Genomic DNA, 57,377 nt, shown 5'->3' on the forward strand with positions numbered 1-57,377 from the left:
ATACGTGGACGTCGACGGTGCGTTCCTCGATCACGACATGGTCGCCCCATACCCGGTCAAGCAACTGGCTGCGCGAAAACACCCGGTCGGGATGCGCCATGAAGAATTTCAGAAGCTTGTATTCGGCGTGACCGATCTCGATCTTGTCGCCGTTGAGCGCCACCGAACAACTGGCCGGGTCCAGCGTCACCGGGCCGACCGCCATCTCTTCCTGCGCGAATTCGGGACTCTTGCGGCGCAGCAGCGCCTTGATGCGCGCCGTCAGTTCACGCGGCGAGAACGGTTTGGTGATGTAATCGTCGGCACCGTTGTCGAGGCCGGCGATCTTGTCCTCTTCCATGCTCTTGGCGGTCAACATGATCACCGACAACTGCTGCAACTGGCGGTCGCCGCGAATGCGCGACAGCAGGTGCAGGCCGCTGCGATCCGGCAGCATCCAGTCCAGCAGCACCAGTTGCGGTGCGCGGCGCTGCACGAACTCCCATGCCGCCGCCGTGTTCGACACCACGAAACTGGACCAGCCCGCCTCCTTGAGCGTGAAAGCAATCAGCTCGGCAATCGAAGGTTCGTCTTCAACGATCAGGATGGTAGTCATGGAGTAGCGCAGTGGGACATAGGTTGTTCAAAAAAACGCCGACGTCACTCTTCGTCGGAGTCGAGCATCTTGGCCGCGCCGAAATCGGTGTGGCGGATATCCTTGCCGCCGACGACATAGATCACGTACTCGCCAATGTTCTTGGCGTGGTCGCCGATGCGCTCGATGGCCTTGGCCACCCACAGCGTGTCGATCGACACCGAGATCGTGCGCGGATCTTCCATCATGAAGGTCGCCAGGCTGCGTGTGATCGCGCGGAAACCATGATCGATGCTGGCATCCTGCGCGATCAGCGCGGTGGCCTGCTCGGTGTCCAGACGCGCGAAGGAATCCAGCGCGCTGCGCAGCATTTCCGACGCTTCGTCGGCGATGACGCGCACGGTTTCATAGTGATTGATCGGACCGATGCTGCCGCGCTTGTACAGGTGGATCGCATTGCGCGCGATCTTGGTCGCCTCGTCGCCGACGCGTTCCAGGTCGGTGATAATCTTGATGGTCGCCATCACGGTGCGCAGATCGTTGGCCGTCGGCTGGCGACGCACGATCAGTTGGCTGCAGGCGTCGTCGAGTTCGACCTCAAGGCGATTGACCGCCTCGTCGTCTTTCATCACGCGCGCGGCCAGTTCGAGATTGCCGTTGCGGAAAGACGATATTGCATCCTGGAATTGCCGCTCCACCATGCCGCCCATGGCCAGCACCTTGGAACGGATGGTCTCCAGATCGGCATCGTATTGCTTGGAAGAGTGATCGCCTGTCATGTCACGTCCTTAAAAATAAAAGTTATAAACAACAACTGACCTCAAAGGGTACGGCAGAAGCGTAGCGAGCAGCGCCGAGGTCTGAGTGAGAAGCGCAGCCGTACAGGAGTACGGCGAGCATCGCCACTCGGAGATCGGTGCGCGCAGCAGCTTATGCCGTGCCCCATCAGCCGAAGCGGCCAGTGATGTAGTCTTGGGTTTCCTTGCGCGCCGGATTCATGAAAATCTGGTCGGTCTCGCCGAACTCGACCAGCTCGCCCAAATACATATAGGCGGTGTAATCCGAGCAGCGCGCCGCTTGCTGCATGTTGTGCGTCACGATGGCGATGGTGTAGTCGTTCTTGAGCTCGCCGATCAGTTCTTCCACCTTGGCGGTCGAAATCGGATCCAGCGCCGAGGTCGGCTCGTCCAGCAGCAGCACTTCCGGCTTGACGGCGACGCCGCGCGCGATGCAGAGGCGCTGCTGTTGACCGCCGGACAGCGACAGGCCGCTCTTGTTCAGCTTGTCCTTGACTTCGCCCCACAGCGCGGCCTTGTTGAGCGCCCATTCGACGCGCTCGTCCATTTCGCCCTTGGGCAGGTTTTCATACAGGCGGATACCGAAGGCGATGTTGTCGTAGACCGACATCGGAAACGGCGTCGGCTTCTGGAACACCATGCCGACCTTGGCGCGCAGCATGTTCAGGTCCTGCCCCGGTTCGAGGATGTTCTTGCCGGCATACATGATCTTGCCTTCGGCGCGTTGGCCGGGATACAGGTCGTACATGCGGTTGAAGGTACGCAGCAGCGTCGATTTGCCGCAGCCCGACGGACCGATGAAAGCGGTGACCTTGCCTTCATAGATGTTCAGGTTGATGTTCTTCAAGCCATGAAAGCCGCCGTAGTAGAAATTCAGTTGCGAAATTTCGATGGTCGATTTCTTGTCTGCGGCTGCGGAGGTCTGAGTAGTCATAGTGTTCACTTATCTGGATTCGCTTATCTATTAACCGGGGACTTTTTGGCTAAACATGGTTCGGGACAGGATGTTCAATGCAAGGACGCTGAACGTGATCAGCAAGGCGCCGCCCCATGCAAGCGCGACCCAGTTGTCGTAAGGACTCATGGCGAACTGGTTGATCACCACCGGCAGGTTGGCGATCGGCTGGTTCATGTTGGTGCTGAAGAACTGGTTGTTCAATGCGGTGAACAGCAGCGGCGCCGTTTCACCGGAGATACGCGCCACCGCCAGCAGCACACCGGTCACGACGCCAGCCTTGACGGCGCGCAGGCGCACCATCATCGCGACTTTCCAGCGCGGCGCGCCGAGCGAGAACGCCGCTTCGCGCAGGCTGCTCGGCACCAGCTTCAGCATATTGTCGGTGGTGCGCACCACCACCGGGATCGCGATCAGCGAAATGGCGAAAGTGCCCGCCCAACCGGAGAAATGGCCGACGTTGGCGACATAGATCGCATACACGAACAGACCGATGACGATCGACGGCGCCGACAGCATGATGTCGGTAACGAACCGGGTAGTCTGCGCCAGCTTGCTTTCTTCGCCGTACTCGGCCAGGTAGATGCCGGCCAGGATGCCGATCGGCGTACTGATCAGCGTGCCGAGGCCGACCATCATCAAGCTGCCGATGATCGGGTTGAGCAGACCGCCGCCCTCGCCGCCGGGCGATGGGGTGTTCTGCGTCAGCATGCCGATGTTGAGCGCGCCGAAACCCTTGATCACCAGCGTCAGCAGAATCCACGCCAGCACCACGAGACCGGCGGTCATTGCCAGGAAAGAGAACAGCATGCCGACGCGATGTTGCATCAGGCGGCGGCGATACACCGGGTTCATCGGCGAATTGATTTCCGGCTTGGCGTGCGGCGCTTGGGCTGCCGGCTGATTGACTTGTTGATTCATTATTTTGCACCTTCCTTGCGGGACATGCCCATCAACATGATCTTCGCCGCGGACAGCACGATGAAGGTGATCACGAACAGGATCAGGCCGAGTGCGAACAGCGACGAAACGTGCAGTTTCGACGAGGCTTCGGCGATTTCATTGGCGAGCGTGGAAGCGATGCTGTTGCCGGCGGCGAACAGCGACCACGACAGGCGGTGCGAATTACCGATCACGAAAGTGACCGCCATCGTCTCGCCGAGCGCGCGGCCGAGGCCAAGCATGACGCCGCCGACCACGCCGGTCTTGGTGTAAGGCAGCACCACCTTGCGCACCACTTCCCAACGCGTGCAGCCGAGACCGTAAGCGGATTCCTTCAATACGGCCGGCACGACTTCAAACACGTCGCGCATCACGGAAGCGATGAAGGGGATGATCATGACCGAGAGGATCAGACCGGCGGTCATGATGCCGATGCCCATGGTCGGCCCCTGGAACAGGGCGCCGATGACCGGCAACTGGCCAAGGGTAGCCTTCAGGGCGGGCTGGCCGTATTCGGCGAACAGCGGCGCGAACACGAACAAACCCCACATGCCGTAAATGATGCTGGGCACGCCGGCCAGCAGTTCGACTGCCGTGCCGAGCGGGCGACGCAGACGGCTTGGGCAGATTTCAGTGAGGAACAATGCAATGCCGAAGCTGACCGGGAAAGCGATCAGCAGGGCAATCAGCGAAGTGGACAGCGTACCGACAATGGCGATCGCTGCACCGTATTGGTCGTTGACCGGATCCCATTCCACGCGCGTGATGAAGCCGGGGCCAAATTCGTGGAAGGCCGGCCAGGCGCCGATGAAAAGGGAAACAATAATCCCGCCGAGCATCAGCAATACCGACAATGCGAAGATCAGCGTGACTTTATGGAAGAGGAAATCTTGAATGCGTTGCTTGCGCATCGTTGCCAACAGCTCCTGATGAGCTTGCTGAGCCTGCTGACTGGCGCTATCTGCGGGAAGCTTGCCTAAATCGCTATTCGACATGGTCGTGGCAGAGATGTTTGAGCTCATTATTTTCACCATTCAATGCGGATTGCGGCGATGGTGAACGCCGCCGCAATCCGCTATACATCATTCAATGCGCTACTGTACAAATTTCTGATTACCAGATCGCCTTGCCGCTGCTGTCCTTCAGATTGGCTTTCCAGGAATCTTCAACCAGCTTGGTGACCGATGCCGGCAGAGGCACATAGTCCAGGTCGGAAGCAGCCGGGCCGCCGTTCTTGTAAGCCCAGTCGAAGAACTTCAGGACTTCCTTGCCCTTGGCGCCATCGCCAGCCTGTGCTTTGTGCAACAGGATGAAAGTGGCGCTGCTGATCGGCCAGCTATTCTTGCCGGCGGCATCGGTGAAGTCGACAGCGAAACCAGGAGTCTTGGCCCATTCGGCAGCAGCAGTCGCTGCCTTGAATGCGGTGTCGTCAGGCGACACGAATGTGCCTTCGCGGTTCTTCAGTTGGGTGTAGTTCAGCTTGTTCTTCTTCACGTAAGCGTATTCGACGTAGCCGATTGCGCCCTTGACCTTTTGCACGTTGGCGGCGACGCCTTCGTTACCCTTGCCGCCCACGCCGACCGGCCACTTGACTGCCGTGCCTGCACCGATCTTGGCCTTGAAGTCTGCATTGGCCTTCGACAGATAGCTGGTGAACACATACGATGTGCCCGAACCGTCGGAACGGTAGACCACGGTGATGTCTTCAGCAGGCAGCTTGACGCCGGCGTTCAGCGCGACGATTTCAGGAGCATTCCACTTGGTGATCTTGCCGGCGTAGATATCGCCCAGCACCTGACCGGACAGTTTCACCTGGCCGGGTGTTGTCCCTTCCAGATTGATGACTGGCACCACGCCGCCGACCACTGCCGGGAACTGGGTCAGTCCGTCAGCATCCAGCTCTGCCGGTGTCAGGGGAGCATCGGAAGCACCGAAGTCGACCGTCTTGGCCTTGATTTGCTTGATGCCGCCGCCGGAACCGATGGACTGGTAGTTCAGGCTGTTGCCGGTGGCTGCCTTGTACGATTCCGCCCACTTGGCATAAATCGGATACGGGAACGATGCGCCTGCGCCGGTGATTTCTGCCGCGTGTACTGCTGCAGAAAACGCGACCGTGCCGCACACTGCGACCGCAACAGATTTAAGAATGTGATTAAACCCCATGTCTTGCTCCTTTGTTTGACGAGATAGTTTGTCGTAGAACCCATTTCATAAATTGCCGTCTGACCCGCATGGCCGGACAGACCCATTTATGGAATGAGTTCCTGGGACGGGGTGAACTTTAACCAGCAAATGTGACGAGTTTATGACCCATCCTCGTCATACAGGAAAAACAAGAAAATTGACATTAAAACAATTCTCTCCATGTAATGTTCCATCGCGTAAAATCGAAGGGAACACGATAGTTTCCACGGGGAAAATCGCGATGAATGCAGGTTCCGGCTTCTATGACAAGAGTGCTCCAGACTTGTCATTAACTTGTCATACAGCCCCCCTACACTGCAAAAAATTAGCTATGAATACCAATGGGATTGGCGCATGACCAGAAAAGAAAAAACTGACGACAACGCTCACACAGAAATCAATCCGACAGCCATTTATCTCAATCGCGAACTGTCTCAACTGGCTTTTAATCGCCGCGTCCTGGCGCAAGCCGAGAACAAACTGGTTCCTCTGCTCGAGCGGTTGCGCTATTTGTGCATCTGCAGCAGCAATCTCGACGAATTCTTTGAAGTCCGCATCGCCAGCCTGCTGGCCAACCGCATCGAAGGCGAACACATCGATCCGCCGGAGCTGAGCGCGGCACTGGAGCGCACCAGCATCGAATGCCACCAGATCGTGGCGCGCCAGTATGAGTTGCTGAACAAGGAAATCCTGCCGCAACTGGCCGGCAAGGGCATCCACCTGCTGCGCCACGAAGACCGCAACGACGCCCAGCGCGCCTGGGTCAAGCAGTATTTCGAACAGAACGTGCGGCCGCTGCTGACGCCGATCGGCCTCGATCCGGCCCACCCTTTCCCGCAGGTGCTCAACAAAAGCCTGAATTTCATCATCGAACTGTCCGGCAAGGACGCTTTCGGCCGCGGCACCGCGATCGCCATCGTCAAGGCGCCGCGCGTGCTGCCGCGCGTGATCCGCCTGCCTGACGGCCTGTCAGACAAGAAAGGCGTGTCGTTTTGCCTGCTGTCCTCGGTGATCCATGCGCATATTGCCGAATTATTTACGGGCCGCGAGATCACGGCCTATTCGCAGTTCCGCGTCACGCGCAACAGTGACCTGTGGGTCGACGAAGAGGAAGTCAAGAACCTGCGCCAGGCCCTGCAGACGGAATTGCAAAGCCGCCAGTTCGGCGTCGGCGTGCGGCTGGAGGTCGCCAGCAATTGCCCGGAACACCTTGCCCAGTTCCTGTTGGAGCAATTCTCGATCGAGCGCAACCGCCTGTATGCCGTCAAGGGACCGGTGAACCTGGTGCGCCTGTCGGAACTGGTCGATCTGGTATCCGAGCCGGCCCTGCGCTTCCCGCCGTTCTCGCCGACGCTGCCGCCGCACCTGCAAAACGAGAACATCTTCGCCGTGCTGAAGAAGCGCGACGTGCTGCTGCACCATCCTTTCCAGTCGTTCCAGCCGGTGGTGGATTTCATCCGCACCGCCGCGCATGACCCCAATGTGGTGGCGATCAAGCAAACGATTTACCGCACCGGCATGAATTCCGACCTGATGGAAGCGCTGATCCACGCAGCCCAGCGCGGCAAGGAAGTGACCGTCATCGTGGAACTGATGGCGCGCTTCGACGAAGAAGCCAACATCAACTGGGCCGTCAAGCTGGAACAAGCCGGCGCCCAGGTCGTCTACGGCGTGGTCGGCCTCAAGACCCATGCCAAGATCGCGCTGGTGATCCGCCGCGAGGATAACGCCCTGCATTTCTACGCCCACCTCGGCACCGGCAACTACCATCCGACCACGACCAAGTTCTATACCGACTTCGGTCTGCTGACCTCGCACCGCGAACTGACCGCCGAAGTCAACGAGGTATTCATCCATCTGACCACGCTGACCAAGCCGCGCAACCTGCAACACTTGTGGCTGGCGCCGTTCACGCTGCAGAAGGAAATCATCCGCGCCATCCGCAATGAAGCGCTGATCGCCCGCGAAGGCCGGCCGGCGCGCATCATCGCCAAGATGAACGCGCTGCTCGACGAATCAGTGATCCGCGCGCTGTATGCAGCCTCGGCCGACGGCGTCAAGATCGACCTGATCGTGCGCGGCGCCTGCGCGCTGCGTCCGGGCGTGGCCGGACTATCGGAGAACATCCGCGTGCGCTCGGTCATCGGCCGCTACCTGGAACATTCGCGCATCTACTATTTCCGCAACGACCTGGCGCATGACGTCTACCTGTCGAGCGCCGACTGGATGAACCGCAATCTGTTCCGCCGCATCGAAGTGGCCTTCCCTATTTTGGACAAGACACTAAAAAAGCGCGTCATCAGCGAAGGCCTCGAACCTTATCTGAAAGACAACACCAACGCCTGGCATCTGAACTGCGACGGGGTTTACGTACTCAAAAAACCACGTACGCGCCAAGCCGCGTTCAGCGCGCAAGCGCATCTGATGAACACGCTCGGCATCACCACCCCGCTCGTCGATGAATGAAATGATGCGACGGCCCGGCCCCCCCATCAACCAGAGGCGAGCACCCCCATGGAACTGATCTTATGGCGTCACGCAGAAGCGGAACTCGGCGAACCTGACGAAGGACGCGCCCTCACGGGCAAAGGCCACAAGCATGCCTGGAAGATCGCCGATTGGCTCGATCGCAACCTGCCGGAGAGCTGCCGCATCCTGGTCAGCCCGGCGACGCGCACCTTGCAGACGGCCGAAGCCCTTGGCCGCAAGTTCAAGATCCATCCCGACCTGGCTCCCGACAAGAGCCCGGAAGCGTTGCTGGCGGCGGCAAACTGGCCCGACAGCCGCGAGCCGGTGCTGGTCGTCGGCCACCAGCCGACGCTGGGCCTGGTCGCCGCGCAACTGATCGGCGGCCAGCAGCAGGAATGGTCGATCCGCAAAGCCAACGTCTGGTGGATCGCCCAGCGCGAGCGCGGCGACATCACGACCAATTACCTGCGCGCGGTGATGGCGCCGGACCTGATCGCGAAATAATTCGCCTCCGGACGGCGACGAGCCGAAAGCCGAAGCAAATAAAAAAGGCTGCTCATTTTACGAGCAGCCTTTTTGTCGATGAGCAATAGCGTCGCAACGGCGACCGGCATCAGAACTCTTCCCAACTGCCTTCGTCCTGTACCGCCGGACGTTTCGGCGTCGGCGGCAATTCCTTCTTGCGCGGCGCAGCCGGTTTGGCCGACGCCATTGCAGCTTCGGCGGGCAACTCCAGCGGCGGATTCACGATCTTCAGTCTGGCCGCCGCCTCAACAGTCCGAGTCTGAACCTGAGGGAGCGCCGCAGCGCCGTCTATCTTGAAGACGCCAACTGCGCGCGCCAGCAAATCGGCCTGTTCCTGCAGGCTTTCGGCCGCTGCTGCCGCCTGTTCGACCAACGCGGCGTTCTGCTGCGTGATTTCGTCGATCTGCGAAATCGCGTTGTTGACTTCGGCGATGCCGGCGCTTTGCTCCCTGCTGGCGGCGGTGATCTCGCCCATGATGTCGGCCACGTGCTTGACCGAGGTCACGATTTCACCCATGGTCGCGCCGGCTTCATCGACCAGCTTGCCACCGGCATCGACCTTGCTGACCGAATCGCCGATCAGGGTCTTGATTTCCTTGGCCGCCGAGGCGCTGCGCTGCGCCAGGCTGCGCACTTCGGATGCCACCACCGCGAAGCCGCGGCCCTGTTCGCCGGCGCGTGCCGCTTCGACCGCCGCGTTCAATGCGAGGATATTTGTCTGGAAGGCAATGCCGTCGATGACGCCGATGATGTCGACGATCTTGCGCGAGCTTTCCTTGATCGAGCCCATGGTCTGCACCACGTCGCCCACCACCTTGCCGCCCTTGACCGCATAGTCGGAAGCCGACATCACCAACTGGTTGGCCTGATGCGCGTTCTCGGCGTTCTGCTTGACCGTCGAGGTCAATTGCTCCATCGAGCTGGCGGTTTCTTCCAGGCTGGACGCCTGCGATTCCGTGCGGTTCGACAAGTCGGCGTTGCCGGTGGCGATTTCCTGCGAGGCGACCGCGATGACGGCGGCGCTTTGCTTGATTTCATTGACGGTTGCCGCCAGCTTGGTCTGCATGGCATTGAGCGAATGCACCAACTGTCCGGCTTCATCGTGGCTCTTCTCTTCCACGGTTTGCGTCAGGTCGCCGCTCGCGATGGTTTCGGTGATCTGGCCGGCCCGACGCAACGGCGAAGTAATGGCGCGGGTGATCGACCAGGTGAAGAAAGCGCCCAGCGCCAGCGTCAACAAACCGATCGCGATCATGCTGATCTGGCCGCTGTGATAACTGCTCTGAAAGGCGGCGTATGCCGTCGACATGTCTTCCTGCTGATAGGCGGTGAGCGCGGCGACGCCTGCCATCCATTTATCGTAGGCCGGCAGGAAATCGCTTTTGAGCAATTGCGCGGCATCGAAGTAATTGCCGGCGCCGACCATCTCACGGATTTTTTCGACAATGGGGAACAGGACTTTGCGTTCGGCGGCGGACGAGGTCAGCAAGGACTTGCCCTTGTCGGTCGACGTCAGTTTGGTCAGTTGCGTTTCGAAGCCGGCATAGGCCTGGAGGATTTTCGCCAGACGCTGGTTTTCCTGCAAGCCTTCGGCTGCGTCGGTAGGCGTCACGACCTTGCGCAAAGCCAGCGCCAGCGCGCTGCCGGACTCGCGCATGCTCATCGCCGATGTCATGCTGGCAACCTTCTGGTTGATCATGTATTCACTGCTGCTTCCCATCTCGCTCATGCGCCACAAGCCGTTGAGCAGAATTGCCGCTGCGCAGAGCAGAACCAGACAGAATCCCAGTGCAAGACGTGCACCAATTTTGATATTCGAGATCATAAAGACTGAATTTCCCCTGAAAAAAACCGCCGTCCCTGAAGGTGACCTATATACGGGCAGAACGGCTTCGGCGTCGCCGATGTGCGGTCTACCTTGTTTCGTCAGCAGGATTCGTGCCCGCCGGCATGATTTCGATTGTACGTATTCTGCACTTATTTTTATTGTTGTACAGCAACAATAGATAGCAAAGAAAGAAGCGATCAGGTTTCTCGGAATCCCGGTGCCGGGATGGAGATGTCTGCGCGACCATCAATTTTTTACCTGTTGTTGCCTGTGCCCGCATATTAGATAAGCGCCAAAAACAAGGCTAATGCTTTGTGCGCATGCAACTATACGGTTTTCGCATAATCTTGCGTAAGCGGCCATGGGAAAGACGCGCAGGAAACAGAAACGAAAAACAGAGACGAAAAAAAGCCTGCCGGGCGCAGGCAGACTTTTGTCATACAAGGCGAGTCCTAGAACTCTTCCCAGTCGTTGGAGGCGCCTGCCTCCACAGACTTCGGACCTGCATTGGGAAGCGATTTTCCCGCCGATGCGATCGATGCTGCAGGAACGGCCTTTCGGACTGCTTTCGGCGCTGGCGCCTTGATGCGCGTCAAGGCGCCGGCAGCGGCCGGTTCCCGCAGGGACAAACCGGGCCTGCCCCGCTCGTCCCCTGCAGCTATCTTGAACACGCTGACCGCCTGCGCCAATACGTCCGCCTGCTCCTGCAGGCTTTCGGCAGCGGCGGCGGCCTGTTCGACCAGCGCGGCATTTTGCTGCGTGATCTCATCCATCTGCGTAATCGCCCGGTTCACTTCCTCGATGCCTGTGCTTTGCTCCTGGCTGGCGGCAGTGATCTCGCCCATGATGTCGGCCACGTGCTTGACCGAGGTCACGATCTGGCCCATGGTGGCGCCGGCTTCGTCCACCAGCTCGCCGCCGGCGTCGACCTTGCTCACCGAATCGCTGATCAGTTCCTTGATTTCCTTGGCCGCCGAGGCGCTGCGCTGCGCCAGGCTGCGCACTTCGCTTGCCACCACCGCGAAACCGCGGCCCTGTTCGCCGGCGCGCGCCGCTTCCACCGCTGCGTTCAATGCCAGGATGTTGGTCTGGAAGGCGATGCCGTCGATGACGCCGATGATGTCGACGATCTTGCGCGAACTTTCCTTGATCGAGCCCATGGTGAGCACCACATCGCCGACCACCTTGCCGCCCTTGACCGCCAGCTCGGACGCCGAGGTCACCAGCGAATTGGCTTGGCGCGCGTTGTCGGCGTTCTGTCGCACCGTCGATGTCAGCTCTTCCATCGAACTCGCGGTTTCTTCCAGGCTGGAGGCCTGCGATTCGGTGCGGTTCGACAGGTCGGCGTTGCCCATCGCGATCTCTTTGGACGCTACATGGATCACATCGATGCTGGTGCGTACGTCGTCGACAATGTGCACGAGGCTGCCGGTCATGTCGTTAAGCGCATGCAGCAACTGCGCCGACTCATCGCTGCCGACCACCTCGGCACGCGAGGTCAGATCGCACGAAGCCACGCGTCGCGCCATGGCGACCGACTCCAGCATCGGCACCGTGATCGAACGCGAGAGCATCGTACCCACCCAGGCGGCGAACAACGCCAGTACAGCAATGCCGCCCAGCAGCCACATCTCCATCCTGCGCAAGTGAGCAGTCTGGCTACCGAGCGTATCGGCCAGATTGCCGATCACCGCATCCACTACTTTGAACTGCGCATCGATCGCTTCGGTAAATTTTGAAAAATAGTCCTGCGAAGGGAAATCGAGGTTCTCCGGCTTGAGCACTTTTTCATCGGCCAGGGCGATCGCTCCCGCCGCCTGTTTCTTCGCATCCTCCACGGTGCCACCCAAGCTGTCCTTGAGTGTTGCGTTGAGCAGGAAGGCTTGCTGGAACAATCTGTCAGCCTGTTTCAACCGCTCCTGCGCACGCTGGCCGGGACGAATGAGGGCAAGCTTGTCTTCCGGCGTGGCGACCTTCCTGCCGAGCATCGCCGCACCCCGCGCGCGCATCTTCCCCAGCTCTTCCGTCAACAGCGGAAACGCGATGAAACCGCCCATGATCAGCTTGGCGCTGTCGAGATCGGGATCCAGGCTGAGCTTGAAATCGTCGAGTATCAAATCGTTGATCTCGAACAGCCTGTCGATCTCGTCGCTATGCTTCGCAAAACTTTGCGGCCCGGCCATTTGCCCCGACGCAATCCCGTCGCGCAAACCGTTCCATGCCGACACTCCCTCGGCCACTCCCCGCTCGATGAGCGGATTGCGCGTCCCGGCGCGCTTCAGTTTTTCTTGCAGATCAAGGAATGCCTGGTCGAGCTCCTGGGCTTTGGCCTGCCGCTGTCCGGCAATGGATGCATTGCCGCCAATCATCACCGCCGACATGCCGCGATGCTGCTGCATCAGTTGCACGGTGCGTAATAATGCGCGCGCCGGCACCACGCCCCGTATTTCCAATTGCTTATGGGCGATGACGCCCTCCGCGCTGATGACATACAAAGCGGTCGGGACGCCAAAGAGCGCCATCCCGATCAGTCCCAGCAAGGCAAACTTTTTCCACAGTTGCAATCGGGCAAAAAGACTTCGCATCATCCCCCCCTGTTTTTCATGATGACAAACCGACGACGCGGAACGGAACAACTGCTCCAAGCTTATGTTTTACATGGAAACATCAGGATTGCAAGCCAATTGTCGGCAACGAAAAAAAACAGCGCCAAAGTGCCGCATTCACGCATGCGTGAATACAACGCCCGGCAAAAACGCATCTCGCGTAGGTTGATGAAATGAGTTCTGAAAATGCTAGAGGATATCGGAGAGCGCCGCGCTGTCGTCCAGTCCATCCAGCAGCGGCTTGCGGGCGTAATGCAGGTGTTGCAGGAATTGCTGCGTGGCGGCTTCCCATGAATAACCGAGCGCGTGCGCGCGCACGTCGTCGCGCGACAATTGCAGAGCGTCCATGCACGCGACGTCGAGTTCTTCGCTCAGGGCGCCCGAGACGCCGTCGGCCACCACGTCGATCGGTCCTTCCACCGGATAGGCCGCGACCGGCACGCCGCAGGCCATGGCTTCGACCAACACCAGTCCGAAGGTGTCGGTGCGGCTGGGGAAAACGAACACATCCGCGCAATTGTAATAAGCCGGCAGTTCGTCATGCCCCTTGGCGCCGAGGAAGCGCACCTGCGGATAACGCTGCTCCAGCTCTTCGCGCTGCGGACCGTCGCCGATCACCCATTTGGAGCCCGGCAAGTCCAGCTTCAGGAAAGCCTCGATATTCTTTTCCACGGCGACGCGGCCGACATACAGGAACAGCGGCCGCACGATGCAGGCGTGATCTTCCGTCGCCGGACGAAAATGTTCGGTGTCGACGCCGCGGCCCCATAAAGCGACGTTGCGGAAGCCGTGCTGTTCCAGCGACTCCTTCATCTTGGGAGTAGGCACCATGATGGCCTTGGACGGTCCGTGGAACCAGCGCATCAGGCGATAGGTCAGCGCCTTCGGCAACAGCTTGCGCGCACTCAGGTATTCCGGGAAGCGCGTGTGATAGGCCGTGGTGAAGTCGAGTTTGTTCCTGATGCAGTAACGGCGCGCCGCGAGGCCCATCGGACCTTCGGTGGAAATATGGATGCAATCCGGTTTGAATGCATCGAGCGCGGCGGCGATCTTGGCATACGGCTTGTAGGCCAGCCGTATTTCGGGGTAAGTGGGGCAGGCAAACGTGCGGAAATCGCGCGGCGCCAGCATCAGTACATCGTGTCCTTTACTGCGCAGGCACTGTTGCGTGGCCCGCAGGGTGTTGACTACGCCATTGACTTGGGGCTCGCCCGCGTCGCTTACGATGGCAATGCGCATAAATCTTCTACTCCTAGAGTCTGTCATCAGTTGATTTACGAGTGCGAACGCGCGGCAGGCGTTGACTGCCTAGGCGCGGTGACGCGTCGTAGTGGTGCTACGGCAAGGAGCCGCAACAACGGCAGGCGACGCCTGCAGCCGTTCCCGAAGGGTTCCCGCCAGAAAGCGCGCTGGCCGCGTTGCCTGGCTTGCAGGTGGGACCACCACCTGCTACGCCACGCGCCTTGCCAGCATGCTTTCTGGTGGGAACGCATCTCGCAAATCAACTGAAGACAGACTCAAACTTGGAACTCTTCTTCAATTGCATGATTTCGCCCCAGGTCACCAGGCGCAGTTCGCCGGACGGATCCTCCACCAGCGCCGACAGGCTTTCCACCCAATCGCCGTCGTTGCAGTAGGTGACGCCGTTGATGTCGCGGATTTCCGGTTTGTGGATGTGGCCGCAGATGACGCCGTCGAGGCCTTTCTTGGCGGCTTCGGCGGCAAGCGCGTCTTCGAACGAGGTGATGTAGTTGACCGCGTTCTTGACCTTGCCCTTGAGGTACTGCGACAGCGACCAGTAGGGCAGACCGGCGCGTGCGCGCCAGCCGTTGAACCACTGGTTGAACTTCAGGATCATGGTGTACAGGTTGTCGCCGACATAGGCCAGCCACTTGGCGCAGGCGATGACGCCGTCGAAACGGTCTCCGTGCAACACCAGCATGCGCTTGCCGTTGGCGGTGGTGTGCACCAGTTCGTCGCGGATCTTGATGCCGCCGAAGTCGAGGTCGATGAACTGACGGATCACTTCGTCGTGGTTGCCGGGAACGAAGATGACATTGGTGCCCTTCTTGGCTTTCTTGAGCACCGTCTGCACCACGTTGTTGTGGCTTTGTTCCCAGTACCAGCGGCGTTTCAACTGCCAGCCGTCGATGATGTCCCCGACCAGATACAGCGTTTCGGACTCCGTCGCGCGCAGGAATTCCAGCAGCCGCTGCGCCTGGCACCCCGTCGTGCCGAGATGCACGTCGGAGATCCAGATCGTCCTGAAATGAAGGGGATCGCGTTTCATTCCCAGAGAGGCTTCTATGCCGTTTGCATCCAGAAACTGATCGCGTGGTTTCATACGGCTCTCGTTTCTTTCAGGTAGTGGCGGGCGTAGCGGCCGTCGAGCTTGGCCAGCGGCAGCAGCAGGAAAAAATCCGCCGAGTGGAAATCGGGATCCCAGGCCGGTTCGCCGCAGACCCATGCGCCGCTGCGCAGGTAGCCGCGCAGCAGCGGCGGGATTTGCGGCTGGTGCCCGGCTTCGCGCTCGTCGATCGGAAATGCGGTATGCGGCGTGACGCGATAGTCCGGCGGCGCCATGTTGGTTTGCTTGAAGGCGTGGTACAGCGCCGCCGCATTGTGGCCGCCGTCGGCCAGGCTGACGCTGGCGCACCCCATCAGGTATTCGCAACGTTCCTTGCGCATGTAGGCGGCGATGCCGGCCCACAGCAGCATGATCACGCCGCCGCTGCGATAGTCAGGATGGATGCAGGCGCGGCCGGCTTCGGCGATGGAGTTGCGGATGTTGTCCAGGCGGCTCAGGTCGAATTCCTGTTCCGAATAAAACTTGCCCATGCGACGCGACGCATGCGGACTCATGACGCGATAAGTGCCGACCACGCTGAGCGTCTTGTTGTCGCGCACGATCAGATGATCGCAGTAGTCGTCGAATTCATCCTTGTCGAGACCTTCCGCATTGGCGAGCGCCGACAGGTTCATGGCTTCGATGAAAACTTTGTAGCGCAAACGTTGTACTTCGCGCACCTCTTCCGGCGTGCTGGCGAGACTCAGTGACAGTTTGGAAAAACTCGGGTTAGCATCTGCTGGAATGGTAAGCAGTCTCATGCATCGTCCTTTTTCAGTTGACAACGGTGCAGAGCGTAACTGTCGATTATTTCAAGGAAATGACACATGGGAGCGTCATGGCCGGATAGCAACACCCGGCGGCATACCTGTTCTCAAGCGCCTTCCCGGTATGCTGAAAAAAAAATGGCGTGAACTTTATCTCGCGGCTCTCCGTCGAACCGCTGCGGCCGAAATGATTGGCCTGAAGAAAAGGAAAGAAAAGACATGACCGAAGATGAAGTCCGTCGCAATGCATTCTCCATGCCGATCCACAATCCGGCATTCCCTCCCGGGCCCTATCGTTTCATCGATCGCGAGTTCCTCGTCATCACTTACCGCACCGATCCCGAAGCGCTCAAAAAGATCATTCCCGCGCCGCTTCGATATGTGGAACCCATCGTCAAGTTCGAGTTCATCAACATGCCCGACTCGACCGGCTTCGGCCACTATTGCGAATCCGGCCAGGTGATCCCGGTGACGCTCGACGGCGTCGCCGGCGGCTACGTGCACAGCATGTACCTGAACGACCATCCGCCGATCGCAGGCGGCCGCGAATTATGGGGCTTTCCCAAAAAACTCGGCAACCCGGAACTGCGCGTCCATACCGATACGCTGGTCGGCACGCTGGATTACAGCGACTTCCGCATCGCCACCGGCACCATGGGTTACAAGCACCGCACGCTCGACGCCGACACGATCAGGAAGTCGCTGGAAACGCCCAGTTTCCTGTTGAAAATCATCCCGCACGTCGACGGCACACCGCGCATCTGCGAACTGGTACAGTACAGTCTGGCCGACATCGTCATCAAGGGCGCCTGGAGCGGGCCCGGTGCGCTGGACCTGCATCCGCACGCCCTGGCCCCTGTCGCGGCGCTGCCGGTGCTGGAAGTGCTGTCTGCGGTCCATATTCTGTCTGACCTGACTTTGCCCCTGGGCACGGTCGCTTATGATTATCTTGCTAAATAAAGGAACGTCATGCTACTCAAAGATAAAGTCGCGCTGATCACCGGCGCAGCCAGCGGTATCGGCAAGGAAATCGCCATCGAATACGCCAAGGCCGGCGCCAAGGTCGTCATCGCCGATCTGGCGCTGGACGCCGCCAAGGCCGCCGCGGAAGAGATCAACAAAAGCGGCGGCACCGCCATGGCCGTCGCCATGAACGTGGTCGACGAAGCGCAGGTCGACCAGGGCATCGCCGACGCCGTCGCCGCCTACGGCGGCTTGGACGTGCTGATCAGCAATGCCGGCATCCAGATCATCAGCCCCATCGTCGACAGCACGCTGGACAACTGGCGCAAAATGCTGGCAATCCATCTCGACGGCGCCTACCTGACCACGCGCGCGGCCATGCGCGCCATGATCAAGGCCGGCAAGGGCGGCTCGATCATCTATATGGGATCGGTGCACTCGCACGAAGCCTCGCCGCTGAAGGCGCCTTACGTCACCGCCAAGCATGGTCTGCTCGGCCTGGCCAAGGTGGTCGCCAAGGAAGGCGCCAAGGACAGGATCCGCTCCAACGTGATTTGCCCCGGCTTTGTGCGCACACCGCTGGTCGAGAAGCAGATTCCGGAACAGGCCAAGGAATTCGGCATCAGCGAGGAAGACGTGATCAAGAAGATCATGCTCAAGGACACTGTCGACGGCGAGTTCACCACGACCGCCGACGTGGCGCAAACGGCGGTGTTTCTGGCGGCTTTCCCGACCAATGCGCTTACCGGTCAATCGGTGGTGGTCAGCCATGGTTGGTTCATGCAGTAATCCTGCAATGATCCTGCAATCAGCGAGGATCGTTGGATGTAAAGCGCCCGGTGAAATTCACCGGGCGTTTTTCTTTGCCGCCTCCGCCAATTGACCTCGACTTGATTCAAATCAAGCCGCTACGCACAGGCCGACGCGACAATGAAAGCCAAGTGCTTTCATGGAGGTTCGCATGCTCTCGCTCAAGAACAAAAATGGCTTGGTGATAGGCATCGCCTATGGACGCGCGCAGGCGTTTCGCGCCATCGGCATGCACGTCTTTTCCTGAACCGCCCCTTCCATGCCGACAGCGCCGATATCACCAGGAAATTTCGTGAAGATAGAACCCTGCGCAACCGCCCTCGCCAACACTGGAACCGTGATTGCGGTGCGCGGCGGCGTCGTCGATGTGGTCTTCGATGCAGGTCCGCTGCCGGAAATCGAACATGTGCTGAGCGTCGACTGGGACGGCGAGGCGGCATTGGTGCTGGAAGTGCAGAGCCACCTCGACCCGCGCACGGTACGCACGGTTGCCTTACAAAACACTTACGGCCTGTCGCGCGGCACCGGCGTGACGGCGACGGGAGGACCGCTGACCGTGCCGGTGGGCGACACCGTCCTGGGCCGCCTGCTCGACGTCACCGGCGCGATCCGGGACGACGGCCGGCCGCTCGCGCCGGATACGCCGCGCCAGCCCATCCATCGCCGGGCGCCGAAACTGGTGGTGCGCGACAAGCCGTCGGCGCTGCTGGAAACCGGCATCAAGGTGATCGATCTGCTGGCGCCGCTGGCGCAAGGCGGCAAGGCGGCGATGTTCGGCGGCGCCGGGGTCGGCAAGACCGTATTGGTCATGGAACTGATCCATGCGATGGCGCAGAACTACCACGGCATCTCGGTATTCGCCGGCATCGGCGAACGCTCGCGCGAAGGCCACGAACTGCTGAGCGACATGCAGCACTCGGGCATGCTGGCCAAGACCGCCCTGGTCTTCGGACAAATGAACGAACCGTCGGGCGCGCGCTGGCGCGTCGCCTTGTCGGCGCTGACCATCGCCGAATATTTTCGCGACGTCAGGAAGCAGGACGTCTTGCTGCTGATGGACAATGTATTCCGCTTCGTGCAGGCAGGCGCCGAAGTGTCGGGCCTGCTCGGTCGCCTGCCCTCGCGCGTGGGTTATCAACCGACGTTGGCGACCGAGGTCGCGGCGCTGCAGGAACGCATCGCCTCCGTCGACGGCGTGGCGGTGACCGCCATCGAAGCTGTGTATGTGCCGGCCGACGACTTCACCGATCCGGCCGTCGCGGCGATTTCCGCGCACGTCGAAAGCCAGATCGTGCTGTCGCGCACGATGGCCGCGGAAGGCATGTATCCGGCGATCGATCCGCTGGCCTCGACATCGGCGCTGCTGACGGCGGCGGTGGTCGGCGACCGGCATTACCGCATCGCCGAACAGGTGCGCGCAACGATCACCCGCTATCAGGAACTGCAAGACATCATCGCCCTGCTCGGCATGGACGAACTCGGCGCGGTCGACCGCAAGGTGGTCGACCGCGCGCGCAAGTTGCAACGTTTCCTGACGCAGCCGTTTGCGGTCACCGAAGCATTCACCGGCAAGCCGGGCTGTTCGGTCACGCGCGAACAGACGCTGGCCGGCTGCGAAGCGATCCTGTCCGGCCAATGCGACGCCTGGGATGAGGGATCGCTCTACATGACCGGCACCCTCGAACAAGCGCGCGCCCGCGAGCAGGCCGCGCAGAACCCGCCGTCCGCGCCATGAAACTGCGCATCGTCAGTCCGGGAGCATCGGTCGAAATCGACGAAGACGTCGTCTCGCTGCATGCCGAAGACGCCAGCGGCGGTTTCGGCATCCGCACCGGACACGCCGACTTTCTGACCGTACTCGACGTCGGCGTGGTCAGTTGGCGCGACGCCGCCGGGCATGAACGCCACTGCGCCGTGCGACGCGGCGTCTTGCGCGTGCAAGGCGGCGACACCGTCGACATCGCCAGCCAGGAAGCGATCGTCGACGACGATCTGGAAAAACTGGAGTCGACGGTACTGGCCGCATTCCGCCAGCGCGACGAAACCGAACGCAATGCCCGCACCGAAACGCACAGGCTCGAATTGCAGATGCTGCGCGAAATCATGCATTACCTGCAACCGGCGAAAAGCGGACGAGGAGGAATAAACCGATGAGCGATGCCGATCCCGAACAGGAAGTGACCAGCGGCGTGCGGCGTCGCCTGGAACGGCGCCGCAGTTGGCTGCGCGACGGCGACCCGACGCTGGCGCGCCTGTTTGCGCGGGTCGGCGTGCTGGGCTGGATGATCGTCGCGCCGATGTTGCTCGGCCTGTTGTTGGGACGCTGGCTCGACCGCAGTTTCGGGACCGGCATTTTCTGGAGTGCGCCGCTGCTGTTCGTGGGCGGCGCGATCGGCTGCTGGTCGGCCTGGAAATGGATGCAGAAACCATGAACCCGCAGCAATTTCTTTCCTTCTCCACGCTGGCCGGCTGGCTGGCGTCCGGCGCCGTCGGCGCGATGATCGGCCTGGTGCATTTCAGCGCATTGCAATGGAATGTCCGCCTGTTCACCGGCGGCGGCCTGTGGCGCCCGCTGGCCTTGCAAGCGGTCCGCTTCGGCGTGACCGTCGCGGCCCTGTATTTGTGCGCGCGCCTTGGCGCGTCGTTGCCGGCGGTCGTGATCGGCCTGCTGCTGGCGCGCCAGGCCGTGCTGCGGAGGACCGCATGATCCATTCCCCGCTATCGTCGCAACCGCTGTTCTTTGTGGGACCGGTGCCGATCGGCGCGCAAGTGCTGACGACCTGGGCCATCATCGCGCTGGCGTTCCTGTTCGCCCGCTGGCTGACGCGGCGCCTGAGTCCGCAACCGGGACGGCTGCAGGTCCTGGCGGAACTCTTCCTGACCGTCCTGCAAAACCAGATCCGCGATACCGTGCGCGTCGATCCTGCCCCCTATGTGCCGCTGATCGGCAGCCTGTTCCTGTTCATCCTGTGCGCCAACCTGTCGTCGCTGGCGCCGGGCGTCGAAGCGCCGACCGCCCATATCGAGACCGATGCGGCGCTGGCGTTGATCGTGTTCTGCGCCATCGTCGTATTCGGCATCCGCAGCCGCGGCGCGATCGGCTATCTGAAGTCGTTTGCCGACCCAAGCTGGATCATGGTGCCGCTCAACCTGGTCGAGGCGGTGACCCGAACCTTCTCGCTGATGGTGCGCCTGTTCGGCAACATGATGAGCGGCGCCTTCGTCATCGGCATCGTGCTCTCGCTGGCCGGCCTGTTCGTGCCGATCCCGTTCATGGCGCTGGACCTGCTGGTCGGCGTCATCCAGGCATATATTTTTTCCGTGCTGACGCTGGTCTTCATCGGCGCGGCCATCGGAGACGAAGCTCCTCATCCCCAGGCAATCCCCACCGACGCAATCGACACGCATAAGGAAAACGCATGAATTCCATCAACTGGATCGAAATGATCAGCATCATCGGCGCCGTGCTCGCCGTCTCTTTCGGCGCCATCGGCCCGGCGCTGGCCGAAGGACGCGCCATCGCGGCGGCAATGGATGCGCTGGCGCGCCAGCCGGACGCCGCCAACAACATCTCGCGCACGCTGTTTGTCGGACTGGCGATGATAGAGACGATGGCGATCTACTGCCTGGTGGTCGCCCTGCTGCTGCTGTTCGCCAATCCGTTCCTGCATTGAGGTTTCCATGAAATTCGACTGGTGGACGCTGGCGCTGCAGACGATCAATGTTCTGGTCCTGCTGTGGGTATTGCAGCATTTTCTGTTCAGGCCGGTGCAGGCAATGATCGCGCAACGCCAGAAAGACTTGCAAAAGCTGGCCGGCGACGCTGCAACCGAAAAGCAGAACGCCGCGCAACAGCGCCTCGCGCTGGAAGGCGAACGCAACGCCCTGGCGGGCGAACGGGAACAAACCCTGGCGGCGGCGCGCAGCGAAGCGCGCGAAGCCGGCCAGGCGCTGCTGGCCCAGGCCGCGGGCGACATCGCGCAGCGCAATGCCGCGGCGCAGGCGGCACTCGGCCAGGAACGCGCCGAAGCCGAAAGCGCGCTGCAACTGGCCGCGGCCGGATTGGCCGAAAACATCGTGAAGCGCCTGCTGGAACGCCTGCCGGAAGCGGTCGCGGACGAACATTTCCTGCCCGGGGCCTGCGAGGCAATCGCCGGACTCGGCGCCGGCGAGCGCAAACTGCTGCTGGAAGCGGACGCCAGGAACGCCATCGAGGTCGTGAGCGCGCATCCGCTCGCGCCGGAAGCGCAAGCGACGATGCAGCAGACGCTGAACGCCGCGCTGGGAAGTCCGTTCCCCTTGCATTTTTCCTGCGACGCAGCCTTGCTGGCGGGGATCGAACTGCGTTTTCGCCACGTCGTCGTCAGCAGCAACTGGGCGGCGGACCTGCGGCAGATCATGGCGACGCTGACGCAGGATCAGCAAGCATCCGGGGCCAGGCAATGACGCTGCTGACATCGCTGGATGCATGGCTGCCCCAAGCGCAGGCGGCGCTGGCGCAGGCCGCCATCGGTCCGCTGTGCGTCGAAATCGGCAGGATCGAAGCCGTGGCGGATGGCGTCGCGCACATCTCCGGCCTGCCGGGCGCGCGCCTGAACGAACTGCTGCGCTTCGAGAACGGCGACGCCGGCTTTGTGCTCACGCTTGAAGAGCACAGTCTGGCCTGCGTCTTGCTGGACGACTCGGCGCGGCTCGCCGCCGGCATGCACGTGCAAGGCACGGGACAAGTGTTGCGCGTGCCGACGGGCGAGGGATTGCTCGGCAGGATCGTCGATCCGCTGGGCCGTCCGCTCGACGGCGCCGGCGCGGTCGATGCCGAGCGCTTCGATCCGATCGAGCGCGAAGCGCCGTCCATCATCGCGCGCGACGAAGTGTCGCAGCCGGTGCAGACCGGCATCCTCGCCATCGACGCCATGTTCGCGCTCGGACGCGGCCAGCGCGAGCTGATCATCGGCGACCGCAGTACCGGAAAAACAGCGGTGGCGGTGGACGCCATCATCAATCAGCGCGACAGCGACATCATCTGCGTCTACATCGCGATCGGACAAAAGTCGAGCGCGGTGGAACGGGTGATCCAGGCCGTGCGCGCGCACGGCGCTCCGGAGCGCACGGTGTTCGTGATTGCGACCGCCGCGGCGATGCCGGGCATGCAATGGATCGCACCTTTTGCCGGGATGACGATCGCCGAATATTTCCGCGATCGCGGACAACACGCGCTGGTGGTCATCGACGACCTCAGCAAGCACGCCGCGACACACCGCGAACTGGCGCTGCTGACGCACCAGCCGCCGGGGCGCGAAGCGTATCCGGGCGACGTGTTCTACCTGCATGCGCGCCTGCTCGAACGCGCCGCGAAACTGGCGGCCGGCCAGGGCGGCGGCTCGCTCACCGCGCTGCCGATCGCAGAGACCGAAGCCGGCAATCTGAGCGCCTATATTCCCACCAACCTGATCTCGATCACCGACGGCCAGATCGTGCTGGACACCGCGCTGTTCCATGCCGGCCACATGCCGGCGATCGACACCGGCCTCAGCGTGAGCCGCGTCGGCGGCAAGACCCAGTTGCCGGCGCTGCGCAAGATCGCGGAAACCCTGCGCCTCGACTATGCCCAGTTTCTGGAACTGGAAATCTTCACGCGTTTCGGCGCCTCCGGCCTGGACGCCCGCGTGCAGGCGAAAATCCTGCGCGGCGATCGTACCCGTGCGGTATTGGCGCAGGCGCAGTTCGCCGGCCTGCCGCCGGAGAATCAGGCAGCGCTGTTGCTGGCCTTGCAGCGCGGCGTGCTGGACACGTTTCCGCTTGAAAAATTGCCGTCCTTCAGGGAGGACCTGAGCGGCTGGCTCGACGGCCCCGGCAAACTTCTGGCCGAAGCGGTCCATAACGGAACCACGCCGGGCAGCCGGCTTCTCGACGACTGCGCGCGTTCGCTGGCGCTGTTGGCGCAACCCTGCATCGATGGCAAACAAGGCTGAGCCATGCTGCGCTATACCCAGATCCACGCCCGCGCCCGCAGCATCGCGCAACTCGGAAACGTCATCGCCGCCATGCGCGGCGTCGCCGCAGCGCGCGCGCAGCAGAGCAGACGGCAACTCGACAGCGTGCGCATGTATGCCGACATCGTGGCCGACGCCATTTCGCAAGTACTGCCGCTGGCGCCGGCAAAAGCCGTCGACCGGCAGGACAACAACGGCGACAACGGTGTCACTGCGCTGGTGCTGTTCGGCGCCGAGCATGGATTTGCCGGCGCGTTTTCCGAACGGGTACTGGCGGACGCCGGCCCGGACATCGCCGCCACGGTATTGCTGGTCGTCGGCGACCGCGCCCTGCGACTGGCGCAAGCGCGGGGATTGAAACCGGTCTGGAGCGCCCCGATGGTGTCGCAACTATCCAATGCGCCGACCCTGGCGGACCGCATCGGCGCCGAGCTGTACCGTCACCTGCATGCCGGCCGCATCGACCGCGTCGAGGTGGCGTATGCCCGTCCGCTGGAAATGAGCGGCTTCGAAGTGGTCCGCCAGCAATTGCTGCCGCTGGATGTTGCGCGCTTCCCGGCGAAAGACGCGCAGCTCGCACCGCTGCTGAACCTGGCGCCGGCGATGCTGCTCGAACGTCTTGCCGGCGAATACCTGTTCGCGCAACTGAACGAATCCATCGTACACAGCTTCGCCGCGGAAAACCTCGCGCGCCTGCAAACCATGAGCGCGGCGCGCGAAAACATCAAGCAACGGGTAGCGTCGCTGACCAGCGAAGAACAACTGGCGCGCCAGTCGGAAATCACGGCGGAGATCGTCGAACTGGCCGCCGGCGCCATGAGCGGGAAGAATCCATAGAGGAGACAACAGTGCATCCGTCACGGCCATACATCGGCACAGAAACACTCATCCAACCAGGAGCCTATCGACATGAAACCCAACCCATCCGCCGTCAACCTCCACGAACATAGCGTGCCGTGGTTCTGGCCCTATGCCGCCGCCATCGAAATGGGCGAACAAGGCGCCAAACTGTTCCAGGACAATTTGCGCTTCCTCGCCGAATCCGAAACCATCGCCACGCCGCCGAAATCCTCATGGGCGACAAAGAACACGGTGCGGCTCGATCTCGACACGATGTCTCTGCGCGACTTTTCCCCCGTCGATTGCCAGGCGACGCCGGTGTTGATCGATGCGCCTTATGCCGGCCACAGCGCCACGATCGCCGATTACGCCAAGGGCCAGAGCCTGGTCGAGACCTTGCAGGCCAACGGACTGCAGCGGCTGATGGTAACCGACTGGAAGGCCGCCACCGACAGCATGAAGCAATATGACATCGACAAGTACCTGGCCGAGATCAACGTCGTCGTCGACGATCTTGGCGGCGTCGTGCACCTGGTCGGTTTATGCCAGGGCGGCTGGATGAGCGCGATGTTCGCCGCGCGCTTCCCGGGCAAGGTGCGCAGTCTGGTGCTGGCGGGATCGCCGATCGATACGCAGGCCGGCAGCGGCCCGCTGAAAAAAATGGTGCATACGTTGCCGCCCGGTTTCTACGACGAAATGGTCAATCTGGGCAAAGGACGCATGCTCGGCCGCACCATGCTGGCCGGCTGGAAAGGAATGAATCCGGGACAGCAGTATCTCGAGAAATACGTCGACCTGTACCAGCACATCGAAGACCGCAGCTATATCAAGCGCACCGAAACCTTCGAGCGCTGGTATGAAAATCCGGTCGACTTGCCGGGCACCTATTATCTTCAGGCGATCAAGCAGTTGTTTGAAGAGAACCAGTTCTGCCGCGGCAAGTTCGTCGGCCTCGGCAAGCAGTTGCTGCTGCGCGATATCACCTGCCCGACCTATCTGCTGGCCGGCGAATCGGACGACATCACGCCGCATGAACAGGTCTTTGCCGCCGAAACCCTGTTGGGAACACCGCCGGACCGGATCGTCAAGGAACTCGTTCCCGGCGGACATATCGGCTTGTTCATGGGGACCAAAACGCTGGGAGAACACTGGCCCGCGATTGCCCGCTGGATACTGGCGACGGAAAAGTAAACAGCCGTGGCGGGAGGACGTCCCGCCTCCGGGCGCATCGCCGCGATGCCGCCCGGATCAGGCCGAATCCGGAGAAATCAGCCGACCCACTCGCCATCCTGCATCTTGGGATAGACCTTGACCAGGAGGATTTTCGGGCCCTTCATTTTCTTGACGACGATGTCGAAGGCGTTGAACTCTACCTTCTGGCCTTCCTTCGGCACTTCGCCGAGTTTCTCCATCACCAGCCCGCCGACCGAATCGACGCTTTCATCGTATTCGAGGTCGATGCCGAGCATATGCTCCAGCGTGACGATAGGCAGGCTGCCTTTGCCAAGCAAGGTGCCGTCGTCCTGGCGCGTCCATTCATTGCTGGTGTGGCGAAACTCGTCGCGGATCTCGCCCACCAGCACGCTCAGCAGATTGTCCAGCGTGACGAAGCCCAACGGCGACTGGCCCTTGCGGCCGATGATGGCGAAGTGCGGCGAACCGTTGCGGAAACGGCGCAGCAGTTCCTGCGCGGACAGGCTCGGCGAAATGTATTGCACCGGCCGCAGGTACTGGCGCAGGTCGGACACCGCCTTGCCGTCCTGCTGGGCGATGAAAACATCCTTCAGGTGCAGCAATCCCAGCACCTCCTGATGCTCGGCATCGAAATACGGATAGCGGCTGAAGCGATTGCGATAGATGATCTGCAGGTTTTCTTCCAGCGTATTGGCGGCGCTCAGCGCGACGATTTCGCTGGCCGGACGCATCAGGTCCATCACCTTGAGGTCGCCGAAATCCAGCGACTGGGCCAGCACGCTCCATTCTTGCGGGGTGAACTTGCCGGTCTTGCCGCCGGAGCGCAGGATCAGCTTCAGTTCGTCCGACGAATAGTGCGCGTCGTTCCCGTGCGTATCGCCCAGGCCGGAAATGTGCAGCACCCAGTTGGCGCTCAGGTTGAGCAGCCAGATCGCCGGATACATCAGCCAGTAAAAGCCGTACAACGGCACCGCGCACCACAGGCCGATGCGCTCGGGATTGCGGATCGCCATCGACTTCGGCGCCAGTTCGCCGACAACAATGTGCAGGAAGGAAATGATGACGAAGGCGAAGACGAAGGAAACGCCGTGGATCAGCTCCGGCGACGTCACGCCCAGCAAGGCGAACAAGGGTTCGAGCAAGCGTGCGAATGCCGGCTCGCCGATCCAGCCCAAGCCCAGCGAGGCGAGCGTGATGCCCAACTGGCAAGCCGACAAATAAGCATCGAGTTGACGATGGACCGTGGCGAGGATTCGTCCGCGCAGCCCCTGCGTCTTGACGATGGCTCTGATGCGGGTCTGACGCAATTTGACCAGACCGAATTCTGCTGCGACGAAAAAACCGTTCAGCGCGACCAGAAAAAAGGCCGCGACGATCAGTAAGATATTTTCCAACGAAGGTACCTATCGAGTAGTAAAGAAGACGCACCTGCTCAAGAGCAGCTAACAAAACAGCGCGAAGTCCGCCGGGCCGGGCCGCGGATGCGCAATGAAGAAATCGCAAACGGGAAAAACTGCGAAAGTTTTGTTAGCTGCTCTTGCATGCTGCTGCAAGCGCAAGCCGTAATTTACCACGACAACAGGCGTTATCAAAAAACAATGCCGATCCGGCAAAAAGAGCATGCCGGATCAGCGGCGCAGTTCAGGCGTGATGAAACGCAAGCCGAGCACCACATAGCGTCCTTGCGTTTCGCGGCCGAAGGTATTGCCGTATGTCAGATCGAGTTCAACGCGTTCGGGGACGAGGGTGGCGCGCACGCCGGCCTGGTAACCGGGCTTGCCCTTGTTCTCGCCGAACACTTCGCCGATGAAGGACAGCCTGTCCATCAGTTGCGTCTCGTTGCCCACGCCCCAGCTCAGGCGCGTGGTCTGCTCCTTGCCGAGGTGATTGAAACCGAGATTGGTATGCAGCAGCACCGCGTCATCCTTGAACGAAAACGAGGTCAGCAATTTGGAATAATAATTCCATGAGCGTTGGCGGCCGCCATCGTTGCCGTCGCCGCTGTCGGTCTGGCGCACCACGCCGGCCAGCATGCCGATGCCGTAGCTGTTGGGCGACATTTCCCTGAACACCGTCTTGCCCTGCAACTGGCTGTTGGCCAGGTACATGCCGGCGGCGTCGCGTTGCCACGCATTGCCCCACGAGACTTCCAGGTTGCCGGTCGGGTTGCACGACGGATTGAGCCAGCGCTCGGTGCCGCCGCGGTTGAACTTGCCCCAGGTTTCCAGTTGGCATTTGCCGGCGCCGAGCACTTGCGCGTCGTCGACATTCATTGCACCGGCGGCAAACGCCGACTGCGCCCCCAGCAATCCATGGACGGCCATGGTTGCGATCATGATCTGTTTCTTCATATTGCCCCGTCGTCAAAAAAACGGACGCAAGCTCCGGAAGATTGCGTCGGGCGTGATGCTAGCATCACGCCTTTGATGCGGGCAATCAGAAATCGGGCGATTCTACCGATGAATGCACATTGCGAGACAAAAAACCACAGTCGCAACGTCACGCAGGGCACTGCATTGCGACTGCTTATCGTTTACCTGCAATAGTCTGGCGGTTATCTTTTGCGCGGACGCGCCGGATCTGGCAAACCGCACTTGAGGAACGCGCCGCGTCCGATCGCTCCCTGCGGACTTTCGCCGTCGTAGACGATCTCTCCGCGCGACAGCGTCGTCACCGGCCAGCCGGTCACCGCGACGCCTTCATACGGCGTGTAGTCGACGTTGTGATGCAAATCCTCATTGGCGATCACCACTTCCTTGTGCGGATCCCAGATCGCGATGTCGGCATCGGCGCCGATGGCGATAGTGCCCTTTTGGGGATACAGGCCGTACATCTTGGCCGGGTCGGTCGCGGTCAGCGCGACGAAACGGTTGAGGTCGATGCGGCCCTTGCCGACGCCTTCGGAAAACAACAGCGGCAAGCGCGTTTCCAACCCCGGCGTGCCGTTGGGAATGTAGCGGAACGGCACTTCCTTCCCGCCCGGCATCTTGCCTTTGGGATCGGCGTAGCGGAATGGCGCATGGTCCGACGAGAACACCGTGAACAGACCATTGGCCAGACCGTCCCAGATGTATTGCTGATTATCCTTGTCGCGCGGCGGCGGGCTGCAGATGCACTTGGCGCCGTGGTAGCCCTCCTGATCGAGATCGTCGGCGGTCAGCATGACGTACTGCGGGCAGGTCTCGGCATAGATGCGCAAACCGTGGCCGTGCGCCCAGCGAATCTGCTCGATGGCTTCCTTGCCCGATACATGCACGATCAGGATGGGTACGTCGACCAGTTCGGAAATCGCGATCGCGCGGTGCGTCGCTTCGCGCTCGACCAGCATCGGCCGTGATGTCGCGTGGTACTTCGGCGCCGTCAGGCCGGCCTCCTCCAGTTGTTCGGTGAGCCACGCGATGCAATCGGAATTCTCGGCATGGATCATCGCCATCGCGCCTTCGCGCCGCGCCACCGCCAGCAGGTCGAGGATCTGGCGGTCGTTGAGCTTGAGATCGTCGTAGGTCATGTAAATCTTGAACGAGGTATAGCCCTCGCGGATCAGTTGCGGCAATTCCTCCTTCAATACCTTTTCGGTCGGATCGCTGACGATCATGTGGAAGGCGTAATCGATCATCGCCTTGCCTTCGGCGCGCCGGTGATAGTCCTCGACCGCCGCGCGCAGCGACTGCCCCTTGGCCTGCGCCGCGAACGGAATCACCGTCGTGGTGCCGCCGCAGGCTGCGGAAATCGTGCCGCTGCGGAAATCGTCGGCCATTTCCAGTCCCTCTTCCATCGGCTGGTCGAGATGGCAATGGCTGTCGACGCCGCCCGGCAGCACCAGCTTGCCGCTTGCATCGATCTCTTTCTTGCCCGGCGCGAGACTGCGGCCCATCGCCACCACCTTGCCGCCGACGATGCCGACATCGCATTGCATGATGTCGGAGGCCGTCGCCACGGTGCCGTTGCGGATCACCAGATCGAAATCTTCCATATGCCGCGCCATCCTATACGACGTCGCGGAACAGGCTGCCCCAGCCGCGAATGCGCGAAGGATCGGCGCCCGCCTGCCGGAGCGATTTCCAGACAACGGTCGAGATGGTGTCGTAAATCGGAATGCCGATTTCGCGTTCCAGCTCTTCCACCAACGGCGCGCCTCGCAAGTTGGTGCAGAAGATGGTGATGGCCTGCGGCTTCGATTTGGCGACTTCGCGCACCATGGCGCGCAGCTCGTCGGCGCCGACTTCGGAGAAGGAGAAATTGTCCTGCTTGCGCAAATGGCGCTCGGCCACGCACTCCAGGCCTGACAGGCCGTAGTTCTTGATGATCGCGGCCTGCACCTCGTCCAGGTAAGGCGTCACCAGACCGAAGCGCTTGACGCCGGTGATGTCGAATATCTCGTTGAGCGCCAGCACCGAGGTGCATGCGGGGATCCCGGTTGCTTCGGTGATGCGGCGGCACAGGCGTTCGTCGGCGTCGAAGCCTAGCCAGCCGGACGAAGTGCCGTTCCAGGCGATGCTTTGCACCTTGGCGTGCGACAGCAGTTCGGCGGCGCGCAGGATTTCGCTGTCGTCGAATTGCGCCAGCGCCTGGTTCGACAAGGCGATCTCGGTCACGCGGAAGCGGCCGAAATGGGCGCTGGCTTCCGGGATGTCGGCGATCATCGCCGTGGTTACCGGCTCCAGCGTCGTGTTGGAGGACGGCGTCAGCATGCCGAGCAAAGTACGTTGAGTCATGATGGTTCCTTAGAACATGTGATGGACTATGCCGCCAATTTCACAGCGGCGGCTTCGGCCTGTGCGAGCGCAGATTCTTCGCGGATCAGACTCAGCACATGGCGTTTGTATTGGTTGAATTCGGTCGTCGTGGTATCGCGCGGACGCGCCAGGTCGATGTCGATCAGGTCGCGGATGCGGCCGGGACGATGCGTCATCACCGCCACCTTGGTCGCCAGCACCAACGCTTCGTCGACGCTGTGCGTGACGAAGACGATGGTGCCTTCGTAGCGCTGCCACAGGGTGACCAGTTCTTCCTGCATCTCCATCTTGGTCTGCGCGTCGAGCGCGGCGAACGGCTCGTCCATCAGGATCACCGAGGGATTTTGCAGCAAGGCGCGGGCGATGCCGACGCGCTGCGCCATGCCGCCGGACAATTCCGCCGGGAAGTGGTTTTCAAACCCCTTGAGCTTGACTGTCTCGATAAAAGGCTGGGCCGCGGCGCGGCGTTCGGCCGCGCTCTTGCCCTGCAGCTTGAGCGAGAAGGCGATGTTGTCCCACACCGGCAGCCACGGCATCAGGTTGGCTTGCTGGAACACCATGCCGCGATCGGCGCCGGGACCGGTGATCGGTTTGCCGTCGACAATCACGCTGCCGGAAGTCGGATGCTCGAAACCGGCGATCATGTTGAGCAGCGTCGATTTGCCGCAGCCGGACGGGCCGAGCAGGCAGAGGAATTCCTTCTTCTCCAGGCTCAGGCTGACGTTGTCGATGGCGAGCATCTCGCTGCCGCGTTTTTTGTCGGTGAAGACTTTGACGATATTGTTGAGTTCGATAAAGGCCATGATTGTTCTTCCCCTTACGCTTTGCTTTGCACTGTCGCCACATGCTGCCAGCGCAGCACCGAATTCATCACCAGTTTCAGCAGCAGGTCGGCAAGGTAGCCGAGCAGGCCGATGCTGATCATGGCCGCGATCACCAGGTCGTAGCGCAGGAAGTAATACGAATCCCACAGCGCATAACCGAGGCCGCTCTTGACCGCCACCATCTCCGCCGTCACGGTCAGCATCCAGGCGCTGCCGATGCCGATGCGCAGGCCCGCGAAAATACTCGGCATCGCCGCTGGCAGGATCACGAAACGCAGCAACTGGCTTTGATTGGCGCCGGCCATCGCCGCCGCGCGCAACAGGTTGCGGTCGGAGGTTTTGACGCCATGCACGGTATTCATCAGGATGGGAAAGAATGCGCCGAGGAACACCAGGAAGATCGCCGGCTTGTTGGCGATGCCGAACCAGATGATCGCCAGCGGAATCCACGACACCGGCGGAATCGGCCGCAGCATCTGCACGGTCGGTTCGATGGCGCGCTCGACCCAGCGCCACCAGCCGATCGCCACGCCCAGCGCAATGCCGGAAACCGCGGCGATCAGATAACCTGCCGTCACGCGCATACAACTTGCCATGGCGTCGAAGATCCAGCGTCCGCTGCTGTCCTGGGCCGCTTCGCTATAGCCGAAGATCCAGTCCATCCAGGTGGCGAACACGCGCGACGGCGCCGGCAACAAGGAAGCAGGGATCGCTCCCGAACGGGAAAACGCTTCCCAGAACAACACCAGCAATACCGGTACGGCGAAACGCCACTTCGCCTCCGACAAGGAGCGCATCAAACCATTCATCTTGATCACCTGCTTTCTGTTCAGTTACAAATATCTGCGTACCGCTTCAATAACCCAGCTCGGTCTTCGGCTTCTTGGTCACTTCCATCAGGAAGCTGTAATCCATGTTCTTGTCGATCTGCGCCGAGACGTCGGTGGAGATGTACTTGAGGTCTTTCATCATGGCGCCGATGGCTTGCGTCTGCTGGCGGTACATCTTGTAGTCGGGATAGGAGTTCTTCAGCGCTTCGGTCGCGACGGCCTTGTCCAGGCCGGTGCCCTTGACGATGCTGCCGATCCAGGCCTGCTTGTCCTTTTGCAGGTTGTCGACCAGGCGCACCACGGCGGCCACGGTTTCACGCACTTCCGCCGGATGTTCCTTGATCACGTCGGAACGCGTCACGATCAGGTTGGTCAGGCGGCCGGCGGCTTGCTTGTAGGGGAATGCAAAATGCTTGCCGACGCCGGTCATGCGGATTTGCGAAGCGAACGGCTCGACCGAACAGATCAGCTCGACTTCGCCGCGCTGCAAGGCCGCCGCGTGATCGGACGGATTGGGAATATTGACGAACTGCACATCCTTGCTCGGGTTGATGCCGTTCAGCGCCAGCTCGCCGCGCATATGCAGGTCCTGCGCATTGCCGCGCGAAGCCGCGATGCGGAACGGCTTGCCCTGGGCCTTGTAATCGGCGATCAGCTTCTTCAGCCCGGCCCAGTCGTCGGACGCCAGCGGGGTGTCCTTGCCGACCAGCATTTCGGAGCCGCCATTGACCTGGCCCGACACCGCCACCAGATCGAAACCCTTGTCCAGGCCGCTGACGAACGACAGGTAAGTCACCTGAGCGATATCCACGCTCTTGGACACCAGCGCGGTCAGCGCGTCGCTGCCGGCGGTGAAGTTGATGCCTTCGATGTCGACGTTCTTGGCCAGCTCAGGCACCAGCGCCATCGACATGCAGTGCGCGCACTTGGCATAGGCCAGCTTGAACTTCGGCTTGGACTGCGCCTGCGCGGAACCGGTCGCCGCCAGCGCCAGGCTGCAGGCCAGACCGACCGCTGCCGCGGCAGTGCGGAAGACGGACAGGCGCGACAGGAATGATTGCGAATCTTGTACTTGGTATGGCATGGTGACTCTCCCGTAAGTAATCCAACAATGAGCAAGGCAGATGTAAATTGTGACAATTTAATTTATTGATTGCGACAATGTATGCAATACCTGTGCCAGGCAAACCTTCGCCGGAGAATCCTTCATTGGCTTGACCCTGATAGCCGCAAGTTCACCACATTGCGCCGCGGCCGATGCCCATTCCGGTGCATGCAGTGAAAAATCAAACCAAAATAGTGCGACAAAATATTTTATAAATGTGGAGAATTTTTTGATTAATTGTGACAATATATCCCCACAAAATACCCTCCTCAGGATGATGCAATGACCAGCACCGCCGCCGCCAAACCAGGCCGCAAGAAAAACGCCGGCAAGCCCGACAACAGCCCCCTGCCCGCCCAGGCCGTCAGCGCGCGGCCGATGGCAGGCGACATCATTTATGAGCGCATCCTCACCTCGATCATGGAACACCGGCTGACGCCCGGCACCAAGCTGGTGGAAGAAAAACTGGCCGGCATTTTCAACGTCAACCGCACGCGCGTGCGCGAGGTGCTGGCGCGCCTGAGCCACGAAGGCCTGATCACCACGATCCCGAATCGCGGCGCCTTCATCGCCAGCCCGACGCCGAGCGAAGCGCGCGCCATCTTCGCCGCGCGCCGCCTGATCGAACCGGCGTTGCTGCGCCACTTGTGCGAACACACGCATCCCGAACACATCGCCCAGTTGCGCGCGCACGTGGCGCAGGAAGCGCAGGCGCGCGAAGCCAACGACCGCCGCGCCATCATCCGGTTGTCGGGCGAGTTCCACATCCGCATCGCCGACATGGTCGACAATCCGGTGATGAGCAAGATGATGCGCGAGCTGGCCTCGCTGACCTGCCTGATCATCGTGCTGTACGACTCGCCCACCGTCCCCGCCTGCACCCACGACGAACACGGCGACATCATCGACGCCATCGCCGCAGGCAGGGTCGAGCAGGCGGTAGCCTCGATGATCGAACATCTGAACCACATCGAAGCCGTGCTTGACATGTCGGCGCCGCCGAGCGAAGAGGAAGATCTTGAGGCGGTGCTAGGTGTGATCCAGGTTTGATTGCACTCGCGAATTGAAAGCCACTGGCGGCAGTGTGAACTGCAGCGTCTATTTCTTGCATTCTTAAGAATATGCACTACTAACCTGAAGGAACTTTCTTAAGCAGATTTTGCTTGTTCCACTCTTCGCGATCACGACCGATTGAATGCTCCGCGCGATAGCCAAGCATTTTTATGGAATGTTTATCCATGCAACGCAAAGTTTTATAAGAATTAGACGCCGGATTTTTTATCTTGTAGTCCACATCAACCTGACACGTGGAGTACAAGAAAATGACATCCCGATTTGCGCTGTTTCGCTTCCTTCCTCTTGCCTTGGGCGTAGCCGCCCTGCTGCCGACGCTGCCGTCCCTCGCAGCGGACAGCGGCGCCGCGCAAGCTGCACCGGCCTTCACCACCAGCGCCAACGTCGGCATCTACAGCCAGTACGTGTTCCGCGGCCTGACCCAGACCAATGAAAAACCAGCCCTGCAAGGCGGCTTCGACATCTCGCATGAAAGCGGCTTGTATGCCGGCGTCTGGGCCTCCAACATCAGTTGGATCAGCGACGCCAATCCGGCCGCATCGGCCAGCCTGGAAGCCGACATCTACGCCGGGTTCAAGTATCCGTTCAACGACACGCTGACCGGCGACGTCGGCGTGCTGCATTACGCCTATCCGGGCAGCTTCCCCGATGGCTACACCAAGGCCGACACCAATGAGTTGTATCTGGGACTGGATGCGAAATGGATTTCGCTGCGCTATTCCTACAGCGTCGGCAACACCTTCGGCAGCCCCGACACGCACGGTTCGACCTATATCGATCTGTCTGCCACGCATGAACTGTTCGCCGGCATCAACGGCATCGCCCACGTGGGACGCCAGCACTACACCGGATCGAATTCGTCCAACCTGTCCTACACCGACTGGAAGCTCGGCCTGACGCGCGACTTCTCCGGCTATGTGCTGGGCGCGTTCTACACCGACACCAACGCCAACGCCGCGGGCTACACGGTCAAGGGCAAGAACCTCGGCCGCGACCAACTGGTGCTGTCGGTTTCCCATACGTTCTGAGGCCATCATGCGTCCCCTGCATCGTCAACTCCACAAGCGTTCCCTGCGCGACTTTCTGACCGACTCGGCGCAACGCCGCCAGCGGCACAAAAAAGCTGCCTGGTGCGCATTGCTGGCGGTGACGTTGTATGCGGGACTGGGACTGCATGAATCGCGGGCAGTGGTGCCGTATCGCTCGCCCGAAGACTACGGCCCGTCGATCGAGGCCCGCAATCATCTGCCCGCCTGCCGGCGCGCCGCCATGGAGGCCATGGCGGGCGCGGGCAAGATCGAAAGCGAAAGTTTCGTGCAGCGCGGCGACGCCGAGTACTTCCGTTTCGTGATACGCGACGGTAACAGGGAAATCCTGATCATCTGCGACGGCCACGCCGGCACGATACGGCGGCAGATCGACATCTGGGGGGATCTTTAGGTTGTCGACGATTCACGCCAGGTGAGCACCTGTTTCATCCAGATCCGCTGCGAGCACACTGAAAAAAAACGATCGACTTGCACAGCTTCTCCGCTGAACACTCATTTCCTCGGCGGTCGCCGCCAATTGTTCCGAAGCGATATCGAGTCCCCTGCATAAAAACAGGAGCCAATCCCGACTGACTTATGCCGGTTCGGCGTTCACCACGCGATAGCCCACGCCGATTTCCGTGAGGATGTACTTCGGCTGCGCCGAATCCTGCTCCAGCTTTTGCCGCAGGCGCTGCATGTAGATGCGCAGGTAATGATGATCTTCGGTATGCGACGGCCCCCAGCCTGCGGCCAGCAATTGCCGATGCGTAATGACACGGCCGGCGTCGCGCAGCAGCGTGGCGATCAGGCGATGCTCGATCTGGGTCAGATGCACCGGCTCGCCGCCTTTGCTGGCGGTGCGCGCGGGCAGGTCGATCAGCAGGTCGCCCAGGCGGAATCGCCCGGTCGCTGCGCTGGCCTGGGTGCGGCGGCGCAATTGGGCGCGGATGCGCGCCAGCAGTTCCGGTACGCCGAACGGCTTGGTCAGGTAATCGTCGGCGCCGGCGTCGAGCGCCGCCACTTTTTCCGACTCCTGCGTGCGCGCCGACAGGATCACGATGGGCACGTCGCTCCAGGAACGGATGTCGGCGATGACCTGTTTGCCGTCCTGGTCCGGCAAGCCGAGGTCGACGATGACCAGGTCGGGCTTGCGCGTGCCCGCCTCGACCATGCCTTCGCGCGCGGTGCGCGCCTCATGGACGATGAAGCCCTCCTGTTCCAGGGCGCTGCGCACCAGTTTGCGGATGTGCGCGTCGTCTTCGACGAAAACGATATTTCCGGCATGATCGAGCATGATGACTATTCCTCAGCCGGCAGCGCCGGCGGTTGTTCCAGCGGCAGCGTGAAGCACACGCGGGCGCCACCGTTGGGTTCTGCCGGCAAGGCCCGTATCGTGCCGCCGTGCGCGTCGACGATGGCGCGGCAGATTGCCAGGCCGAGGCCGACGCCGGGCGTGCTCGACTCGGCGTCGCCGCGGGTGAATTTTTCAAAAGCGCGTTCTTCCATGCCCGGCGGAAAACCCGGCCCGCGATCGATCACGCTGATTTCCATCATGTCGGTGCCGGCCTTCGCCTCGACGGTGATCGCCTCCCCGGCCGGGGCGTATTTGACGGCGTTCTCGATCAGATTGGCGAACACGCGCTCGATCAGCACGGCGTCGAAGCGCACCAGCGGCAAGTCGGCCGGCAGGCGCGTCTCGACGCGGCGATCGCCGAGCGTCTTTTGCAGCAGGCGCAGCGCGGCGCCGACCACTTCTTCAATCGAATTCCATTGCTTGTTGAGCGTGATGCCGCCCGACTGCAGGCGCGCCATGTCGAGCAGGTTCTCGACCAGGCCGGACATGCGCTGCGACTGTTCGCTGATGGTCATCGCCATGGCGCGCTCCTCGCTGCCGAGCGACGGCTGGCGCGCCAATGCATCGGCGCTGCCGACCAGCGACGTCAGCGGCGTGCGCAAGTCGTGCGAAATCGCCGACAGCAGGGAGTTGCGCAGGCGCTCCGATTCCATCGTGACCAGCGCATCCTGCGCCACCTCGGCGTAATGCAGGCGTTCGATCGCCATCGCGATCTGCGAACAGAATATTTCCAGCATCTGGCGATTTTCCGGCAAGGCCAGTTGCAGCGGATCGTCGGCGACGAAGGCCAGCACGCCGCGCGTGCGCATCGTCGCATTGAGCGGCAGGTACAGGGCCTGCGCCGCCGGCAGCGTCGCGGTGCCGTGCCCTGCGGCCTGGCCGTTGTCGTAGACCCATTGCGCCACGCCGAGATCGGTCTGCGCTTTCGGCAAGGCGTGGGGATCATGCTCGGTCAGTTCCGCCACGCGCACATTGTCGACGCTGTCGGGCAGGCAAAACGCCGTCTTCGCGCCGAACACCGCGCCCAGATGGCGGCGGCCGATTTCGAGTATCTGTTCCAGCGTCAACACCGCCGCCAGTTCCTTGCCGAGCATGTAGAGATTGCCGGCGCGCGCTTCGCGCAGCATGGCGACGTTGGCCTGATGACGCATGCGCGAGGCCAGCGAGCTGATGAACAGCGACACCGCCAGCATCACCAGCAAGGTGACCAGGTACTGCACATCGGAGACGCTGATCGAAAAACGCGGCGCCACGAAAAAGAAATCGAAGGCCAGCACGCTCAGTACCGACGCCAGCGCCGACGCCGAGCGGCCATAGCGCATGGCAACGATCATCACGCCGACCAGATACAGCATGATCACATTGGCGGGATGCAGGAAGGCAATCAGCCACCACGCCGCCGCCGTCGTCGCGGCGCAACTGACGACTGCCCAGAGATAACCGCGCCGACGGCGCAAGCGGTTGCCGCCGCCATCGTCGGGCGCGCCGTCGCCGAACGCCCCGGCGACGGCCTTGTCGGCCTGTGCGCGCTCGCCTGTGCGCGCGACGGCATAGACGTCGATATCCTGACCGGCGGCGGCGATGCGCTGCGCCAGGCTCTTGCGCCACCAGCGCATCCATCCGCTTGCGCGCGATTGCCCGATGACCAGTTTGCCGGCATTGCGGCTGCGTGCAAACTGCACCAGCGCCTGCGCGACTTCATCGCCGGTAATGCTGGCGGTTTCGGCGCCCAGCGACTGCGCCAGCTTGAGATGCCTGAGGATCCGTTCGCGCCCGGCCAGCGTGACGCGCGGCCAGCTCGGCGCGTCCACGTATACCGCCAGCCAGTCGGCCTGCAGTTTGGCCGCCAGCCGCGCCGCCGCGCGCACCAGCTTGTCCTCGTCGGCATGCGGGCCGATGGCGACGACGATGCGCTCCTTGGTGTGCCACAACTGCACGATGGAGCGGTCGGCGCGGTATTCGCGCATGTCGGCATCGACGCGGTCGGCGGTGCGGCGCAAGGCGATCTCGCGCAGCGCCAGCAGGTTGCCCTTGCGGAAGAAATTGCGCCCGGCCTTCTCGGCCTGCTGCGGCAGGTAGACCTTGCCTTCCTTGAGGCGCTGCAACAGTTCGTCCGGCGGCAAATCCACCAGCGTCACATCGTCGGCCTCGTCGAATACATGATCGGGAATCGTCTCATGCACGCGGATGCCGGTGATCTGGCCGACCACATCGTTGAGGCTTTCGATGTGCTGGACGTTGACGGTGGTGTAGACATGGATGCCGGCGTGCAGCAGTTCCTCGATATCCTGCCAGCGTTTGGCATGGCGTGAGCCGGGCACGTTGGAATGCGCCAGTTCGTCGACCAGGATGACGTAGGGCCGGCGTTCGAGCGCGGCATCGAGATCGAATTCGTGGAGCGTGCGGCCACGGTATTCGGAAGCGCGCAGGGGCAGGCGTTCGATGCCTTCGAGCATGGCTTCGGTGTCGGCGCGGCCGTGGGTCTCGACAATGCCGGCGACGACTTCGAGGCCTTGTTCGCGCAGGTTCTGGGCGGCGGCGAGCATGGCGTAGGTCTTGCCGACGCCGGCGGAGGAGCCAAAGAATATCTTGAGGCGACCACGCGCCTGACGGTCTTCGTCGCGCATGACGCGGTCGAGCAGTTCGTCGGGATCGGGGCGGGTGGACATGGTGGGGGTATTGTAGAGGGAAATGGTCGGGGTTTTGTGGATTGTGGTTGTTGTGGGTCTCTTTGGGTGTTGTTCCTACTTGTGGTCTGTTGTTGATACTGTTCTTTCTTCGGACGGGCGGGGTTGCCGGGGGGCTGAAGCACTGCTTCAGCAAACGGCAGCCGCTCACTTTTCTTGCTTCGCCAAGAAAAGTAAGCAAAGAAAGGGTTGGAGCACTGCTCCAACCGGTTCGTCGCCCCCTTCGGGGTTCCCGTTGGCGCCGCACACAAATCGGGAAGGGAAAAAACTCGCTTCGCTCAAACAGTTTTCCCTTCTTTTTCCGATTTGTGTGCGGCGCCAACGGCAGCTCATAAGCGGAACTGCTGATCCGGCTCGCTTCGCAACGCAGTCTCAGACGTTCAGCGGGTACTAATGAGTCCGTCGTCCCAGCGAACGCTGGGACCCAGTGACGTTAATGCGTCACTCAACCTGCTTCACGACGCTGGGTTCCAACTTGCGTTGGAACGACGGCGGTAAAGACAGAAAAAGATGTTCGCAACATCACCGGAACCAATCCGGCAATACGCAGCGAGCCGGATCAGCAGTTCCGCTTGAGAGTCGCCGGGGGCGGCGGGTGCAAATCGGAAAAAGAAGGGAAAACTGTCTGAGCGCAGCGAGTTTTTTCCCTTCCCGATTTGCGCCTGCCGACACCGCCCCCCCAAAGGGGGCGACGAACCGGTTGGAGCAGTGCTCCAACCCTTTCTTTGCTTACTTTTCTTGGCGAAGCAAGAAAAGTGAGCGGCTGCCGTTTGCTGAAGCAGTGCTTCAGCCCCCCGGCAACCCCGCCCGTCCGAAGAAAGAACAGTATCAGCAACCACAAGCCTCAGGACTTACTCACCGCATCCAACGCCAAATTCAGCTTCAACACATTCACCCGAGGCTCCCCAAACAACCCCCACTGCGGCGCCTCAGTCTGCGCCCGCACCAGCTCCCGCACCTTGTCCAGCGACATGCCGCGCGCCTGCGCCACGCGCACTACCTGATACTCGGCGGCGGCGGGGCTGATTTGCGGATCCAGCCCGCTGGCGGAAGACGTCAGCAGATCCACCGGGATCTCGCGCGAAGACCCCGGATTGGCGGCCTGGAGCGCCTCGGCGCGGCCCTTGGCGGTGTCGACCAGGGCCGGGTTCAAAGGACCGAAGTTGCTGCCGCCCGACGCGTTGCCGTTGTACGGAAACGTGCCGGTGGCCGAGATGCGGCCCCAGAAGTACTTCGGCTCGGTGAAGTTCTGCCCGATCAGTTCGGAACCGACCGCCACGCCATCGCGCACGATGAGGCTGCCGTTGGCCTGGGCCGGGAAGAAGGCCTGGCCCACCAGCGTCACGACGGCGGGATAGATGCCGCCCAACAGCACCGACATCAGGATGAACAGGGAAAGCGCAGGACGCAGATAAGTTTTCATGAATGACTCCTAGAACAGAATTAAGCCAGGCCGAACACGCCAAGCAGCATGTCGATCAGCTTGATGCCGGCGAACGGCACGATCAGGCCGCCCAGTCCGTAGATAAGCAAATTGCGACGCAACAGCACAGCCGCGCCCAGAGCCCGGTAACGCACGCCGCGCAAGGCCAGCGGGATCAGCACGACGATCACCAGCGCATTGAAAATCACCGCCGACAAGATCGCCGACGCCGGATTGTTCAGATGCATGATGTCCAGCGCCGCAAGCTGCGGATAGGTGGTCGCGAACATCGCCGGGATGATGGCGAAATACTTGGCGACGTCGTTGGCGATGGAAAACGTGGTCAGGCTGCCGCGCGTCATCAGCATCTGCTTGCCGATCTCGACGATCTCGATGAGCTTGGTCGGATTGGAGTCGAGGTCGACCATGTTGCCGGCTTCCTTGGCCGCTTGCGTACCGGTATTCATCGCTACCGCGACGTCGGCCTGCGCCAGCGCCGGGGCGTCGTTGGTGCCGTCGCCGGTCATGGCCACCAGCTTGCCTTCGGCCTGGTGCTGGCGAATCAGCGACAGCTTGTTCTCCGGCGTGGCTTCGGCGAGGAAGTCGTCGACGCCCGCTTCGGCGGCAATCGCTGCCGCAGTGAGGCGGTTGTCGCCGGTGATCATGATGGTCTTGATGCCCATGCGGCGCAGTTCGGAGAAACGCTCCTTGATGCCGCCCTTGACGATGTCTTTGAGTTCGATCGCGCCAAGCACGCGCACCACGCCGTTGCTTATCTCGGCCACCACCAGCGGCGTGCTGCCGCGGCGTGCGACGATGTCGACTGCGGCGCTGACTTCCGCCGGCACCTGCTGGCCGGCCTGTTCGGCCAGCTTGCGGATGGCGTCGGCGGCGCCCTTGCGGATCTGACGGTTGCCGAGATCGACGCCGGACAGGCGCGTCTGCGCGGTGAACGGGATGAAGACCGCACCCATGCTGGCCATTTCGCGTTCGCGCAGGTTGAAGCGCTTCTTGGCCAGCACCACGATGCTGCGGCCTTCCGGCGTTTCATCGGCGAGCGAAGCCAGTTGCGCGATGTCGGCAAGTTCCTGCTCGCTGACGCCGTTGGCCGGCAGGAATGCCGAGGCCTGACGGTTGCCCAGCGTGATGGTGCCGGTCTTGTCCAGCAACAGCACGTCGACGTCGCCGGCGGCTTCCACCGCGCGGCCCGAGGTGGCGATCACGTTGGCCTGCATCATGCGGCTCATGCCGGCCACGCCGATGGCCGACAGCAGGCCGCCGATGGTGGTCGGGATCAGGCACACCAGCAAGGCGATCAGCGCCGTCACGGTGACCGGCGAACCGCCATGCGCGACATTGACGCTGAATACCGAGAACGGCAGCAAGGTCACGGTCACCAGCAGGAACACGATGGTCAGCGCCACCAGCAGCAGCGTCAGTGCGATCTCGTTGGGCGTCTTCTGGCGCTTGGCGCTTTCCACCATGGCGATCATGCGGTCGAGGAAAGCCTCGCCGGGATTGACCGTGACACGGACGATGATCCAGTCCGACAGCACGCGGGTGCCGCCGGTGACGGCGGAGAAGTCGCCACCCGATTCGCGGATCACCGGCGCCGATTCGCCGGTGATGGCGCTCTCGTCGACCGTGGCGACGCCTTCGACGACTTCGCCGTCGGCCGGCACCACATCGCCGGCTTCGATCAGGACCAGGTCGCCCTTGCGCAGCGAACCGCCTTCGACCAGTTCAGCGCGGTCGGAACGATTGGCGCGTTGCAGCTTCTTGGCCACCACACTCTTCTTGGCGCTGCGCAGCGATGCCGCCTGCGCCTTGCTGCGGCCCTCGGCCAATGCTTCGGCAAAATTGGCGAACAGCACCGTGAACCACAGCCAGACGGCGACGGCGAGGATGAAGCCGGCCGGCGCTTCGCCGTGGCCGTTCAGGGCTTGCAGATACAGCAGCGTGGTCAGGATGCTGCCGAGGTAGACCACGAACATCACCGGATTGCGCCATTGCGCGCGTGGCGACAATTTTTTGAAGGAGTCGATCAGGGCCGGTTTGACGATCACCGGATCGAACATCCATTGGGTGGCAGAACTATTTGCCATTTTTTTCTCCATTTCAGCGTTCATGCTGGTATTCATCGATTAATGAATCGCCAGCATTTGCAAATGCTCGATCACCGGACCCAGCGCCAGCGCCGGGACATACGTCAGCGCGCCGACCAGGATCACCGCGCCGATCAGCAGGGCGACGAACAGCGGGCCGTGCGTCGGCAAGGTGCCGGAAGTTGCCGTCAGGCGTTTCTTGCCGGCCAGCGAACCAGCCATGGCCAGCACCGGTACGATGATGCCGAAACGGCCCAGCCACATGGCGATGCCGGTCATGATGTTGTAGTAAGGCGTATTGGCGGACAGGCCGGCAAAGGCGCTGCCGTTGTTGTTGGCGGCCGAACTGAAGGCGTACAGGATTTCCGAGAAGCCGTGCGCGCCGGGGTTGGCGATACCAGCCAGGCCGCTCTCGACCATCACCGAGATCGCGGTCAGCACCAGCACCAGCGTCGGCGTCATGAGGATGGCGATGGACATCATCTTCATGTCGAACACGCCGATCTTCTTGCCCAGGTATTCCGGCGTGCGGCCGATCATCAGGCCGGCGATGAACACTGCCAGCACGGCGAAGATCAGCATGCCGTACAAGCCCGAGCCGACGCCGCCGAAGACCACTTCACCCAGTTGCATCTGCAGCATCGGCACCAGCCCGCCCAGCGGCGACAGCGAGTCATGCATGGCGTTGACCGCGCCGCAGGAAGCCGCCGTGGTGATCGCCGCGAACAAGCTTGACGCGGCAATGCCGAAGCGGGTTTCCTTGCCCTCCATCATGCCGCTGCCTTGCGTGGCATGGACCGCGGCCAGCGCCGGATTGGGCTGCTGCTCGAAATACATGATGACCAGCGTCATGACGATGAACAGCAAGGTCATCGCCGCCAATATCGCCCAACCCTGGCGGCGGTCGCCGGCCAGCATGCCGAAGCTGGTGCACAGCGCGGCCGGAATGATCAGGATCGCCAGCATCTGCACGAAATTCGCCAACGGCGTCGGGTTTTCGTAGGGATGCGCCGAGTTGGCGTTGAAGAAACCGCCGCCGTTGGTGCCGACCATCTTGATCGCTTCCTGCGACGCCACCGGACCCATCGGCAAAGTCTGCTTGCTGGTCTTCATCTCGTCGACCACAGGATTGCCCTTGGCATCCTTCACCGGCTGCCCTTGTTCGTCCAGGCGCGGCTGGCTGTAGACGGTGGTTTCCAGCGTGGCGACTTCGATGTAGGACTTGAAGTTCTGGATCACGCCCTGGCTCATCAGGATGACCGCGATCAGCATCGACAGCGGCAGCAGCACGTACAGGGTGGAACGCGTCATATCCACCCAGAAGTTACCGATGCTCTTGCTGCTGTGGCGCACGAAACCGCGGATCAGCGCAAATGCGACGGCAATGCCGGTGGCGGCCGAAGCGAAGTTCTGCACCGCCAGCGCCAGCATCTGGGTCAGGTAGCTCATCGTGCTTTCACCGACGTAACCCTGCCAGTTCGTGTTGGTGACGAAGCTGACCGCCGTGTTGAACGACGAATCGGTGCTGACGTTGGCCATGCCCTGCGGATTGAGCGGCAGCCACAGTTGCAGGCGCTGCATGGCATAGACGAAAAACATGCCGAGCACATTGAACAGCAGCATCGCCAGCGCATACTGCTTCCAGCCCATATCGGCATCGGCGCGGATGCCGCACACGCGATAAAAGAAGTTTTCAATGCCGCCGAACAGGCGATTGACGCTTGACTTGCCCTCCATGACGCGGGCGATGTACCAGCCCAGCGGCACCGACAGCAAGAGCAGGACGACCAGGTAGATCGCCAGTTGGGTAATCGAAGCAGTCATCAGAAAGCCTCCGGCTTGATCAGCGCGTAAACGAGATACGCCAACAGGCCGACCGATACGGCCAGCCCCAGTATTTGCATGATGCTCATTGCATGTCCTCCAGCTTCTTGCAGGCGACAATAAAGGCCCACATCACGACGCTGCATAACGCTAACGCGCCAACGTATAAAAAATCCATGTCCGACTCCCTTGGTGAATGCTTGCGAGGTGAACAATATTCCGGGAAGCATCAAAACCGGATAAAACTATGAGAAGGCGGTATAAATTTTGTGTAAACAGAAATGTGCCGCTCGGAGCGGCGCATCGGGAAAAGAGGATATGTGTAGAGAGATGAGCAAACCGGGGCCTCTCAGGCCAATGCCATTCAGTTAAGTATAAAAGCTTGTCGCTCCATCACAACCGTCGTCCTGACGAAAGTCAGGACCCAGCGTCGCGTCGGACGTTTTCACTACGCCGTGGCAACAGCCAGAGAAACAGGTTTAACCGAACGGCATCAGGCCGCTCAGGCCGGATTTTCTTCCGTATTCCACTCAACCCGGTTCTTGCCGGCCTTCTTGGCGGCGTACATGGCCTTGTCGGCCTGCGCCACCAGCGCGTCCTGATCAGTGTGCCGGCCGGGTTCGTAGATGGCCACGCCGATGCTGCTCGATAGATTGACCGTCGCTGCACTCAGTACAAACGGCCCGCGCATCGCCGCGAGGATCTTCTCGGCCACGATCAACGCATCGGCCTGCCCCTGCTGCAAACGCTCCAGGATCACCGTGAATTCGTCGCCGGCCAGACGCGCCGCCAGGTCGACCTCGCGTACGGAACCGGTCAGGCGCGCGGCAAACTGCACGAGCAATTCGTCGCCGGCTTCGTGGCCGTATTTGTCGTTGACGCCCTTGAAGCCGTCGATATCCATGAACAGCAAACCCATGGGTTGCTGTTCGCGCGCGGCGCGCGCCATGGCTTCCGGCAATTTTTGCGTAAACGCGCGGCGGTTCGGCAGGCCGGTCAGGATGTCGGTCAGCGCCATTTCCTGCAAGGAATTGCGGAAAGCCTGGCGTTCGGTGATGTCATGCAGGAAGGCGATGAACAGATGGCCTGCGCGACGCTCGATGCAGCCGACCGTCATTTCCACCGGCAGCTCGCTGCCGTCGCGACGCAAGGCATTGATCTCGATGCGGTTGTTGATCACCACGCCCTCGCCGGTGGCAATGAAATGTTTCATGCCGCGCCGGTGCAGTTCGCGCTGTTCGAGCGGGATGATCAGCTCCGCCAGTTCCTTGCCGATGGCATCCTTGCCCGCCCAGCCCAGCAACTGTTCCGCCTGGCGGTTCCACTCCAGCACGATGCCGTCCTCGTCGATGGCGATGAAGGCATCGTGGGCGTTTTGCAGGATGGCGCGCAGTTCATTTTCACTCTCTTCGAGCTGCATCTGGTTTTCGCGCTGGCTGTCGAGCGCCTGCTGCAATGCGATGGCGGTTTCGTGCAGACGCCGGGTGCGGTCGTTGACGCGCTGCTCCAGGCCTTCGTTGAGCGAACGCACCTCGCGCAGGTAATTCTCTTCGCGCTGGACCATGCTGGAGAGCGTCGTCGACAGCAACTGGATTTCATAATAGGTGCCGACGATGGGAACGACCGCCTTGTCGTCGCCGGTGGCGCGACGCTCCAGCGCGGCGCTCAGCGCATTCATCGGCGCCACCAGGCGGCGCGTGAGGAAAAACACCAGCGCCGTCAGCAACAAGCCGACCAGGCAGCCGACGAACAGCACCTGGCGCTCGAGCTCCTTGAATCCGGCCATGGCAATCTGTTCGGGCTGGCGCACCAGCACGGTCCATTTCATTTCGCCATATTCGCCGCTGAGGCCGGTGCGCGCAAAACCGGTGAGGTACTGCCGGCCGTCGTCACCCAGTTCGCGCATGGCGCCGGAAGGCTGGCGCAGCGACGCCCTGAAGCTGTCGGTGGCGATCTTCTTTTCTTCGAGCCCCTTGGGGCCGAGCAGCACGGTACCGTCTTCGCGCACGATCATGATCTCGACGTCGTAGCGATCGTTGGCCGGGTTCAGCAGTTTCCTGGCCAGGTCGCGCGCCCAGGCCCAGCTCAGGTGGATGCCGAGCACGCCCTTGAACCGTCCGTCCTGATCGTTGATCGGCATGGCAATGTCGACGAAGCGCCAGGGGTCTACCGCGGCCGGCAGCTTCTTTTCCAGCAGGACGGCAGGATGGTAGTCGCCGACGAAGAAATCCTTTTGCGCCTTCTTGTACCACGGGCGCTCGGCAACGCTCTGTCCTTCCAGCAAACCGTTGGCGGCGGCCAGCACATTGCCGTCCGGCGTGGCGAAACCGATCCAGGCGTAATTGGGAACCGTTTTCTGCAGTTCGTTGAAGATGATGCGCATGCGCGCCGGATCCCTGGCCTCTCGGACGGAGGGGCGCTGTGCCAGTATCTTGATGTCGATGTAACGCTCTGCCATGCTGCGGTCGAGCGCATCCTGCATCTGCCAGGCTAGCTGCCCGAGGCGCGCCTCGGCTTCATTGCGCGCATAGTTGCGTGTGAACTGGTCCACCAGCAGCAGTACCGAAACCGTCGTGATCAACACCGACAGCACTACTCCTATCGTGACCCATGAGGACAGGCTCAACGTCGATGAGAGTTTTTTTGTGCTCAACATGGCTCCAGAGGTGTTTCGATCCGATTCCGGCAGCGACGACGCGATCGGCCGCAGGGGCGTGAGCGTCTCCGGATTTCGTTGTTCTGTAGGAAGGGTAACGGAATATTAGCGGCTCCATTGGATCAGGAGCAAATATGCGGCACCTGGACAACGCTGAAAAGTTGTTTTTTCAACATTTTCCAACAGGAAACACTGCCGGCCTGTCGCAAATTGCCGTCACAGGCCCGCGCAAATACCATCGGCGCGCGGATCGGCGGCGCCTTCGATCAGGCCGCCCGGATGCACGCATACCGCGCCGGCATGGCCCATCGCATCAGTGTAATCGGCCACCACCTCGACATCGTGGCCGGCGCGCCCGAGCGCGTCGACCACATATTCGGGGATGCGTCCTTCCAGCTTCAGGTTGGTCGAGACGGTGCCCCAAGTGCGGCCCAGCAGCCAGCGCGGCGCACTGACCGCGGCCTGCATGTCCTGGCCGAACAGCACATGGCGGCTGAACACAGCCGCCTGCGTCTGCGGCTGGCCCTCGCCACCCATGGTGCCGTAGGCCAGCGTGCGACCGTCGTTCAGGCGCGCCAGCGACGGATTGAGGGTATGGAACGGCAGCTTGCCGGGCAGCAAGCGGTTGGCGCCGTCGTCGAGCGTGAAGCTGGCGCCGCGGTTTTGCCAGACCACGCCGGTATCGGGCGCCACCACGCCACTGCCGAATTCCCAGAAAATACTCTGGATATAGCTGACCACCCGCCCCTGCGCATCGGCGGCGCCCATCCAGACGGTGTCGCCCGGCTTTGGCGCATGCGGCCATGCCGCCGCGCGCTGCATGTCGATCTGCACCGCTTCGCGGTCCAGCGCGTCAGGCAGCAGCCAGTCGGCGGCATCGACCGACATGTGGGCGGTATCGGTGACGTATTTGTTACGCAGGATGAAGGCGCGTTTGGTGGCTTCCACCAGTCCGTGGATATGCTCAAAACCGTCGGCCTGCCTGACGCCGAGGCGATCGAACAAGCCCAGGATCATCAGCGCCGAGACGCCCTGCGTCGGCGGCGGCAGGTTGTAGACGCGGCCGGCGCTCAATTGCACCATCAGCGGCTGCACAACTTGCGCGCGGTAAGCGGCCAGATCGGCGGCGCGCAGCGGGCTGCCGACTTTCTCCAGGCCGGCGGCCAGCTTCTGCGCCAGATCGCCGCGATAGAAGTCGTCGAGACCGGCTTCGGCCAGGCGCGCCAGCATCGCCGCCAGCGCCGGCTGCCTGAGGATCGCGCCCTGCTCCGGCGCGCCCTGCGCGGCATAAGTGGCGGCAAAGCCCGGTTGATCCTTCAGTTCGTCCCATTTGTCGCGCGTCAATTCCGCCTGCGAACGCGTCACCGGCACGCCGGCGCGAGCATGATGGATTGCCTCGGCCAGCAGGCGCGAGACCGGCAACGCCTTGCCCCAGCCCTTGACCGCATCGAGCGCCGCCGCCCAGCCGCCGACCGCGCCTGCCACGGTCAGCGCCGCGCGCGGACCGCGTGTGGGAATCGCGGCATCGCCGTGCTGCGCGTAAAAATCCGTGGTCGCCAGCGCAGCGGATTGTCCGCAGGCCTGGATCGCCACCGGCGCGCGGCCAGGTTCGCTGATCAGCCAGAAGCCGTCGCCGCCGATGCCGTTCATATGCGGATACACCACGGCAATCGCCGCGGCCGCCGCGACCATCGCTTCCACGGCGTTGCCGCCTTCGCGCAAGACGGCTGCGCCCGCCTGCGCAGCCAGATGATGAGGGGCGGTCACCATGCCGCCGATGCAAGTCTTGCTGTACAACATGGAATCTCCTGATGCTGTTGGTTGAGCCAGGCTATTGAGCCTTGACCGGTATCGTAACCCAACATTCCACGGCGCACGTCGGTGGAAATAAAAAAGGCCGGGATCATCCCGGCCTCGTCAGCGTCAACCGCTCTGCATCAAATCTGCGGCGTCAAACTCAACGCTTCGCGCGCCTGCGCCACGATCTCGAACGACCGCAAGCGCGCCGCGTGGTCGTAAATCTGCGCGGTGATCATCAATTCGTCGGCGCCGGTGTCGTCGATGAAGGCTTGCAGGCCGTCGCGCACGGTCATCGGCGAACCGACGATGGCGCAGGCCAGCGAGCGCTCGACGTGCGCCTTTTCTTCCGGGCGCCAGTAGTCTTCCATGGTCTCTCGCGGCGGATTCAACTGGCCCGGCACGCCGCGCACCAGATTGACGAACTGCTGCTGCAGCGAGGTAAACAGGCGCTCGCCTTCACGGTCGGTGTCGGCGGCGAACACGTTCAGGCCGAGCATGACATGCGGGCGCGCCAGCGCCTCCGACGGCTTGAAGCGCGTGCGGTAGATCTCGATGGCGGACTTCATGAAGCCCGGCGCGAAGTGCGACGCAAATGCAAACGGCAAACCCAGCTCAGCCGCCAGTTGCGCACTGAACATGCTGGAACCGAGCAGCCACAGCGGCACGTTCAGGCCGGCGCCCGGCACGGCGCGCACCGGCTGATACGGCGACGCTTCCTTGAAATAGTCCTGCAACTCGACCACGTCCTGCGGGAAAGTATCGGCGCTGTCGCCCAGATGGCGGCGCAAGGCGCGCGCGGTGCGCTGGTCGGAACCCGGCGCGCGGCCCAGGCCGAGGTCGATGCGGCCGGGAAAGAGCGACTCCAGCGTGCCGAACTGTTCGGCGATCACCAGCGGCGAATGATTCGGCAGCATGATGCCGCCTGCGCCGACGCGGATCTTCTTGGTGTTGGCGGCGATGTGGGACATCACCACTGCGGTCGCAGCGCTGGCGATGCCGGTCATGTTGTGATGTTCGGCCAGCCAGTAGCGCTTATAGCCGAGCTGTTCGGCTTTCTGCGCCAGTTCCTTGCTGTTGTGGAATGCCTGGGCCGCGGTGCTGCCCTGATTGATCGGCGACAGGTCGAGTACGGAAAACGGAATCATTGTGTGTCCTTGTCAATGCTGAAAATAACGCAATGCGCGTCAGGAAACCTGCACCACCAGCTTGCCGAAGTTCTTTCCTTCCAGCATACCCATGAATGCCTGCGGCGCGTTCTCCAGCCCCTGCACCACGTCTTCGCGGTACTTGATCTTGCCGGCGGCGACCCAGGCGCTCATGTCCTTGAAGAACGCGGCGAAATAGCTGGTGCGCTGGTAGTAATCGAAAATGATGAAACCCTGCATGCGGATGCGTCTGGTCAGCAGGTTGCGCGGCAGCGCGGCGAGCATGGCCGGATTGGGCGCGACGCTGCTGTATTGCGCGATCAGGCCGCACAGCGGCACGCGCGCATGCACGTTCAGCAACGGCAGCACGGCTTCGAACACCTTGCCGCCGACGTTCTCGAAATACACGTCGATGCCCTTGGGGCAAGCATCCTTGAGACGCTGCGGCAGTTCGTCGCCGTGATGGTCGATGCAGGCATCGAAGCCGAGCTCTTCGACGGCATAGCGGCACTTCTCGGCGCCGCCGGCAATGCCGACCACGCGACAGCCCTTGAGCCTGGCGATCTGGCCGACCACCGAGCCGACCGCGCCGGTTGCCGCCGCGACGACGACAGTTTCGCCTTCCTGCGGCTGGCCGATATCGAGCAGGCCCGAATAGGCGGTAAAGCCGGGCATGCCGAACAGGCCGAGCGCATACGACGGATGCGGCATGCCCTTGTCCAGCCTGGTCGCGCCGGTGCCGTCCGACAAGGCGTAGTCCTGCCAGCCGGTATACGCCATCACCAGATCGCCTTCGCGATAATCGGGATGCTGCGAAGCGACCACGCGCGACACGGTGCCGCCGGTCATGACGGCGCCGATCTCAACACATGGCGCATACGACGGCGCGTCGCTCATGCGGCCGCGCATATAGGGGTCGAGCGAAAGGTATTCGGCGCGCAGCAGGAATTGCCCGGCGGCCGGCGCCGGCACGGCGGTTTCCTCGAGTCGGAAATTTTCCGCCGTGGGCGAAGCGCCCGGACGCGAGGCCAGCACGATGCGGCGATTGATAGTGGCGGACTGGGACATGGCGGTTTCCTTTGAAGATGGAGCCGCCGACCATCCGGCAGGCAGCGATGGGATCCGGCGAGGCAAGCTCAGGGTGCGACCAGCACGCGGCGGGTGACTTCCATGGCGCTTTCAAGCGCATCGCGGTCGCGGCTCAGCTTGCTGAGAAGGCTTGCGCCCAGCCATAACTGATACAGCATTTGCGCGGTTTTGGACGGCTCCAGCACGGCATGCAGCGAGCCTTCGGCGATGCCTTCACGGATCGCTTCGGCAATACGTGCGATGAAGACCTTGGTGCCGTCATGCAAGGCCACGCGCATTTCCTCGGACAAGTCGGCGACTTCGGCGCTCAGCTTGACCACCAGGCATTTGTGCTCGACCATCTCGCAGCATTGCGTCTCCAGCCAGTAGCCCCAATAGGTCAACAGGCGTTCGCGCACATTGCCGCCGTCGGCGGTAAAAATCTTGTCGAGCACCTGCAGGTATTCGGCGACGTATTGCTCGATCAGCTCGCGGCCATAGCGCTCCTTGGAGCCGAAGTAATGATAGAACGAGCCCTTGGGGATTTCCGCTGCCGCCAGCAGCTCGCTCAAACCCACGCCGGTAAAGCCCTTTTGGGCAATAAGGCGGCGTCCGGCCTGCAGGATGGCGAGCTTGGTTTCGGTGTAGGTATCTCTCATGGAGGCGTATTCTACAGAAAATTAGACCAGTCGTCTAAGACCTGCCAAAACAGGTATTCTTGGCATCTTCAAAAAAACCAAGAAGCTGATTCAAGCGCTGGCCCCATTCCCGGAAAACCTGCCGAAGCAGACAATGCAAACGTCTCATTGATTACCTCACGCATTACCTCATCCATCACGACAGAACAGAAAGACTGACCATGTCCGACACATCCCTCTCCCTGAAACAACAACAAGTCGTCGTCATCGGCGGCACTTCCGGCATCGGCCTCGAAGTCGCCCAGGCGGCGGCGCGACGCGGCGCCATCGTCACCGTCATCGGTCGCTCGGCCAAGGCCGGCGACAATATCCGCGCCGTCGCCGCCGACGTGACCGACAGCGCGGCCCTGGCAAAAGCCTTCGCCGCCATCGGCAAGATCGATCATCTGGTGCTCACCGCCGGCGCGCGCGTCGGCTCGCCCAGGCTGACCGAACTCAAGCGCGAAGAACTGGAACTGGCCTTCAACGTCAAGCTGTTCGGCGCGCTGTTCGCGATCCAGGCCGCCCTGCCATATCTGTCGCCGACGGCGTCGGTGACGCTGACGTCCGGCCTGCTGTCGCGCAAGTTCGGTCCGGGCGGATTGCTCAAGAGCACGCTCAACGCCGCCGTCGAAGCCGCCGCCAAGAACCTCGCCAAGGAACTCGCGCCACGCCGCGTGAACGTCGTCAGTCCGGGCGTGATCGATACCGAGTTGTGGGGCGAAACGGGCGCCGAATCGCGCGTCGCCGCGATGGCGCGCATCGGCCAGACCTTGCCGGTGGGCCGCGTCGGCACGCCGCAGGACGTGGCGCAAGTCTATCTGCTGGCAATCGAAAACGGATTCGTCAACGGCGCCGTTCTCGATGTCGAAGGCGGAGGGCTGCTGTGATGAGCAATACCGCGCCGCTGAAAGATTCCACGCTGTTCTCGCCGCTGCGACTGGGACCGTCCGAGCTGCGCAATCGCATCGTGATGGCGCCGATGACGCGCTCCCGCAGCAGCCAGCCCGGCGACATTCCGAACCAGGCGATGGCCGAGTATTACGCCCAGCGCGCCGGTGCCGGCCTGATCGTGACCGAGGCGACGCAGATTTCGCGCCAGGGCCAGGGTTATTCGTTCACGCCGGGCATCTATACCGAAGCGCAGATCGCCGGCTGGAAGCTGGTGACCGACGCGGTGCATGCCGCCGACGGACGCATCTTCGTACAACTGTGGCACGTCGGCCGCGTATCGCACACGATGTTCCATGACGGCGCGGCGCCGGTGGCGCCATCGGCGATCCAGCCGCACGACACGCAAGTGTGGGTCGTCGGCAAAGACGGCGTCGGCCGCATGGTCGATTGCCCGATGCCGCGCGCGCTGGCAGTGGAAGAAATCAGCGAGATCGTCGAGGACTTCCGCCAGGCTGCCGCCAATGCGATTGAAGCAGGCTTCGACGGCATCGAACTGCACGGCGGCAACGGCTACCTGATCGATCAGTTCCTGCGCACGGTCTCCAACCACCGCACCGACCAGTACGGCGGCAGCGTCGACAACCGCGTACGCTTCCTGCGCGAAGTCGTGACGGCGGTGACCGCGGAGATCGGCGCCGATCGCGTCGGCGTGCGCCTGGCGCCTTACATCACGTTCAAGGATATGGCCGATCCCCAGATCGTCGACACCATCCTTTACGCCGCCGCAGAACTGGACAAGCTGAAAGTCGCCTACATCCATCTGGCGGAAGCCGACTGGGACGATGCGCCGACCATTCCCGAAGACTTCCGCCACAAGCTGCGTTCCGTCTATGCGGGCCGCATCATCGTGGCAGGACGCTACGACAAGGAGCGGGCAGGGAAAATACTTGCCGACGGACTGGCCGATCTGGTGGCCTTCGGCCGTCCCTTCGTCGCCAATCCGGATTTGCCGAAACGCTTGCGGGAAAATCTGGCGCTGGCCGCGCTCGACGGCGCTACCTTGTTCGGCGGCGACCGGCGCGGCTACACGGACTATCCCGCGACGTCTTAAAACGCGATGCCCAGTTCGTCGAGTTCGACGGCCTGGGCGGCGAAACGCTCCTGCAAAAAATCCAGCAGCAGCTTGACGCGCGGCGGCTGATGCTGGTTGCGGTGATACAGCGCATGCAACGGCACCGGCGCCGACAGCTTGTCGGGCAACACGATGCGCAGGCGCTGCGCGCGCACGTCGCCGACAATGTCGAGCGCCGACTTGTACGCATACCCGCGGCCTTGCACCGCCCACTTGCGCAGGATCTCGCCGTCGTTGGTTTCGTGATAACGATCGAGCTGGATGGATTCGACGCGCTTGCCGGTCTGGAATTGCCAGACGTTCATCGGCCCGGCCGAGGTGGTCAGCACCAGCGCCGGGCGTTGCGCCAGTTGCTGCACATCCCGCAGCGGGCCGAAATGCTCGTCGCAGGCCGGCGCCACGCAGATCACGCGACGGTTGGGAGCCAGCTTGCGCGCCACCATGCTGCTGTCGGCCAGCTTGCCGTAGCGGATGGCGACGTCGACATCGTCGAGCACGAGGTTGGCGTGCGAATCGCTCAGCGACAGCACAAAGCGCACATCGGGATACTGCTGCGAAAATTCCAGCAGGTAGTCTTGCAGGCGATTGCGGCCGACGTCGGACGGGGCCGAAATGCGCACCGTGCCTTGCACCAGTTGCTTGCCGGCTTGCAATTGATGTTCGGCTTCGGTGATGGCATCGATCGCCTGCTGGCAGTAATACCGGTACAGGCGCCCTTCCTCGGTCAGCCGCAATTGCCGCGTGGTGCGCTCGAACAGCTTGACGCCGAGCGACTGCTCCAACCTTTGCATGGCGGCGCTGGATGCCGCCGGCGACAGGCCGACCTTGCGTCCGGCGGCGGAAAAGCTGCCGGCGGAGGCGGCGCTCAGGAATAGGCGCATGTCGCTCAGACGATCCATGGCGAAAGAGTAAGAAGTGGTTGAAGCCGGTGATTATTACATCAACCCACATCAACCCGCATCAATCCGCATGATCGCCCTCAACGCTGCTGCTTCAGGAAAATCGGCCAGGCGATCAGCGCACCGACCGCGCCGGCCAGCCATACCGCCGGCCACGATTTCCAGTCGAGCAAAGCCGGCACCGCCTGCGCCGCCATGAAGAACACCAGGAACACGCAGGTGTTGCCCAATCCCAGCGCCGTGCCGACCTGATGCGCGCCGGCCAGTGTCGCCAGCTCGGTGTAGGCGACGCCATGCCATGCCGACGCGCAGACGCCGCCCGCCACCAGCATCAGCACGACCGATCCCAATATCCACTGCGGCCATGCGGCCGGCGCCAGCGCCGTCAATACGCCGAGCGCAACGAACAACGCCGCGCTCAGCGCGCTGCACGTACGCAGATAATTGCGGCGATTGCCGTGACGGTCGGTCCAGCGGCCGCTCCATACGCGCATCACGGCTGCGCCGATCTGGATCGCCGCCATGGTGGCGCTGATCAGCGCCAATCCGGCATGGCCCACGTCATGCAAAAAAATCGTGGCGAAGGTCAGCACCGATACCTGCGGAAAACACAGGATGCCGATCGCCAGCGCGACGCGCCAGACCTTGAGGTCGCGCAAGGCGCCGCGGATTGGCGGCGCGGTTTTCGCCGACGATGCCGCCGGCGGTTCATGCAGCCACAGCCAGGCCATCGCTGCGCTGAGAATACAAAACAGCGCCAGCAAACCATACACGGCGGCAAAGCCGTGCGCCGCCGCCAACGACGGCAACACCAGCGCGCCGATGCCGCCGCCGACCGGCACGGCGGTCTGGCGGATGCTCATCGCCAGGCCCCGTTCGCCTTCGCGGAACCAGCCCATCACCGCGCGCCCGCTGGAACCGTTGACGCTGCCGCCGAGCAGCCCGACTGTCAGCAGCCCCAGCGCCAGCAGCCACTTCGACGGAATACCGTCGGCGCCGGGCGCGGCGAACAAGGCCATTGCCGCCAACGCCAGCGCGGTCGAGATCAGGCCGCGCAGCAACACCCTGCGATCACCCCAGCGGTCGGTCAGCACGCCCCACGGCAATTCGCTGACAGCTACACCGAGCCCGAGTGAACCGAGCGCCAGGCCGAGTTGGGTATTGTCCAGCCGATAATCTGCGCGCATGAAGATGGCCGTGACCGGAATGCCGGCGAAAGCGGCAGAAAAGCTGACGTTGGCCAGCACGCCGATGCCGAGGATTTTCCAGCGATGGCTGTCCTTGCGCACGGCGTTGACGGCAGCCGTCGGTTGCGCTGCTGTGTTCATGATGGGGCTCCGAGGTGATTTGACAGGGAGAGTGTGCCGTGCCACCATCCGTCCAAAATGACATAAAAACCTCGTTTTTAGACAACCCGCATCCCGGACCATTCAGGACATTACGCCATGCGCAAGATCGGATTTTTGCTTTTCCTCGATTGCAGCCTGCTCGACTTCACCGGGCCGCTGACTGCCTTCGACGTCGCCAACCGGCTCAGTACGGAAAAGGGCAAGGCAAGGCCCTATCAATTGCGCGTGATGTCGGAGCAAGGCGGCATGCTGGAAAGCGCGTCCGGCACGGCCGTGATCACCCACCCGCTTGAGCGCTCGGCATTCGACACGCTGATCGTCGCCGGCGGCGCCGGTCCGCGCGAAGGCTTACTGTCGGAGACATTGCTGGAATACACCCGGCACGCCGCCACCAAGGCGCGCCGCGTGGCCAGCGTCTGCACCGGCGCGTTCGTGCTGGCGGCGGCGGGCCTGCTCGACGGCAAGCGTGCCACCACACACTGGCGCATGGCGGCGCGCCTGCAGCGCATGCACCCGGCGGTGCAGGTCGACAGCGACAAGATTTTCATCAAGGACGGCGACGTCTGGACCTCGGCCGGCATCTCGGCGGGCATCGACCTGGCGCTGGCGTTGATCGAAGAAGACCTGGGCGTGGAACTGGCGCGTGCGGTGGCGCGTGAGCTGGTGGTATATCACCGGCGTCCCGGTGGACAATCGCAATTCTCAAACCTGCTGGAAATGGACCCCTCGTCGGGGCGCATCCGCGAGACGCTGAGCTATGCGCGCAACCATCTGCATGAAACGCTGACGGCGGACCGACTAGCGGAAATCGCCTGCCTGAGCCGTCGCCAGTTCGACCGCGCCTTCAGCGCCGAAACCGGCCAGACGCCGGCCAAGGCGATAGAGAAGCTGCGCGCCGAAGCCGCCCGTCCGCGCGTAGAAGCAGGAGAAGAATCGCTGGAAAACATCGCCCGCGCAGTCGGCTTCGACG

The 57,377-nt window shown here is 62.1% G+C and carries 51 protein-coding genes and 1 pseudogene (2 of these 52 cut by a window edge); 21 read left to right on the forward strand and 31 right to left on the reverse strand.

All coding sequences use genetic code 11. The annotated features are described in order from the left end of the window. The 6 genes from RV1423_RS06025 to pstS all read right to left on the reverse strand — a co-directional run. Nucleotides 1-595, reverse strand: partial view of a response regulator gene (locus RV1423_RS06025; protein ID WP_034294271.1) — the 5' portion only. It extends 83 nt beyond the left edge of the window; the window shows 595 of its 678 coding nt (coding positions 1-595); the start codon lies at nucleotides 593-595; the stop codon falls past the left edge of the window. Nucleotides 596-639: 44 nt separating this feature from the next. Next, on the reverse strand, nucleotides 640-1,353 hold the full coding sequence (gene phoU / locus RV1423_RS06030) for a phosphate signaling complex protein PhoU (RefSeq protein WP_034294272.1): 714 nt from the start codon (nucleotides 1,351-1,353) through the stop codon (nucleotides 640-642). 166 nt (nucleotides 1,354-1,519) lie between these two features. Beyond that, nucleotides 1,520-2,305, reverse strand: coding sequence for a phosphate ABC transporter ATP-binding protein PstB (gene pstB, locus RV1423_RS06035; RefSeq protein WP_034294273.1), 786 nt, complete (start codon nucleotides 2,303-2,305; stop codon nucleotides 1,520-1,522). Between the two features lie 30 nt (nucleotides 2,306-2,335). Continuing rightward, on the reverse strand, nucleotides 2,336-3,181 hold the full coding sequence (pstA, locus tag RV1423_RS06040; protein ID WP_051516527.1) for a phosphate ABC transporter permease PstA: 846 nt from the start codon (nucleotides 3,179-3,181) through the stop codon (nucleotides 2,336-2,338). 65 nt (nucleotides 3,182-3,246) lie between these two features. After that, a complete protein-coding gene (gene pstC / locus RV1423_RS06045; protein ID WP_034294276.1) occupies nucleotides 3,247-4,263 on the reverse strand; it encodes a phosphate ABC transporter permease subunit PstC in 1,017 nt (338 codons plus the stop codon). Between the two features lie 118 nt (nucleotides 4,264-4,381). Beyond that, a complete protein-coding gene (gene pstS / locus RV1423_RS06050) occupies nucleotides 4,382-5,431 on the reverse strand; it encodes a phosphate ABC transporter substrate-binding protein PstS (RefSeq protein WP_034294279.1) in 1,050 nt (349 codons plus the stop codon). Nucleotides 5,432-5,806: 375 nt separating this feature from the next. Between pstS and ppk1 the strand changes: the two genes are divergently transcribed. Together ppk1 and RV1423_RS06060 are read left to right on the forward strand one after the other, a co-directional pair. Next, a complete protein-coding gene (ppk1, locus tag RV1423_RS06055; protein WP_034294282.1) occupies nucleotides 5,807-7,918 on the forward strand; it encodes a polyphosphate kinase 1 in 2,112 nt (703 codons plus the stop codon). 48 nt (nucleotides 7,919-7,966) lie between these two features. Continuing rightward, entirely contained in the window at nucleotides 7,967-8,425 is a 459-nt protein-coding gene (locus RV1423_RS06060) for a histidine phosphatase family protein (protein WP_034294284.1), read from the forward strand. 109 nt (nucleotides 8,426-8,534) lie between these two features. Here the strand turns inward: RV1423_RS06060 and RV1423_RS06065 are convergent, their stop codons facing one another. From RV1423_RS06065 to RV1423_RS06085, 5 genes are all read right to left on the reverse strand, one after another. After that, entirely contained in the window at nucleotides 8,535-10,271 is a 1,737-nt protein-coding gene (locus RV1423_RS06065) for a methyl-accepting chemotaxis protein (protein ID WP_034294286.1), read from the reverse strand. 455 nt (nucleotides 10,272-10,726) lie between these two features. After that, on the reverse strand, nucleotides 10,727-12,859 hold the full coding sequence (locus RV1423_RS06070) for a methyl-accepting chemotaxis protein (protein WP_081768721.1): 2,133 nt from the start codon (nucleotides 12,857-12,859) through the stop codon (nucleotides 10,727-10,729). Between the two features lie 210 nt (nucleotides 12,860-13,069). Beyond that, nucleotides 13,070-14,119 carry a glycosyltransferase family 1 protein gene (locus tag RV1423_RS06075; protein ID WP_034294288.1) on the reverse strand — a complete coding sequence of 350 codons (1,050 nt, stop codon included), beginning with the start codon at nucleotides 14,117-14,119 and terminating at the stop codon, nucleotides 13,070-13,072. Nucleotides 14,120-14,381: 262 nt separating this feature from the next. Next, a complete protein-coding gene (locus RV1423_RS06080; protein WP_034294289.1) occupies nucleotides 14,382-15,224 on the reverse strand; it encodes a UDP-2,3-diacylglucosamine diphosphatase in 843 nt (280 codons plus the stop codon). Then, complete coding sequence (locus RV1423_RS06085; protein ID WP_034294291.1) at nucleotides 15,221-15,988, reverse strand: GNAT family N-acetyltransferase; 768 nt, start codon at nucleotides 15,986-15,988, stop codon at nucleotides 15,221-15,223. Before RV1423_RS06085 ends, RV1423_RS06080 begins: the two co-directional genes overlap by 4 nt. On the opposite strand from RV1423_RS06085, the gene RV1423_RS29710 reads away from it, so the two are divergent. The 13 genes and pseudogenes from RV1423_RS29710 to RV1423_RS06145 all read left to right on the forward strand — a co-directional run bounded on the left by RV1423_RS29710 (nucleotide 15,987) and on the right by RV1423_RS06145 (nucleotide 25,791). After that, nucleotides 15,987-16,217 carry a hypothetical protein gene (locus tag RV1423_RS29710; protein WP_155835034.1) on the forward strand — a complete coding sequence of 77 codons (231 nt, stop codon included), beginning with the start codon at nucleotides 15,987-15,989 and terminating at the stop codon, nucleotides 16,215-16,217. The genes RV1423_RS06085 and RV1423_RS29710 overlap by 2 nt on opposite strands. Then, nucleotides 16,214-16,954 carry an acetoacetate decarboxylase gene (locus RV1423_RS06090; RefSeq protein ID WP_034294294.1) on the forward strand — a complete coding sequence of 247 codons (741 nt, stop codon included), beginning with the start codon at nucleotides 16,214-16,216 and terminating at the stop codon, nucleotides 16,952-16,954. The genes RV1423_RS29710 and RV1423_RS06090 overlap by 4 nt, the downstream gene beginning before the upstream one ends. Before the next feature lie 9 nt (nucleotides 16,955-16,963). Next, complete coding sequence (locus RV1423_RS06095; RefSeq protein WP_034294297.1) at nucleotides 16,964-17,746, forward strand: 3-hydroxybutyrate dehydrogenase; 783 nt, start codon at nucleotides 16,964-16,966, stop codon at nucleotides 17,744-17,746. Nucleotides 17,747-18,059: 313 nt separating this feature from the next. Then, a complete protein-coding gene (gene atpD, locus RV1423_RS06100) occupies nucleotides 18,060-19,502 on the forward strand; it encodes a F0F1 ATP synthase subunit beta (RefSeq protein WP_231502069.1) in 1,443 nt (480 codons plus the stop codon). After that, nucleotides 19,499-19,921, forward strand: coding sequence for a F0F1 ATP synthase subunit epsilon (locus tag RV1423_RS06105; RefSeq protein ID WP_034294299.1), 423 nt, complete (start codon nucleotides 19,499-19,501; stop codon nucleotides 19,919-19,921). The genes atpD and RV1423_RS06105 overlap by 4 nt, the downstream gene beginning before the upstream one ends. Next, a complete protein-coding gene (locus tag RV1423_RS06110; RefSeq protein WP_051516508.1) occupies nucleotides 19,918-20,199 on the forward strand; it encodes an AtpZ/AtpI family protein in 282 nt (93 codons plus the stop codon). Before RV1423_RS06105 ends, RV1423_RS06110 begins: the two co-directional genes overlap by 4 nt. Beyond that, a complete protein-coding gene (locus RV1423_RS06115; RefSeq protein ID WP_051516509.1) occupies nucleotides 20,196-20,474 on the forward strand; it encodes an ATP synthase subunit I in 279 nt (92 codons plus the stop codon). The genes RV1423_RS06110 and RV1423_RS06115 overlap by 4 nt, the downstream gene beginning before the upstream one ends. After that, nucleotides 20,471-21,190 carry a F0F1 ATP synthase subunit A gene (locus RV1423_RS06120; protein ID WP_197034885.1) on the forward strand — a complete coding sequence of 240 codons (720 nt, stop codon included), beginning with the start codon at nucleotides 20,471-20,473 and terminating at the stop codon, nucleotides 21,188-21,190. The genes RV1423_RS06115 and RV1423_RS06120 overlap by 4 nt, the downstream gene beginning before the upstream one ends. Then, a complete protein-coding gene (locus RV1423_RS06125) occupies nucleotides 21,187-21,441 on the forward strand; it encodes a F0F1 ATP synthase subunit C (protein WP_155835035.1) in 255 nt (84 codons plus the stop codon). The genes RV1423_RS06120 and RV1423_RS06125 overlap by 4 nt, the downstream gene beginning before the upstream one ends. 7 nt (nucleotides 21,442-21,448) lie before the next feature. Beyond that, entirely contained in the window at nucleotides 21,449-22,213 is a 765-nt protein-coding gene (locus RV1423_RS06130; protein WP_051516510.1) for a F0F1 ATP synthase subunit delta, read from the forward strand. Beyond that, nucleotides 22,210-23,688: pseudogene (locus RV1423_RS06135) on the forward strand (F0F1 ATP synthase subunit alpha); the annotation flags it as partial. The gene RV1423_RS06130 and the pseudogene RV1423_RS06135, both read left to right, overlap by 4 nt. A 54-nt stretch (nucleotides 23,689-23,742) precedes the next feature. After that, nucleotides 23,743-24,597 carry a F0F1 ATP synthase subunit gamma gene (locus RV1423_RS06140; protein WP_034294305.1) on the forward strand — a complete coding sequence of 285 codons (855 nt, stop codon included), beginning with the start codon at nucleotides 23,743-23,745 and terminating at the stop codon, nucleotides 24,595-24,597. A gap of 72 nt (nucleotides 24,598-24,669) precedes the next feature. Then, nucleotides 24,670-25,791, forward strand: coding sequence for an alpha/beta fold hydrolase (locus RV1423_RS06145; protein WP_034294308.1), 1,122 nt, complete (start codon nucleotides 24,670-24,672; stop codon nucleotides 25,789-25,791). Between the two features lie 77 nt (nucleotides 25,792-25,868). Here RV1423_RS06145 and RV1423_RS06150 read toward each other — a convergent pair whose 3' ends face one another. From RV1423_RS06150 to RV1423_RS06180, 7 genes are all read right to left on the reverse strand, one after another. Next, nucleotides 25,869-27,188, reverse strand: a complete 1,320-nt coding sequence (locus tag RV1423_RS06150; RefSeq protein ID WP_034294310.1) for a hemolysin family protein — start codon at nucleotides 27,186-27,188, stop codon at nucleotides 25,869-25,871. A 234-nt stretch (nucleotides 27,189-27,422) separates the two neighbouring features. Then, nucleotides 27,423-28,130: a hypothetical protein gene (locus RV1423_RS06155; protein ID WP_231502070.1), complete on the reverse strand. Its 708-nt coding sequence runs from the start codon at nucleotides 28,128-28,130 to the stop codon at nucleotides 27,423-27,425. 218 nt (nucleotides 28,131-28,348) lie between these two features. Then, nucleotides 28,349-29,767, reverse strand: coding sequence for a dihydropyrimidinase (hydA, locus tag RV1423_RS06160; RefSeq protein ID WP_034294315.1), 1,419 nt, complete (start codon nucleotides 29,765-29,767; stop codon nucleotides 28,349-28,351). Nucleotides 29,768-29,780: 13 nt separating this feature from the next. Next, the gene (locus RV1423_RS06165; protein WP_034294317.1) at nucleotides 29,781-30,509 is read right to left on the reverse strand and encodes an aspartate/glutamate racemase family protein; all 729 of its coding nucleotides are present in this window, start codon (nucleotides 30,507-30,509) and stop codon (nucleotides 29,781-29,783) included. A 26-nt stretch (nucleotides 30,510-30,535) separates the two neighbouring features. Then, a complete protein-coding gene (locus RV1423_RS06170; RefSeq protein ID WP_034294319.1) occupies nucleotides 30,536-31,333 on the reverse strand; it encodes an ABC transporter ATP-binding protein in 798 nt (265 codons plus the stop codon). A 14-nt stretch (nucleotides 31,334-31,347) separates the two neighbouring features. After that, entirely contained in the window at nucleotides 31,348-32,163 is an 816-nt protein-coding gene (locus RV1423_RS06175) for an ABC transporter permease (RefSeq protein ID WP_034294576.1), read from the reverse strand. Between the two features lie 46 nt (nucleotides 32,164-32,209). Then, nucleotides 32,210-33,268, reverse strand: a complete 1,059-nt coding sequence (locus RV1423_RS06180; RefSeq protein WP_034294320.1) for an ABC transporter substrate-binding protein — start codon at nucleotides 33,266-33,268, stop codon at nucleotides 32,210-32,212. Between the two features lie 303 nt (nucleotides 33,269-33,571). Between RV1423_RS06180 and RV1423_RS06185 the strand changes: the two genes are divergently transcribed. The 3 genes from RV1423_RS06185 to RV1423_RS06195 all read left to right on the forward strand — a co-directional run bounded on the left by RV1423_RS06185 (nucleotide 33,572) and on the right by RV1423_RS06195 (nucleotide 35,803). Beyond that, the gene (locus RV1423_RS06185) at nucleotides 33,572-34,339 is read left to right on the forward strand and encodes a GntR family transcriptional regulator (RefSeq protein ID WP_051516511.1); all 768 of its coding nucleotides are present in this window, start codon (nucleotides 33,572-33,574) and stop codon (nucleotides 34,337-34,339) included. A 272-nt stretch (nucleotides 34,340-34,611) separates the two neighbouring features. Beyond that, nucleotides 34,612-35,391 (forward strand): TorF family putative porin, encoded by a 780-nt coding sequence (locus RV1423_RS06190; protein ID WP_034294323.1) that lies wholly within the window; start codon nucleotides 34,612-34,614, stop codon nucleotides 35,389-35,391. A 7-nt stretch (nucleotides 35,392-35,398) separates the two neighbouring features. Then, entirely contained in the window at nucleotides 35,399-35,803 is a 405-nt protein-coding gene (locus RV1423_RS06195) for a hypothetical protein (protein WP_051516512.1), read from the forward strand. A 183-nt stretch (nucleotides 35,804-35,986) separates the two neighbouring features. On the opposite strand, the gene RV1423_RS06200 is transcribed toward RV1423_RS06195, so the two are convergent. From RV1423_RS06200 to RV1423_RS06250, 11 genes are all read right to left on the reverse strand, one after another. Next, nucleotides 35,987-36,688 (reverse strand): response regulator, encoded by a 702-nt coding sequence (locus RV1423_RS06200; RefSeq protein ID WP_034294325.1) that lies wholly within the window; start codon nucleotides 36,686-36,688, stop codon nucleotides 35,987-35,989. Nucleotides 36,689-36,693: 5 nt separating this feature from the next. Further along, nucleotides 36,694-39,417, reverse strand: coding sequence for a DUF4118 domain-containing protein (locus RV1423_RS06205; RefSeq protein ID WP_034294327.1), 2,724 nt, complete (start codon nucleotides 39,415-39,417; stop codon nucleotides 36,694-36,696). 862 nt (nucleotides 39,418-40,279) lie between these two features. Then, complete coding sequence (gene kdpC, locus RV1423_RS06210) at nucleotides 40,280-40,858, reverse strand: potassium-transporting ATPase subunit KdpC (protein WP_034294329.1); 579 nt, start codon at nucleotides 40,856-40,858, stop codon at nucleotides 40,280-40,282. A gap of 20 nt (nucleotides 40,859-40,878) precedes the next feature. Then, entirely contained in the window at nucleotides 40,879-42,963 is a 2,085-nt protein-coding gene (gene kdpB, locus RV1423_RS06215; protein ID WP_034294582.1) for a potassium-transporting ATPase subunit KdpB, read from the reverse strand. A gap of 39 nt (nucleotides 42,964-43,002) precedes the next feature. Next, a complete protein-coding gene (kdpA, locus tag RV1423_RS06220; protein WP_034294332.1) occupies nucleotides 43,003-44,787 on the reverse strand; it encodes a potassium-transporting ATPase subunit KdpA in 1,785 nt (594 codons plus the stop codon). After that, nucleotides 44,787-44,876, reverse strand: coding sequence for a K(+)-transporting ATPase subunit F (gene kdpF / locus RV1423_RS06225; RefSeq protein WP_034294334.1), 90 nt, complete (start codon nucleotides 44,874-44,876; stop codon nucleotides 44,787-44,789). The genes kdpA and kdpF overlap by 1 nt, the downstream gene beginning before the upstream one ends. 413 nt (nucleotides 44,877-45,289) lie before the next feature. After that, nucleotides 45,290-47,443, reverse strand: a complete 2,154-nt coding sequence (locus RV1423_RS06230; protein WP_081768712.1) for a diguanylate cyclase domain-containing protein — start codon at nucleotides 47,441-47,443, stop codon at nucleotides 45,290-45,292. A gap of 216 nt (nucleotides 47,444-47,659) precedes the next feature. Next, the gene (locus RV1423_RS06235) at nucleotides 47,660-49,243 is read right to left on the reverse strand and encodes a gamma-glutamyltransferase family protein (RefSeq protein WP_034294338.1); all 1,584 of its coding nucleotides are present in this window, start codon (nucleotides 49,241-49,243) and stop codon (nucleotides 47,660-47,662) included. Between the two features lie 137 nt (nucleotides 49,244-49,380). Next, nucleotides 49,381-50,388 carry an LLM class flavin-dependent oxidoreductase gene (locus RV1423_RS06240; protein ID WP_034294340.1) on the reverse strand — a complete coding sequence of 336 codons (1,008 nt, stop codon included), beginning with the start codon at nucleotides 50,386-50,388 and terminating at the stop codon, nucleotides 49,381-49,383. A gap of 39 nt (nucleotides 50,389-50,427) precedes the next feature. Continuing rightward, nucleotides 50,428-51,456, reverse strand: coding sequence for an NADP-dependent oxidoreductase (locus RV1423_RS06245; RefSeq protein WP_034294342.1), 1,029 nt, complete (start codon nucleotides 51,454-51,456; stop codon nucleotides 50,428-50,430). 68 nt (nucleotides 51,457-51,524) lie between these two features. After that, nucleotides 51,525-52,115: a TetR/AcrR family transcriptional regulator gene (locus tag RV1423_RS06250; protein ID WP_034294344.1), complete on the reverse strand. Its 591-nt coding sequence runs from the start codon at nucleotides 52,113-52,115 to the stop codon at nucleotides 51,525-51,527. A 200-nt stretch (nucleotides 52,116-52,315) separates the two neighbouring features. Here RV1423_RS06250 and RV1423_RS06255 point away from each other — a divergent pair, with 200 nt between their 5' ends. Both RV1423_RS06255 and RV1423_RS06260 read left to right on the forward strand, forming a co-directional pair. Then, the gene (locus tag RV1423_RS06255) at nucleotides 52,316-53,023 is read left to right on the forward strand and encodes an SDR family oxidoreductase (protein ID WP_034294346.1); all 708 of its coding nucleotides are present in this window, start codon (nucleotides 52,316-52,318) and stop codon (nucleotides 53,021-53,023) included. Then, nucleotides 53,023-54,138 (forward strand): alkene reductase, encoded by a 1,116-nt coding sequence (locus RV1423_RS06260; RefSeq protein ID WP_034294347.1) that lies wholly within the window; start codon nucleotides 53,023-53,025, stop codon nucleotides 54,136-54,138. Before RV1423_RS06255 ends, RV1423_RS06260 begins: the two co-directional genes overlap by 1 nt. Here RV1423_RS06260 and RV1423_RS06265 read toward each other — a convergent pair. Both RV1423_RS06265 and RV1423_RS06270 read right to left on the reverse strand, forming a co-directional pair. Then, nucleotides 54,135-55,040, reverse strand: coding sequence for a LysR family transcriptional regulator (locus RV1423_RS06265; RefSeq protein ID WP_306409262.1), 906 nt, complete (start codon nucleotides 55,038-55,040; stop codon nucleotides 54,135-54,137). The genes RV1423_RS06260 and RV1423_RS06265 overlap by 4 nt on opposite strands. A 98-nt stretch (nucleotides 55,041-55,138) precedes the next feature. Next, nucleotides 55,139-56,386, reverse strand: a complete 1,248-nt coding sequence (locus RV1423_RS06270) for an MFS transporter (RefSeq protein WP_034294352.1) — start codon at nucleotides 56,384-56,386, stop codon at nucleotides 55,139-55,141. 117 nt (nucleotides 56,387-56,503) lie between these two features. On the opposite strand from RV1423_RS06270, the gene RV1423_RS06275 reads away from it, so the two are divergent. Next, on the forward strand, nucleotides 56,504-57,377 hold the 5' portion of the coding sequence (locus RV1423_RS06275; RefSeq protein WP_051516514.1) for a GlxA family transcriptional regulator. The gene runs 98 nt beyond the window's last position; the window shows 874 of its 972 coding nt (coding positions 1-874); it begins with the start codon at nucleotides 56,504-56,506; the stop codon falls past the right edge of the window.

Origin of the sequence: Herbaspirillum sp. RV1423 (assembly GCF_000577615.1) — a bacterium.
Classification (GTDB): Bacteria; Pseudomonadota; Gammaproteobacteria; order Burkholderiales; family Burkholderiaceae_D; genus Herbaspirillum.

Bases quoted from the DNA above. Each gene is read 5' to 3' on its own strand.
- RV1423_RS06180 (WP_034294320.1), bottom strand. From the start codon at position 33,268: ATGCCATACCAAGTACAAGATTCGCAATCATTCCTGTCGCGCCTGTCC.
- RV1423_RS06090 (WP_034294294.1), top strand. From the start codon at position 16,214: ATGACCGAAGATGAAGTCCGTCGCAATGCATTCTCCATGCCGATCCAC.
- RV1423_RS06080 (WP_034294289.1), bottom strand. From the start codon at position 15,224: ATGAAACCACGCGATCAGTTTCTGGATGCAAACGGCATAGAAGCCTCT.
- RV1423_RS06060 (WP_034294284.1), top strand. From the start codon at position 7,967: ATGGAACTGATCTTATGGCGTCACGCAGAAGCGGAACTCGGCGAACCT.
- pstB (WP_034294273.1), bottom strand. From the start codon at position 2,305: ATGACTACTCAGACCTCCGCAGCCGCAGACAAGAAATCGACCATCGAA.
- RV1423_RS06125 (WP_155835035.1), top strand. From the start codon at position 21,187: ATGAATTCCATCAACTGGATCGAAATGATCAGCATCATCGGCGCCGTG.
- RV1423_RS06170 (WP_034294319.1), bottom strand. From the start codon at position 31,333: ATGGCCTTTATCGAACTCAACAATATCGTCAAAGTCTTCACCGACAAA.
- RV1423_RS06120 (WP_197034885.1), top strand. From the start codon at position 20,471: ATGATCCATTCCCCGCTATCGTCGCAACCGCTGTTCTTTGTGGGACCG.
- RV1423_RS06250 (WP_034294344.1), bottom strand. From the start codon at position 52,115: ATGAGAGATACCTACACCGAAACCAAGCTCGCCATCCTGCAGGCCGGA.
- RV1423_RS06145 (WP_034294308.1), top strand. From the start codon at position 24,670: ATGAAACCCAACCCATCCGCCGTCAACCTCCACGAACATAGCGTGCCG.
- pstC (WP_034294276.1), bottom strand. From the start codon at position 4,263: ATGTCGAATAGCGATTTAGGCAAGCTTCCCGCAGATAGCGCCAGTCAG.
- RV1423_RS06165 (WP_034294317.1), bottom strand. From the start codon at position 30,509: ATGACTCAACGTACTTTGCTCGGCATGCTGACGCCGTCCTCCAACACG.
- RV1423_RS06240 (WP_034294340.1), bottom strand. From the start codon at position 50,388: ATGATTCCGTTTTCCGTACTCGACCTGTCGCCGATCAATCAGGGCAGC.
- pstS (WP_034294279.1), bottom strand. From the start codon at position 5,431: ATGGGGTTTAATCACATTCTTAAATCTGTTGCGGTCGCAGTGTGCGGC.
- RV1423_RS06115 (WP_051516509.1), top strand. From the start codon at position 20,196: ATGAACCCGCAGCAATTTCTTTCCTTCTCCACGCTGGCCGGCTGGCTG.
- RV1423_RS06095 (WP_034294297.1), top strand. From the start codon at position 16,964: ATGCTACTCAAAGATAAAGTCGCGCTGATCACCGGCGCAGCCAGCGGT.
- RV1423_RS06245 (WP_034294342.1), bottom strand. From the start codon at position 51,456: ATGTCCCAGTCCGCCACTATCAATCGCCGCATCGTGCTGGCCTCGCGT.
- RV1423_RS06065 (WP_034294286.1), bottom strand. From the start codon at position 10,271: ATGATCTCGAATATCAAAATTGGTGCACGTCTTGCACTGGGATTCTGT.
- RV1423_RS06105 (WP_034294299.1), top strand. From the start codon at position 19,499: ATGAAACTGCGCATCGTCAGTCCGGGAGCATCGGTCGAAATCGACGAA.
- RV1423_RS06265 (WP_306409262.1), bottom strand. From the start codon at position 55,040: ATGCGCCTATTCCTGAGCGCCGCCTCCGCCGGCAGCTTTTCCGCCGCC.
- RV1423_RS06200 (WP_034294325.1), bottom strand. From the start codon at position 36,688: ATGCTCGATCATGCCGGAAATATCGTTTTCGTCGAAGACGACGCGCAC.
- RV1423_RS06075 (WP_034294288.1), bottom strand. From the start codon at position 14,119: ATGCGCATTGCCATCGTAAGCGACGCGGGCGAGCCCCAAGTCAATGGC.
- RV1423_RS06270 (WP_034294352.1), bottom strand. From the start codon at position 56,386: ATGAACACAGCAGCGCAACCGACGGCTGCCGTCAACGCCGTGCGCAAG.
- phoU (WP_034294272.1), bottom strand. From the start codon at position 1,353: ATGACAGGCGATCACTCTTCCAAGCAATACGATGCCGATCTGGAGACC.
- RV1423_RS06230 (WP_081768712.1), bottom strand. From the start codon at position 47,443: ATGTTGAGCACAAAAAAACTCTCATCGACGTTGAGCCTGTCCTCATGG.
- RV1423_RS06185 (WP_051516511.1), top strand. From the start codon at position 33,572: ATGACCAGCACCGCCGCCGCCAAACCAGGCCGCAAGAAAAACGCCGGC.
- RV1423_RS06085 (WP_034294291.1), bottom strand. From the start codon at position 15,988: ATGAGACTGCTTACCATTCCAGCAGATGCTAACCCGAGTTTTTCCAAA.
- kdpC (WP_034294329.1), bottom strand. From the start codon at position 40,858: ATGAAAACTTATCTGCGTCCTGCGCTTTCCCTGTTCATCCTGATGTCG.
- RV1423_RS06140 (WP_034294305.1), top strand. From the start codon at position 23,743: ATGCTGCGCTATACCCAGATCCACGCCCGCGCCCGCAGCATCGCGCAA.
- pstA (WP_051516527.1), bottom strand. From the start codon at position 3,181: ATGAACCCGGTGTATCGCCGCCGCCTGATGCAACATCGCGTCGGCATG.
- RV1423_RS06070 (WP_081768721.1), bottom strand. From the start codon at position 12,859: ATGCGAAGTCTTTTTGCCCGATTGCAACTGTGGAAAAAGTTTGCCTTG.
- kdpF (WP_034294334.1), bottom strand. From the start codon at position 44,876: ATGAGCATCATGCAAATACTGGGGCTGGCCGTATCGGTCGGCCTGTTG.
- kdpB (WP_034294582.1), bottom strand. From the start codon at position 42,963: ATGGCAAATAGTTCTGCCACCCAATGGATGTTCGATCCGGTGATCGTC.
- RV1423_RS06260 (WP_034294347.1), top strand. From the start codon at position 53,023: ATGAGCAATACCGCGCCGCTGAAAGATTCCACGCTGTTCTCGCCGCTG.
- RV1423_RS06190 (WP_034294323.1), top strand. From the start codon at position 34,612: ATGACATCCCGATTTGCGCTGTTTCGCTTCCTTCCTCTTGCCTTGGGC.
- RV1423_RS06205 (WP_034294327.1), bottom strand. From the start codon at position 39,417: ATGTCCACCCGCCCCGATCCCGACGAACTGCTCGACCGCGTCATGCGC.
- RV1423_RS06130 (WP_051516510.1), top strand. From the start codon at position 21,449: ATGAAATTCGACTGGTGGACGCTGGCGCTGCAGACGATCAATGTTCTG.
- RV1423_RS06255 (WP_034294346.1), top strand. From the start codon at position 52,316: ATGTCCGACACATCCCTCTCCCTGAAACAACAACAAGTCGTCGTCATC.
- RV1423_RS06110 (WP_051516508.1), top strand. From the start codon at position 19,918: ATGAGCGATGCCGATCCCGAACAGGAAGTGACCAGCGGCGTGCGGCGT.
- RV1423_RS06155 (WP_231502070.1), bottom strand. From the start codon at position 28,130: ATGATCGCAACCATGGCCGTCCATGGATTGCTGGGGGCGCAGTCGGCG.
- RV1423_RS06235 (WP_034294338.1), bottom strand. From the start codon at position 49,243: ATGTTGTACAGCAAGACTTGCATCGGCGGCATGGTGACCGCCCCTCAT.
- ppk1 (WP_034294282.1), top strand. From the start codon at position 5,807: ATGACCAGAAAAGAAAAAACTGACGACAACGCTCACACAGAAATCAAT.
- kdpA (WP_034294332.1), bottom strand. From the start codon at position 44,787: ATGACTGCTTCGATTACCCAACTGGCGATCTACCTGGTCGTCCTGCTC.
- RV1423_RS29710 (WP_155835034.1), top strand. From the start codon at position 15,987: ATGCATCGTCCTTTTTCAGTTGACAACGGTGCAGAGCGTAACTGTCGA.
- hydA (WP_034294315.1), bottom strand. From the start codon at position 29,767: ATGGAAGATTTCGATCTGGTGATCCGCAACGGCACCGTGGCGACGGCC.
- RV1423_RS06195 (WP_051516512.1), top strand. From the start codon at position 35,399: ATGCGTCCCCTGCATCGTCAACTCCACAAGCGTTCCCTGCGCGACTTT.
- RV1423_RS06175 (WP_034294576.1), bottom strand. From the start codon at position 32,163: ATGAATGGTTTGATGCGCTCCTTGTCGGAGGCGAAGTGGCGTTTCGCC.